41 protein-coding genes and 2 pseudogenes are annotated in these 53,155 nt (G+C 61.6%); 31 read left to right on the plus strand and 12 right to left on the minus strand.

Going from position 1 to position 53,155, the window contains the following annotated elements; genetic code table 11:
• The 5 genes from BTH42_RS33090 to BTH42_RS33110 form a co-directional block, all read left to right on the plus strand.
• Positions 1 to 1,964: type VI secretion system Vgr family protein (locus tag BTH42_RS33090; RefSeq protein ID WP_075305394.1), on the plus strand; the 1,964-nt coding region annotated here is incomplete at its 5' end.
• 2 nt (positions 1,965 to 1,966) lie between these two features.
• Positions 1,967 to 3,895 (plus strand): phosphatidylserine/phosphatidylglycerophosphate/cardiolipin synthase family protein, encoded by a 1,929-nt coding sequence (locus BTH42_RS33095; protein WP_075305395.1) that lies wholly within the window; start codon positions 1,967 to 1,969, stop codon positions 3,893 to 3,895.
• A gap of 75 nt (positions 3,896 to 3,970) precedes the next feature.
• Entirely contained in the window at positions 3,971 to 5,179 is a 1,209-nt protein-coding gene (locus tag BTH42_RS33100) for a sel1 repeat family protein (RefSeq protein ID WP_075305396.1), read from the plus strand.
• A gap of 190 nt (positions 5,180 to 5,369) precedes the next feature.
• The gene (locus BTH42_RS33105) at positions 5,370 to 6,653 is read left to right on the plus strand and encodes a sel1 repeat family protein (protein WP_256702497.1); all 1,284 of its coding nucleotides are present in this window, start codon (positions 5,370 to 5,372) and stop codon (positions 6,651 to 6,653) included.
• Between the two features lie 192 nt (positions 6,654 to 6,845).
• Positions 6,846 to 7,976, plus strand: coding sequence for a sel1 repeat family protein (locus BTH42_RS33110; protein ID WP_256702498.1), 1,131 nt, complete (start codon positions 6,846 to 6,848; stop codon positions 7,974 to 7,976).
• A gap of 72 nt (positions 7,977 to 8,048) precedes the next feature.
• Here the strand turns inward: BTH42_RS33110 and BTH42_RS33115 are convergent, their stop codons facing one another.
• Complete coding sequence (locus tag BTH42_RS33115; protein WP_083655038.1) at positions 8,049 to 8,477, minus strand: MarR family transcriptional regulator; 429 nt, start codon at positions 8,475 to 8,477, stop codon at positions 8,049 to 8,051.
• 221 nt (positions 8,478 to 8,698) lie between these two features.
• Here BTH42_RS33115 and badH point away from each other — a divergent pair, with 221 nt between their 5' ends.
• The 7 genes from badH (at position 8,699) to BTH42_RS33150 (ending at position 17,351) form a co-directional block, all read left to right on the plus strand.
• Entirely contained in the window at positions 8,699 to 9,466 is a 768-nt protein-coding gene (badH, locus tag BTH42_RS33120) for a 2-hydroxycyclohexanecarboxyl-CoA dehydrogenase (protein WP_075305398.1), read from the plus strand.
• A 48-nt stretch (positions 9,467 to 9,514) separates the two neighbouring features.
• The gene (gene badI / locus BTH42_RS33125; protein WP_075305399.1) at positions 9,515 to 10,297 is read left to right on the plus strand and encodes a 2-ketocyclohexanecarboxyl-CoA hydrolase; all 783 of its coding nucleotides are present in this window, start codon (positions 9,515 to 9,517) and stop codon (positions 10,295 to 10,297) included.
• 80 nt (positions 10,298 to 10,377) lie between these two features.
• Entirely contained in the window at positions 10,378 to 11,529 is a 1,152-nt protein-coding gene (gene aliB / locus BTH42_RS33130) for a cyclohexanecarboxyl-CoA dehydrogenase (RefSeq protein WP_075305427.1), read from the plus strand.
• Positions 11,530 to 11,577: 48 nt separating this feature from the next.
• On the plus strand, positions 11,578 to 13,254 hold the full coding sequence (gene aliA, locus BTH42_RS33135; protein WP_075305400.1) for a cyclohexanecarboxylate-CoA ligase: 1,677 nt from the start codon (positions 11,578 to 11,580) through the stop codon (positions 13,252 to 13,254).
• 183 nt (positions 13,255 to 13,437) lie between these two features.
• Positions 13,438 to 14,775 carry an MFS transporter gene (locus BTH42_RS33140; protein ID WP_083655033.1) on the plus strand — a complete coding sequence of 446 codons (1,338 nt, stop codon included), beginning with the start codon at positions 13,438 to 13,440 and terminating at the stop codon, positions 14,773 to 14,775.
• Positions 14,776 to 14,937: 162 nt separating this feature from the next.
• Positions 14,938 to 16,416, plus strand: coding sequence for an aldehyde dehydrogenase (locus tag BTH42_RS33145; RefSeq protein ID WP_256702499.1), 1,479 nt, complete (start codon positions 14,938 to 14,940; stop codon positions 16,414 to 16,416).
• A 32-nt stretch (positions 16,417 to 16,448) separates the two neighbouring features.
• Entirely contained in the window at positions 16,449 to 17,351 is a 903-nt protein-coding gene (locus BTH42_RS33150) for an NAD(P)-dependent oxidoreductase (RefSeq protein WP_075305401.1), read from the plus strand.
• A gap of 79 nt (positions 17,352 to 17,430) precedes the next feature.
• On the opposite strand, the gene BTH42_RS33155 is transcribed toward BTH42_RS33150, so the two are convergent.
• From BTH42_RS33155 to BTH42_RS33165, 3 genes are all read right to left on the minus strand, one after another.
• Complete coding sequence (locus BTH42_RS33155) at positions 17,431 to 18,333, minus strand: LysR family transcriptional regulator (protein WP_083655035.1); 903 nt, start codon at positions 18,331 to 18,333, stop codon at positions 17,431 to 17,433.
• Positions 18,334 to 18,565: 232 nt separating this feature from the next.
• Complete coding sequence (locus BTH42_RS33160) at positions 18,566 to 19,969, minus strand: MmgE/PrpD family protein (protein ID WP_075305402.1); 1,404 nt, start codon at positions 19,967 to 19,969, stop codon at positions 18,566 to 18,568.
• A gap of 24 nt (positions 19,970 to 19,993) precedes the next feature.
• Positions 19,994 to 21,061, minus strand: a complete 1,068-nt coding sequence (locus BTH42_RS33165; RefSeq protein WP_256702500.1) for an amidohydrolase — start codon at positions 21,059 to 21,061, stop codon at positions 19,994 to 19,996.
• Between the two features lie 270 nt (positions 21,062 to 21,331).
• Here BTH42_RS33165 and BTH42_RS33170 point away from each other — a divergent pair, with 270 nt between their 5' ends.
• The 6 genes from BTH42_RS33170 to BTH42_RS33195 all read left to right on the plus strand — a co-directional run bounded on the left by BTH42_RS33170 (position 21,332) and on the right by BTH42_RS33195 (position 26,921).
• Positions 21,332 to 22,696 (plus strand): LLM class flavin-dependent oxidoreductase, encoded by a 1,365-nt coding sequence (locus tag BTH42_RS33170; RefSeq protein WP_083655036.1) that lies wholly within the window; start codon positions 21,332 to 21,334, stop codon positions 22,694 to 22,696.
• 40 nt (positions 22,697 to 22,736) lie between these two features.
• Positions 22,737 to 24,101 (plus strand): acyclic terpene utilization AtuA family protein, encoded by a 1,365-nt coding sequence (locus tag BTH42_RS33175; protein WP_256702501.1) that lies wholly within the window; start codon positions 22,737 to 22,739, stop codon positions 24,099 to 24,101.
• Between the two features lie 2 nt (positions 24,102 to 24,103).
• Positions 24,104 to 24,430, plus strand: a complete 327-nt coding sequence (locus BTH42_RS33180) for a DUF4387 domain-containing protein (protein WP_075305406.1) — start codon at positions 24,104 to 24,106, stop codon at positions 24,428 to 24,430.
• A 16-nt stretch (positions 24,431 to 24,446) separates the two neighbouring features.
• Positions 24,447 to 25,238, plus strand: coding sequence for a 3,4-dihydroxy-2-butanone-4-phosphate synthase (gene ribB, locus BTH42_RS33185; RefSeq protein WP_256702502.1), 792 nt, complete (start codon positions 24,447 to 24,449; stop codon positions 25,236 to 25,238).
• Between the two features lie 16 nt (positions 25,239 to 25,254).
• Positions 25,255 to 25,752: a flavin reductase family protein gene (locus tag BTH42_RS33190; protein WP_075305407.1), complete on the plus strand. Its 498-nt coding sequence runs from the start codon at positions 25,255 to 25,257 to the stop codon at positions 25,750 to 25,752.
• Positions 25,753 to 25,991: 239 nt separating this feature from the next.
• Positions 25,992 to 26,921, plus strand: a complete 930-nt coding sequence (locus BTH42_RS33195) for a LysR family transcriptional regulator (protein ID WP_075305432.1) — start codon at positions 25,992 to 25,994, stop codon at positions 26,919 to 26,921.
• A 104-nt stretch (positions 26,922 to 27,025) separates the two neighbouring features.
• On the opposite strand, the gene BTH42_RS33200 is transcribed toward BTH42_RS33195, so the two are convergent.
• On the minus strand, positions 27,026 to 28,408 hold the full coding sequence (locus BTH42_RS33200) for an MFS transporter (RefSeq protein ID WP_075305408.1): 1,383 nt from the start codon (positions 28,406 to 28,408) through the stop codon (positions 27,026 to 27,028).
• Positions 28,409 to 28,814: 406 nt separating this feature from the next.
• Between BTH42_RS33200 and BTH42_RS33205 the strand changes: the two genes are divergently transcribed.
• Both BTH42_RS33205 and BTH42_RS33210 read left to right on the plus strand, forming a co-directional pair.
• Positions 28,815 to 29,714 (plus strand): sterol desaturase family protein, encoded by a 900-nt coding sequence (locus BTH42_RS33205; protein ID WP_075305409.1) that lies wholly within the window; start codon positions 28,815 to 28,817, stop codon positions 29,712 to 29,714.
• 388 nt (positions 29,715 to 30,102) lie between these two features.
• On the plus strand, positions 30,103 to 32,124 hold the full coding sequence (locus tag BTH42_RS33210) for a glycoside hydrolase family 28 protein (protein WP_075305410.1): 2,022 nt from the start codon (positions 30,103 to 30,105) through the stop codon (positions 32,122 to 32,124).
• A gap of 312 nt (positions 32,125 to 32,436) precedes the next feature.
• Here BTH42_RS33210 and BTH42_RS33215 read toward each other — a convergent pair whose 3' ends face one another.
• Together BTH42_RS33215 and BTH42_RS33220 are read right to left on the minus strand one after the other, a co-directional pair.
• Positions 32,437 to 33,366 carry a phosphatidate cytidylyltransferase gene (locus BTH42_RS33215; RefSeq protein WP_075305411.1) on the minus strand — a complete coding sequence of 310 codons (930 nt, stop codon included), beginning with the start codon at positions 33,364 to 33,366 and terminating at the stop codon, positions 32,437 to 32,439.
• 35 nt (positions 33,367 to 33,401) lie between these two features.
• Positions 33,402 to 34,031: a 1-acyl-sn-glycerol-3-phosphate acyltransferase gene (locus BTH42_RS33220; RefSeq protein WP_075305412.1), complete on the minus strand. Its 630-nt coding sequence runs from the start codon at positions 34,029 to 34,031 to the stop codon at positions 33,402 to 33,404.
• Positions 34,032 to 34,388: 357 nt separating this feature from the next.
• On the opposite strand from BTH42_RS33220, the gene BTH42_RS33225 reads away from it, so the two are divergent.
• The 5 genes and pseudogenes from BTH42_RS33225 to BTH42_RS33245 all read left to right on the plus strand — a co-directional run bounded on the left by BTH42_RS33225 (position 34,389) and on the right by BTH42_RS33245 (position 39,672).
• Complete coding sequence (locus BTH42_RS33225) at positions 34,389 to 34,994, plus strand: CDP-alcohol phosphatidyltransferase family protein (protein WP_075305413.1); 606 nt, start codon at positions 34,389 to 34,391, stop codon at positions 34,992 to 34,994.
• Positions 34,995 to 35,039: 45 nt separating this feature from the next.
• Positions 35,040 to 36,801, plus strand: a pseudogene (locus tag BTH42_RS33230) (bifunctional alpha/beta hydrolase/class I SAM-dependent methyltransferase).
• Positions 36,798 to 38,201, plus strand: a complete 1,404-nt coding sequence (locus BTH42_RS33235; protein ID WP_075305414.1) for a phosphatase PAP2/dual specificity phosphatase family protein — start codon at positions 36,798 to 36,800, stop codon at positions 38,199 to 38,201. The pseudogene BTH42_RS33230 and the gene BTH42_RS33235 overlap by 4 nt, the downstream one beginning before the upstream one ends.
• Positions 38,201 to 38,653, plus strand: coding sequence for a hypothetical protein (locus BTH42_RS33240; RefSeq protein ID WP_075305415.1), 453 nt, complete (start codon positions 38,201 to 38,203; stop codon positions 38,651 to 38,653). Before BTH42_RS33235 ends, BTH42_RS33240 begins: the two co-directional genes overlap by 1 nt.
• A gap of 194 nt (positions 38,654 to 38,847) precedes the next feature.
• Positions 38,848 to 39,672, plus strand: coding sequence for a multidrug ABC transporter ATPase (locus BTH42_RS33245; RefSeq protein WP_075305416.1), 825 nt, complete (start codon positions 38,848 to 38,850; stop codon positions 39,670 to 39,672).
• Between the two features lie 186 nt (positions 39,673 to 39,858).
• On the opposite strand, the gene BTH42_RS33250 is transcribed toward BTH42_RS33245, so the two are convergent.
• The 5 genes from BTH42_RS33250 to BTH42_RS33270 all read right to left on the minus strand — a co-directional run bounded on the left by BTH42_RS33250 (position 39,859) and on the right by BTH42_RS33270 (position 44,954).
• Complete coding sequence (locus BTH42_RS33250; RefSeq protein ID WP_143752314.1) at positions 39,859 to 40,542, minus strand: DUF3142 domain-containing protein; 684 nt, start codon at positions 40,540 to 40,542, stop codon at positions 39,859 to 39,861.
• Between the two features lie 31 nt (positions 40,543 to 40,573).
• Entirely contained in the window at positions 40,574 to 42,748 is a 2,175-nt protein-coding gene (locus BTH42_RS33255) for a hypothetical protein (RefSeq protein WP_075305418.1), read from the minus strand.
• Positions 42,749 to 42,811: 63 nt separating this feature from the next.
• Positions 42,812 to 43,312, minus strand: a complete 501-nt coding sequence (locus BTH42_RS33260) for a tyrosine-protein phosphatase (protein WP_075305419.1) — start codon at positions 43,310 to 43,312, stop codon at positions 42,812 to 42,814.
• Positions 43,303 to 43,815, minus strand: coding sequence for a hypothetical protein (locus tag BTH42_RS33265; protein ID WP_075305420.1), 513 nt, complete (start codon positions 43,813 to 43,815; stop codon positions 43,303 to 43,305). The genes BTH42_RS33260 and BTH42_RS33265 overlap by 10 nt, the downstream gene beginning before the upstream one ends.
• Positions 43,812 to 44,954 carry a galactosyldiacylglycerol synthase gene (locus tag BTH42_RS33270; RefSeq protein WP_075305421.1) on the minus strand — a complete coding sequence of 381 codons (1,143 nt, stop codon included), beginning with the start codon at positions 44,952 to 44,954 and terminating at the stop codon, positions 43,812 to 43,814. The genes BTH42_RS33265 and BTH42_RS33270 overlap by 4 nt, the downstream gene beginning before the upstream one ends.
• Positions 44,955 to 45,433: 479 nt before the next feature.
• Here BTH42_RS33270 and BTH42_RS35240 point away from each other — a divergent pair, with 479 nt between their 5' ends.
• The 6 genes and pseudogenes from BTH42_RS35240 to BTH42_RS33295 all read left to right on the plus strand — a co-directional run.
• Positions 45,434 to 46,645 carry a lysozyme inhibitor LprI family protein gene (locus BTH42_RS35240; protein ID WP_143752312.1) on the plus strand — a complete coding sequence of 404 codons (1,212 nt, stop codon included), beginning with the start codon at positions 45,434 to 45,436 and terminating at the stop codon, positions 46,643 to 46,645.
• A 277-nt stretch (positions 46,646 to 46,922) separates the two neighbouring features.
• Positions 46,923 to 47,846 (plus strand): rhomboid family intramembrane serine protease, encoded by a 924-nt coding sequence (locus BTH42_RS33275; protein WP_075305422.1) that lies wholly within the window; start codon positions 46,923 to 46,925, stop codon positions 47,844 to 47,846.
• 817 nt (positions 47,847 to 48,663) lie between these two features.
• Positions 48,664 to 49,059, plus strand: a complete 396-nt coding sequence (locus tag BTH42_RS33280) for a hypothetical protein (RefSeq protein ID WP_256702503.1) — start codon at positions 48,664 to 48,666, stop codon at positions 49,057 to 49,059.
• A gap of 557 nt (positions 49,060 to 49,616) precedes the next feature.
• A complete protein-coding gene (locus BTH42_RS33285) occupies positions 49,617 to 52,067 on the plus strand; it encodes a type VI secretion system Vgr family protein (RefSeq protein WP_075305424.1) in 2,451 nt (816 codons plus the stop codon).
• Between the two features lie 2 nt (positions 52,068 to 52,069).
• Complete coding sequence (locus BTH42_RS33290; protein ID WP_075305425.1) at positions 52,070 to 52,951, plus strand: hypothetical protein; 882 nt, start codon at positions 52,070 to 52,072, stop codon at positions 52,949 to 52,951.
• Position 52,952: 1 nt separating this feature from the next.
• Positions 52,953 to 53,155: pseudogene (locus tag BTH42_RS33295) on the plus strand (glycosyl hydrolase); the annotation flags it as partial.

The following is a 53,155-nucleotide window of genomic DNA, read 5'->3' on the forward strand; positions in this document are numbered from 1 at the left end:
TCAGGACCCATACGGTGACGGTGCCGCAGTCGGTGATGGTGGCGGACTACAACCCGGAAAGCGCGTGGGAGCGTTTCTGGGACACGGCGAATGTCGCGCCGGAAGACTCGACCACCTACGGGCAGCCCTACCTCTACGGCACACATCATCTCGACCAGGCTGGCGCAAAGTGGGAAGCACAACTCCGGCACGAGGCGGCGATCGCCCGCCAGGTCGTGTACGAAGGTGAAAGCAACGTGCTCGCGTTGCAATGCGCTACGGTGCTCGAAACGGATATCGTCCTGCCCGATGCGCCCAAAGGCCAGGTGATCATTGAGATCAGACACAGCGGTGCGCGCGACCTGGCCTATTCGAATACCTTCAAGGCCATTCCAGCCGACCGGCGTTTCCGGCTGGAACTGAAGCCGGAAACCTGGCCAAAAATTTCGGGAACACTCTCCGGCCGTATTTGCAGCCCGGACCAGTACACATATGGCTATTTGAACGCTGTGGGCTATTACGTCGTGCGGCTCGATGCCGACTTCGGTGCGTGGCCCAAGGGCGGCGAGAGTGTGCCGCTGCGTCTCGCCAAGCCGTTCGCGGGCAAGCTTCAGACCGGCATGCACTTTGTCGCGCTGGATAACGACGAAGCCGTGATTTCGTTCCGCGACGGCGACCCGGACAGGCCTGAAATTGTTGGGTTTCATCACCACAGCCAGGCACGCGATCTGGTGACGAACGATCGTCGCTGGCTCTCGTGCAACATGATCCGCACGCAGAAGAACAACAAGCTGCGGATGGAGGACTGGGAGGGCCAGGAAGGCATCAAGCTCAGTACGGACCACTCGGGCAAGTCTCAGTTGAACCTCGGCTATCTGGTCAACCAGAAGCTCGAATACCGCGGCGAAGGCTTCGAGACGAGAACATCAGGTTACGGGGTCAGCCGCGCGGGCAAGGGGCTGATGCTGACGGCCTACGACCGACTGGGCGCGACCGGCAAGCAGCTCGACATGCAGGAGAGCATCGCGCAGCTTGAAAGCGCGCTAGCGACCGCAAAGGCGCTCGCCGCGTCAGCCAGCAGCGCGAAGGCAGAACCTGCCGACACCGACGCGCAGCAGCAGATGAAGGACGATCTGGACGGCCTGAAGAAGCCCGGGCTGCTGATGAGCACGCCTGCGTCGGCGGCGTTCGTGGCGGGCCAGGGCGTGCAGTTCGCGGCGCAGGGCGACATCTCGGCAGTCGCCGGGAAGAATGCTGACTGGAGCGTGTTGAAACGCTTCACGGTCGCGGCGGGCGAGAAGCTGTCGCTGTTCGCGCAGAAGCACGGCACCAAGATTTTCGCGGCGAAAGGGGCCGTCGAAGTTCAGGCTCAGGGCGGTCCGATGTCCGTCGCTGCGGACAAGGACATCAGCGTCGCCAGCGTCAACGGGAAGGTCAACCTCGCGGCCGCGAAGGAAATCATCCTGGAGTGTGGCGGTGCGTTCGTCCAGATCAAGGACGGCAGCATCACGCTCGGCGGACCCGGAGACCTGTTCATCAAGACGATCACCGTGCAGAAGCAGGGCAACGCGACACTGAACCTCCCGCTGGACCTGAATCACCCGGCGCTCGCCGGGATGCCGACGACGCCGCTGACGTTTTACGCGGGCGCGTCGCCCGTCTCGCGTGCGGCGATTCCAGCGAATATGCCGTACAGCCTTTTCGCGGGAGGTGCGCTGATCAAGCAAGACGTGATGGATGAAACCGGGCTGGTGCAGGTCGATCATCACCCCACGACGAAGCAGTACACACTGAAGCTCGCGAACGGAACGAGCTACACGATACCCGTGGCAGACCAATACCGGGGCAACGCGGACAACGGTGCGCTCGCCAATGGTGGTTTTCACTTCTATGAAGGGCAAAGCGGGACGAATGCGAGCGAGGTCGATCGTGCCCAGCATCGCGCGGATTACAACGAGCTGCTTCAGCCGGACACGGATGCCTGACCATGACCCAGCAACCACCGATTACCGTACCTGTCGCGCTGTCCTGCACCCGGAGCGCCGTGATAACCCTGCCGTGGTTTGTGCAGCACACGGAGAATCGTCCGCGGCCTGCAACCTATAAGCCGCTTGTGAATGGTGTGAAAGCGTTCGGAGCACTGTATGACGCTATCGATCAAGCGACCAGAACCATCGACTACGTTTGCTGGGGTTTCCAGCCGTCGATGTATTTCGTACGCGACGGCAAGTCGTTACGCATTGGTGACTTGCTTATCAAGAAGGCCAAAGCGGGCGTCAAGGTCCGCATCCTGTGCTGGCTCGATTCCGCATGGATCGCGCAGATCGGCGAGCAGGAAGTGCCGGGATGGACTGAGGGCCTGCGGTTCATGACGCAGAACGAGGATGCCCAGCAGATCGCCTACGACCGGAACTGGTATCACAATGCCCGGTTGCCGGCCGGCGGAAAGCCTTCGGGTGCTGCGCCAGCCGGATCCCAGATGTACACGGCGCTCAGGGAGGATCCGTACCAGATGTTCGGCGTACAGTCCTTCAAGGATATCGGCATCGAACTGGTGACGCGCGACTTCTCGATGGACGAACGTGCGGAGATCATGTATCGGGAAAAACTCATGCGTTCGACTGGCGACGGGCCGACGCGTGCGACCATCGCTGCGTACGGCGCGGAACCTTCGCATCACCAGAAAATGGTGCTGATCGACTATGAAGCCCCGGAGGTGGCCGTTGGTTTCGTTATGGGGCATAACACGCTTGACGCCTATTGGGACGACGACGGGCACAGTTTCGTCAAGAAAGCACCGAATCGCGGGCGCAATGGCGAGACACCGCGACAGGATATGTCGGCAATCGTCGCGGGGCCGATTCTCGAACATTTGAATCAGAACTTCTGCCGGGCGTGGCAACGTGACGCCAAAGAAGACTTGTCCGTTAAGCGCAATGGCCTGGAGAAGCAGCTAGAGCCACGAGAACAGATCAGGGGTCACGCTCTGGTGCGCGTCATGGCCCAGATTAACCGCACGCAGTCACAGGAAGGCGTGCGAAACATTGAGAAGCTCTACCTTCAGGCGGTCAACAACGCGACGAAGTTCATCTATGTCGAAAACCAGTATTTCCGTTGGCCGGCACTGGCGGAAAAGATCAAGAGCGCGGTGCAGGCACAGATCTGTGCCGGACGCGATCCCGCAAAACCAGTCCATCTGTTTGTCGTGACCAACGCGAACAAGGATGGCATCGGACAGGGACCGGGAACGACTTACGACATGCTCAACAGCCTGGGACGAGCCGACACCATGCCAACCATCGCTCGGAGCGAGCAAAGTGACGCACTCGGCGCGGCGTTACGGGATGCGCGCAAGCAGGTTACAGCGGCGAACACACAGATGCGAAATGCGAGCGGCCCACAGGAACAGGTTGCTGCTCAGCGCGCAATTGATTCCGCAAAGGTCAAGGAGACAGAACTGCAACGACAATATGACGACAATCTCGACACGAAAAAGGCAATCCTTCCGCAGACCATTCCGGGTCTTAAGGTTCACGTCTGCTCGCTGGTTGCGCCGGACTCACCTGCGGGCAGTCCTTGGATGCCGGTCTATGTCCACAGCAAGATCATGATCATTGATGACGTGTTTCTCACGCATGGCTCGGCCAACATCAATCGTCGCAGCATGCAGGTGGACAGCGAGTTGAACATCTGTCACGAGCGGATGGACGTGACGCAGCCGTTGCGTCGGCATTTGTGGGATGTTCATACCAAAGGAATCCAAGACGGGACGTCGGACGATCCGAATCTGGCAGGAGTAGCGTGGGAATACATCATCAAGCGAAATTCCGAGCGTCAGAGTGGCAAAACCGGAACTCCCATTGCATCACTCGTCGGCTTCATGTGGACCGGGGCGAGCCGCCTGCGGCTGGACTGAGCGATGAAGCGAAGCATAACCACTGCGATCTGCCTAGCGCTCGTGCTCTGCGCCTGTTCGAAAAAGGAAAATCCGATGACGACCCAAGCCGAATGGAGTGCCGTGCGCGCCAATCTGGCCTTCACCTGTGTCCACGAGGCAGACCACCTGCCACCGCTCGATCCGCAGGCCGACGTGCTGTTCAGATACGCCCTGTTCCTCGAAAAGAAACCTGGCCCGAAGGATTTCAATGCTGCGGCACGTTATTACCGGATCGCTGCCGCCTACGGCCATTACAAGGCCAACCACAACCTCCAATTACTGGTCTCCACCGGTCAGGCATCGTCCCCCCAGTCAGCTACGGAAACGCTCGACCTCGCCGAACAGTTGATCAAGGCCGGTATTCCCGGTGGCTACTACGATATGGGCCATTACCTCGAACTCGGCTACGGTGTCAGGCAGGACGAGCGGAAGGCGCGGATCTACTATCGCAAGGCGGCGGACTTGGGTAGCCCTGAAGCGCAAGCCTATGTTGGGAGACTCCTGGCGCCTGCCGATAGAGCGCCAGAAATTGCGGCACAAATGCGTCAATGTGCTGCGGAACAGGGAAACGTTGATGCGGCCAGTGATCTCGGGGTGCATTGGCAAAATGACGGGCGCTTCATCGAAGCAGTTCAAGCATTCCAGATGGGTGTGAGAGCTGGTGACGCGACATCCGCCTTTGCTTTGCGGCATGGGTTTGATACCACGCCATCAGCCGAAATCTACTACCTGGGGTTGGTCAATGATCCTGAACGCGCGCGTCGGTATGGCCTGATCTGGAAATTCCTCGATGGCCACGACGGCCTCAATCCAAAGGTGCCAGACATCGACCAGATCGTACCGTTGCCACCCGCGAAGCTGCCGGAGTGGGACGGGACGTTCCAGTGGCAGAAGGAACAGGACGCCGCGAAACCGCCGCTGAAACCCGACGAGGGTTTAGTCGCACGCCTTGCGAAGGAAAAAAATCTCGACCCCACGACCGGGCTTCCTCTAGCTCCCGCAAAAAGCGCGGAGGATGAGCGCGTGCCTCTGGGAACGGTCGCGCGCACGGGGGAAATTTGTCCGCAGGATGGTGTCTGGTGCGACAAGTATTGGGCTTCGGTCAGCTATGAGGCGACACGACATTTCAGGAAGGGTGAAGTGATGCCGCAACTCGTCATGGACGATCGCCGTCCCATCCCATTTCTCGACACGTTGCTTGGCATGCGCAAGCACCGCACCAATGCTGACTGGAGCCTGGTGTCCTACGACAGTCAGGCGTAGTGCGGACACCGGGCAGACACCCGCCGCCCGCTCTCTCACAATCGCGGTACGCGCAAGACCGATATCCCTCGGCCATGAAAATCCAGAACGAAGCGGCAGCGAGCGCCGGGCTGTTTTATTCCGACGAACGGCAAAGGTTGCAGGAGGCCGCGCGCGAGCGTGGCGAAGTCTCCTGCGGCTGGACTGAACGATGAAGAAACAAAGCACATCAATGGCGATCTGCGTCGCGCTTGCACTCTGCGGTTGTTCAAACAAGGATAATCCGGTGCCGACTCAGGCCGAATCGAGCGCGGTACGCGCGAAACTGGCCTTTACCTGTGTCCACGAAGCGGACCATTTGCCGCCGCTTGACCTGCGTGCCGACGAACTATTCAAGTACGCATTGTTCCTTGAAAAGAAACCCGGACCGAAAGATTACGATGCTGCGGCTCGCTACTACAGAATCGCCTCCGCGTATGGTCATTACAAGGCCAACCATAACCTTCAGTTGCTGGTTTCCACCGGGCAAGCATCGTCTCCCCATGCAGCCAAGGAGACAATCGACCTGGCTGAACAGTTAATAGCCGGGGGTATCCCTGGCGGCTATTACGACATGGGTCATTACCTTGAACTCGGCTACGGCGTCAAACAGGACGAGAGGAAGGCGCGGATCTATTTCCGCAAGGCTGCGGACCTCGGTAGTCCAGAGGGGCAATACTACGTAGGGGATCTTCTTTCACCCAAGGATCGTGCGCCAGACGTTTCGCGGCAGATGCTGAAGTGTGCGGTCGAACAGGGATATGGAAAGGCCGGCAGCTACTTGGGCATTGATCTGATGGACCGCAAACTCTATACGGAAGCAACCAATGCATTCCAAAGCGGAGCGCGCGCCGGCGATGCACAATCGGCATCATTCCTGCAATACGGGTTTGATACAAACCCATCGGATGAAATGTCTTATATCGGGCAACCCAAGGACCCCGAACGTTCGCGTCGGTACGGCCTGATCTGGAGGTTCCTCAACGACCACGACGGCCTCAATCCAAAGGTGCCGGACATCGACCAGATCGTGCCACTGCCGCCCGCGAAGCTGCCGGAGTGGGATGGCACGTTCCAGTGGGAAAAGGAGAGGGACGCCGCGCAGCCACCCCAGAAACCCGACGAGGCGCTGGTTGTGCGTCTCGCGAAAGAAAAAAATCTCGACCCCGCGACAGGGCTTCCTCTCGTTCCCGCAAAAAGCGCGGAGGATGAGCGCGTGCCTCTGGGAACGCTCACGCGCGCGGGGGAAGTTTGTCCGCAGGATGGTGTCTGGTGCGACAAGTATTGGGTTTCGGTTAGCCATGACGCGACACGCCGCTTCAGGAAAGGCGAGACGATGCCGCAACTCGTCATGGACGATCGCCGTCCCGTTCCGTTTCTCGACCCGCTGCTTGGCATGCGCAAGCAGCGCACCAATGCAGACTGGAGCCTGGTGTCCTACGACGATCAGGCGTAATGCGGACACCGGGCAGACATCTGCCGCCCGCCCGCTCAATATCGGGTGGCACGCGAAAGACCGAGATCCCTCGGCCATGAAAATCCAGAACGGAGCGGCAGCGACCGCCCGGCTGTTTTATTACGACGGACTGCAAAGGTCGGAGGAGGCCGCGCGAGAACGTGGCGCAGTCGCCTGCGGCTCGACCGAACGATGAAGAAACAAAGCACATCAATGGCGATCTGCGTCGCGCTTGCACTCTGCGGTTGTTCAAACAAGGATAATCCGGTGCCTACTCAGGCCGAATTGAACGCCGTGCGCGCGAAACTGGCCTTTACCTGCGTGCACGAGGTGATCCAACAGCCTCCGCTCGACCCGCGAGCCGACGAACTATTCAAGTACGCCCTGTTCCTTGAAAAGAAACCAGGCCCGAAAGATTACGATGCTGCGGCTCGCTACTACCGGATCGCTGCCGCTTACGGCCATTACAAGGCTAACCACAACCTCCAATTGCTGGTCTCCACCGGGCAGGCATCGTCTCCACATGCGGCAACAGAAACCATCGACCTTGTCGAGCAACTGATTGCTGCGGGCGTCCCGGGCGGCTATTACGACATGGGTCACTACCTCGAAGTTGGTTATGGGGTAAAGCAGGATGAAAAGAAGGCATTGGTTTACTTCCGCAAGGCAACAGATATGGGGAGTCCAGAAGCTCAAGACCATGTCGGTGATCTATTGGCGCCTGTGGACAAGGCTCCCGAAATCGCATTGGAGATGCACCAGTGCGCTGCGAACCAAGGTTATGGTCCAGCCGCGACCACTCTGGGCATGACATTAAAGATGCGAAGCCAATTCACGGAAGCTGTGGCCGCCTTTCAAAAGGGAGCTGCAGCCGGCGACACATATTCAGCACTCTTTCTGGAGAACGGATTCGCTGGTCCGCCATCTACGGATCAACTTTACTATCTCGCTTTGTCGCATGATCCGGAGCGTACTCGTCGTTATAAGCTGATCGGCACGTTTCTGGACGACCACGACGGCCTCAATCCAAAGGTGCCGGACATCGACCGCATCGTGCCACTGCCACCCGCGAAGCTGCCGGAGTGGGACGGCGCATTCCAGTGGCAGAGGGAACAGAACACCGCGCAGCCACCCCAGAAACCCGACGACGCACTGGTCGCACGCCTGGCCAAGGAAAAGAATCTCGACTCGGCAACCGGGCTTCCTCTAGTCCCCGCAAAAAGCGCGAAGGCCGGGCGCGTGCCTCTGGGAACCGTTGCGCGCGTGGGGGAAGTTTGTCCACAGGAGCAGAAGTACCGAACCTCAAGCTGCATCGACAAGTAGTTACCCAGAGGACGCCGCATAATGCAGGCGCATAAAAATACGCGGCGTGCGAGCCCCCCACCGCGCCGCCCCTCAATCCTCCTCACTCCCCCCAACTTCTTTCCCACCCTCATCAAGTCGCTTCATGTTATCGAGCAGCTTCAGCAGATAGTGCAGCGTATGCGTGACATCATCAGTAGAAAAATTACTCAGCACCTGCTCGTAGTAATCGTGAATCTTCGGCGTCGCCTGCTGCACCCACAGCTTGCGGCCTGACTCCGTCATCGTGATCCGGCGCGAGCGGCGGTCCTGGCCGTCGGCCGTCGCACTCAGATGGCCGTCGCGCTCCATCCGGCTGATCAGCCCCGACAGATTCTGCCGGCTCACCATCAGGTAGCTGGCCAGTCCTCCGACACTCATCCCGTGCTCCGCTTCGGGCCGCGATAGCGCGCCCAGTACCGCCCACTGCTGGGTGGTCAGTCCTTCCGCCTCCACCGCCCGCGTACCGGTTTTATGCAACATATTTGCACACTGATACAACCGGAAAAACAGCCGGTTAGCCAGCTCCAGTTTCACGGAAACATCATTTTTCTGCTGCTTGACCAAGGGATTCTCCTGATACCGCCGTTCTTGTAGTCGCCGCTTACCCCGCCTAGTATACGTCAATATATTGACATATCTAGACGGCGCGGACGCTTTCTTCGCAGCGCCAATGGTAACCCTGACAACTGACGGAGACGATTGTGCAAAGACTCGAAGGCAAGACGGTCATCGTGACCGGCGGCGGCGGCGGGATCGGCGGGGCGGCCTGCCGGCGCTTCGCGGCCGAAGGCGCGCGGGTGGCGGTGCTGGATCTCTCGATCGAGGCGGCCGAAAAAGTGGCCGGCGCGATTCGCGCCGCGGGCGGCACGGCCGAAGCGCTGCGCTGCGATATCACCCAGCGCGCGGAAGTGGACGCGGCCGTCGTGGCCACCGAAGCGAAACTCGGCCCGGTCGACGTGCTGGTCAACAACGCCGGCTGGGACGTCTTCAAGCCGTTCGTCAAAACCGAGCCGTTTCAATGGGAACGGCTGATCGCGATCAATCTGACCGGCGCGCTGCACATGCATCACGCGGTGCTGCCGGGGATGGTGCAGCGCAAGGCCGGACGCATCGTCAATATCGCGTCGGACGCGGCGCGGGTCGGCTCGTCGGGCGAAGCGGTGTACGCGGCCTGCAAGGGCGGCCTCGTGTCGTTTTCGAAGACCATCGCGCGCGAGCACGCGCGCCACGGCATCACGGTGAACGTCGTGTGCCCCGGCCCGACCGATACCGCGCTGTTCGCCGAATACAAGGAAGGCGCCGGCAACCCGGAGAAGCTGATGGAAGCGTTCCAGCGCTCGATTCCGCTCGGCCGCATCGGCCAACCCGACGATCTGCCGGGCGCGGTGGTGTTCTTCGCCAGCGACGACGCGGGCTACATCACCGGCCAGGTGCTCAGCGTGTCGGGCGGCCTGACGATGGCCGGTTGAATTCACGACTGAACCCACGGCGGAACTCCCATCACCAAGGAAGCGACGATGAACTACGAAGACATCCTTTACGAAGTGCGCAACGGCGCGGCCTGGATCACGATCAACCGTCCGGAGAAGATGAACGCGTTTCGCGGCCGCACCTGCGATGAACTGATTCACGCGATCAACAAGGCCGGCTACGCGCGCGAAGTCGGCGTGATCGTGCTGGCCGGCGCGGGCGAGCGCGCGTTCTGCACCGGCGGCGATCAGTCGTCGCACGAAGGGCAGTACGACGGCCGCGGCACGATCGGCCTGCCGATGGAAGAGTTGCACAACGCGATTCGCGACGTGCCCAAACCGGTGATCGCACGCGTGCAGGGCTTCGCGGTCGGCGGCGGCAACGTGCTGTGCACGATCTGCGACTTCACGATCGCGTCGGAAAAAGCGGTCTTCGCGCAGGCCGGCCCGAAGGTCGGCTCGGTCGACCCTGGCTACGGCACCGCGTTCCTCGCGCGCGTGGTCGGCGAGAAGAAGGCGCGCGAGATCTGGTATCTGTGCCGCCGCTACCCGGCCAGCGAGGCGCTCGCGATGGGCCTCGTCAACGCGGTCGTGCCGCACGACCAACTGGACGCCGAAGTGCAGAAGTGGTGCGACGAGATCATGGAGAAAAGCCCGACCGCGATCGCGATCGCGAAGCGCTCGTTCAACATGGACACCGCGCATCAGGCGGGGATCGCGGGCATGGGCATGTACGCGCTGAAGCTCTACTACGACACCGAAGAATCGCGCGAAGGCGTGAAGGCCTTCCAGGAAAAGCGCAAACCCGAGTTCCGCAAGTACGCGAAATAAACCCGACCACGTGCGCGAGGACCCGTGGCGCGCCGTGCCGTCTTGCCGCCCCGCGCGGGTCGCGCCAGCCAGGAGCCATGATGAATCCCTACCTCGATGAAGACCTCGTCGCGCTCGGCGAACATGCGCGGCGCTTTGCGCGCGAACGCGTCGCGCCGGGATTCCTCGAACGCGACAAGACCCGCACGCTCGACCGCGACCTGATGCGCGAGATGGGCGAGATGGGTTTTATCGCGCCGGAGTTGCCCGAGCAGTACGGCGGCCAGGGCACCGGCTGCCTCGCGGCCGGCGTGATCCACGAGGAAATCGCGCGCGCCGATCTGAGCCTGTCGTATATCAACCTGCTCGCGTCGCTCAACGGCCAGATTCTCGCGCAGCACGCGGCGCCGGAAATCGCAAAGCCGTGGCTCGAAAAACTCACGCAAGGCACCGCATTGTTCGCGATTGCGCTGACCGAACCGCGCGGCGGCTCGGACGCGGCGAACCTGCGTCTGCGGATGGAACGGGTCGGCGACCACTACGTGCTCAACGGCGAGAAGACCTCGATTTCCGCCGCCGACCAGGCCGATGCCGCGGTCGTGTTCGCGCGCACCGGCAGCGTCGAAGCGGGCGCGCGCGGCGTCTCGGCGCTGCTCGTGCCGATGGATCTGCCGGGCATCACCCGCAACCGCTTCGACTGTCACGGTCAGCGCGCGATCGGCCGCGGCTCGCTGTTCTTCGAGAACGTGCGGGTGCCGGTCGACCATCTGCTCGGCGAAGAAGGGAAGGGCTTCGTGCAGGTGATGCAGGGCTTCGACTTCTCGCGCGCGCTGATCGGCCTGCAGGTGCTGGCGGTCGCCAAGGTCAGCCTCGAAGAAACCTGGGAGTATGTCGCTCAGCGCGAAGCGTTCGGCAAGCCGCTGTCGGCGTTTCAGGGCGTCTCGCATCCGCTCGCGGATTTCGAAACCCAGGTCGAGGCGGCGCGGCTGCTGTGTCTGCAAACGCTGTGGCTGAAGGATCGCGGCTTGCCGCACACCGCCGAGGCGGCGATGTGCAAATGGTGGGGCCCGAAACTCGCGTACGACGTCGTGCACCAATGCCTGCTCTCGTTCGGCCACGGCGGCTACGATCGCGGTCCGCTGGAGCAGCGTCTGCGCGACGTGCTGGGCTTCCAGATCGGCGATGGCACCGCGCAGATCATGAAGACGATCATCGCCCGCACCCGCGCGGGGCGCGACGCGGTGCCGGCCTGAACCCGGCCATTCCTACTCAGGCATCCATAACAAAACGGAGACGCACGCATGGAGTTCGACCCGGTTCTGATCGCGCCGCGACGGCAAGCTAGCATCGCAAGCGGCTGGTGGCCCGAGCGCACCATCAACGACGCGCTCGACGCCTGTGTCGCGGCCCGCCCCGACCAGCTTGCGCTCAGCGCGATGCGGCTGGAGGACGGCACCACCGCGCGCTTCACCTACCGCGAAATGGCGACGCTGGCCGACCGGATCGCAGTCGGTCTCACGCGCCTCGGCGTGGAGCGCAACGACGTGGTGTCGATGCAATTGCCGAACTGGTGGGAGTTCACGCTGACCTATCTGGCCTGCTCGCGCATCGGTGCGGTGATCAATCCGTTGATGCCAATTTTTCGGGAGCGCGAGCTGTCGTTCATGCTGAACCACAGCCGCAGCAAGATCATGATCGTGCCGAAAAGGTTTCGCGGCTTCGACTTCGAACGGATGATCGCAGGCCTTGCCGGTCAGTTGCCGCATCTGCGGCACGTCGTGGTGGTCGGCGGCGAAACGGACGGCAAGCCGGCCGCGAACAGTTTCGAGGCGCTGCTATCGGGCCCGCAGTGGGAGCGCGACGCGGATGCGCGCGAGATCCTGACCCGCAATCGCCCAGGCCCCGACGACGTCACGCAATTGCTCTATACGTCCGGCACGACCGGCGAGCCGAAAGGGGTGATGCATACAGCCAACACGCTGCTGTCGAATATCGTGCCGTACGCCCACGCGATGCGCCTGAGCGCGGACGACGTCGTGCTGATGGCATCGCCGCTCGCGCATCAGACCGGCTTCATGTACGGGCTGATGATGCCGATCGTGCTCGGCGCCCGCGCGGTGTTGCAGGATATCTGGCAGCCGGCGCAAGCGGTCGAGACGATCCGCAGCGAAAGCGTGACCTTCACGATGGCATCGACCGTGTTCCTCACCGATCTGGCGGCCACCGTGCATGAAACGCAAGCCGCGGTGCCTCGTTTACGGACCTTCCTGTGCGCCGGCGCGCCGATTCCGGGGCCGCTGGTCGAGCAGGCGCGCGCAGCGCTCGGCGCGAAGATCGTATCGGCCTGGGGGATGACCGAGATGGGCGCGGTCACGCTGACCGGGCTCGACGATGCCGACGAGCGCGCGTTCACGACCGACGGCGCGCCGCTGCCCGGCGTCGAACTGCGCATCGTCGACGACGAGCACGCGCCGTTGCCGGCGGGCACGACCGGCCATCTGCTGGTGCGCTCGTGCTCGTCGTTCGGCGGCTATCTGCATCGCGAGCATCTGAACGCAACCGATGCCGACGGCTGGTTCGATACCGGCGACCTCGCGCGCGTCGACGAACAGGGCTATATCCGTATCAGCGGACGCAGCAAGGACGTGATCATCCGCGGCGGCGAGAACATTCCGGTGGTCGAGATCGAGGCGTTGCTGTACCGGCATCCGGCGATCGCGGCAGCGGCGCTCGTCGCGTATCCGGATCAGAGGTTGGGCGAGCGGGCTTGCGCGGTCGTCGTCACGCGGCCCGGCGAGCCGCTCGATCTGCCGGCGCTCGTCGAGTTTCTGAAGTCGCACAAGGTGGCCGCGCATTACCTGCCGGAACGCTTGCTCGTGCTCGACGCGCTGCCGGTCACGCCGGCCGGCAAGGTGCAGAAGTTCAAGCTGCGGGAGATGTTGCGGGAGCTCTTGCGCGACGGTGGGAGGACGGAATAAAGCAGGGCGGTACGGCACGCTCACGCGCAACGCGCAGCGGTCTGCAGATTCATTCGGGCTTCGTATAAACCGATTCAACATTCGGAAGAATGACCGACGAGGGGAAGCATAGAATCCGGCAACAGCTTGACGACAGAACACCTAAAAGATCCCTCATGAGGATCCACTTGTGGAGACACGTCGATGGCATTGCATGGAGAACCGCTTTCCAGTCCCGTATCGCCGATACGTTCAGGCCTGCGCGCAGACGAGCACGGCTTCGAGGAGGCAACCTACCGGAAGGTTGCCTGGCGGCTCGTGCCGCTGCTGTTGTTGTGTTACGTGGTCGCGTATCTCGATCGCGTGAATGTCGGCTTCGCCAGGTTGCAGATGGCGAACGACCTCCAGTTGTCCGATGCCGTGTATGGATTCGGCGCAGGCGTGTTTTTTCTCGGCTACTTTCTGTTCGAAATTCCGAGCAACCTGATACTTCACCGCGTCGGCGCGCGCATCTGGATTGCCCGCATCATGGTGACGTGGGGCGTCATTTCGTGCCTGACGATGTTCGTGTCGTCGCCGGGCTGGTTTTACGTGATGCGCTTTGCGCTCGGTGTCGCCGAAGCCGGTTTCTTCCCCGGCATCATCGTTTATCTGACCTGCTGGTTTCCCGCGCATCGCCGCGCGCGCATGACCTCGCGCTTCATCGTCGCCGTGCCGCTGTCCGGCATGATCGGCGGACCGCTGTCGGGGTACATCCTCAAGGCCTTCGACGGCGTCCATGGCTGGCATGGCTGGCAGTGGTTGTTTCTGCTCGAGGGCCTGCCCTCGATCGCCGTCGGCGTGCTGGTGCTGTTGTGTCTGGACGACCGCATCGGCAAGGCGAAATGGCTGTCCGACGACGAAAAAGCGCTTCTCGAGCGCAACGTCGCCGCCGATAACTCGGGCAAGGCGACGCCGGCTTTCGGCGCGGTCATGACCGATCCGCGCATCTGGCTGATCTGCGCGATGCACTTCTGCTTTGTAATGGGCATGTATGGCGTGGGCTTCTGGCTGCCCACGCTGATCAAGGGGGCGGGCGTGACCGATCCCTCGATAATCGGCGCGTTGTCGATGATTCCGTCCTTCACCGCGGTGGTGATGATGCTGGCTGTCGCCCGCAGTGCCGATCTGCGCCGCGAGCGCCGGTGGCATACGGCGGCACCCGCGCTGTGCGGCGCGGTAGCGCTGCTTCTCGCGGTCGCCTGGTCGCACGACACAACGCTGGCGATGATCGCGCTGTCGCTTGCCACCGCGGGCATTCTCACCACGCTGCCGCTCTTCTGGTGTTTCCCGACCGCGATCCTCGCGGGCGCCGGCGCGGCCGCCGGTATCGCGCTGGTGAATGCGATGGGGAACGTGGCCGGCTTCGTCGGGCCTTACGCCGTGGGCTGGTTGCGCGAGCTCACCGGAACGGCTACCGCAAGCATGGTGATGCTGGCCGGTTTCATGTTCGTCGGCGGGTGCCTTGCGCTTTGCTTTCCGCGTGAACTGGTCAACCGGTGACTTGCGTCGTCGCGACCCGATTGCTCGTCACGAAAGCAAATAACAGAACTTCGAAATCGATATTGGACGCCGGCGCGCTCCGCTCCGAAGATGCGGTTCATCGGCGTGCCGCGGTTTGCGCGGCGCGTGCCGAAGATCGAAACGCAAACAAGGAGACGACGCGTGATCAAGCGATACCAGCTCTACATCGGCGGACGGCGCGAGGACGCCACCGGCCAGCGTGTGCTGCCCAGCACCAATCCTTATACCGGCGCGGCGTGGGCGGAAATCCCGGACGCCAGCGCGGCCGACGTGGCCCGCGCGGTGGCGGCGGCCAATCGGGCATTTCACGAAGGCTGGCGGGACACTCCCGGCATCCTGCGCGCCAGCCTGATGCAAAAACTGGCGGCGCTGATCGAGGCCAATGCCGAGCGGATGTCGACGGTCGAAAGCACCGACAACGGCAAGATCGTGCGCGAGACGCGGCCGCAAATGCTGTGGGTCGGCCGCCAGTTGCGCTATTTCGCCGGTTACGCGGACAAGCTGTTCGGCCAGCAACTGCCGCTCGATCAGCCGAACACGCTCGACTATCTGTCGCTCGAACCGTACGGCGTAGTCGGCCTGATCACCGCGTGGAATTCGCCGCTCGCGCTGCTCGCGAACAAGCTCGCGCCCGCGCTCGCGGCCGGTAATTGCGTGGTCGTCAAACCGTCCGAGCATGCGTCGGCGTCGACGCTCGAATTCGCGTCGCTGGTCGAGGAAGCAGGTTTCCCGCCGGGCGTATTCAACGTCGTGACGGGCGGCGCGGAAACCGGCCGCGCGCTCGTCGACGATCCGGGCGTCGCGCTCGTCAGCTTCACCGGCAGCCCGAACGTCGGCCGGCAGATCGCGGCCGCGGCGGGGCAGCGGCTGGTGCCGGTCAAGCTGGAACTCGGCGGCAAGTCGCCGAACATCATTTTCGAGGACGCCGATCTCGACAAGGCCATCGTCGGCGCGCTGGCCGGCATTTTCGGCGCGACCGGCCAGACCTGCGTGGCGGGCTCGCGGCTGCTGGTGCAGCGCGGCGTCTACGACCAGGTGGTCGAGCGGCTCGCGGCGCGCGCCGCCACGATCCGGATGGGCGACCCGCTCGATCCGGCCACCGAAATGGGCGCGGTCGCCAACGAACCGCAGTATCGCCGCATCCTCGCGGCAATCGACGCGGCGCAGTCCGCCGGCGGCCGGCTCGTGACCGGCGGGCGGCGCGCGCGCGGGCCCGGCCTCGAAGCGGGGTTCTTCATCGAACCGACGATCTTCGCCGACGTCGACAACCGCAGCGCCCTCGCGCAGGAAGAAATCTTCGGCCCGGTGCTCGCGATCATTCCATTCGATTCGGAAGCCGAAGCAATCGCGATCGCCAACGATACGCGCTACGGCCTCGCCGCCGGCATCTGGTCGCGCGACATCTCGCGGGTGATGCGCGTGGCGCGAGCGATCCAGGCGGGCAGCGTGTGGGTCAACACCTACCGCGCGCTGGCCGCGCAGGCGCCGTTCGGCGGCTTCAAGGAATCGGGCATTGGCCGCGAACGCGGCGAAGCCGGCCTGCACGAATACATGACCACCAAAAACGTGATGATCGATTACTCGGACGGCGTGCGCGATCCGTTCGCGATTCGCACCTGAGCCTTCTCTACAACACAATTCAAGGAGACGTGATGAGTCAGTATCAGCAAATCGGTTTTATTGGTCTCGGCGTAATGGGCGGTCCGATGTGCACGAACCTCGTGCGCAAGTCGGGCTTGCCGGTGCACGTGTTCGACACCTCGAAAGAGGCGCTCGCGAAGCTGGTCGAGGCGGGCGCCAGTGCGCACGACAGCATCGCCGAACTCGCGCGGCAGGTCGACGTGGTGTTCCTGTCGTTGCCGTCGATCGATCAGGTCGAGGCGGTGTGCGCGCAATTGCGCGGCACGGCGGACCGGCCGCGGGTGATCGTCGACATGAGCACCAGCGATGTGGCGCGTACGCGCTTGCTTGCGGAATCGTTGGCGCAGGACGGTATCGCGTACGTCGACGCGCCGGTCGCGCGTACCGCCGAAGCGGCGCTGAACGGCACGTTGCTGATCACGGTCGGCGGCAGCGACGCGCTGTTCGAGTCGCTGAGCCCGCTGCTCGGCTGCATGGGCAGCGACATCATCCACTGCGGCGAGGTGGGCGCCGGCCAGATGGTGAAGATCCTGAACAACATGATGGTGTTCATGACGGTCAACGCGCTGTCGGAAATCATCACGATCGGGCGGCGCGCGGGGCTGGCGGGCGACGTGCTGTTCGAGCTGCTGTCGAAAGGCTCGGCCGACAGCTTCGTGCTGCGCAATCACGGGATGAAATCGCTGGCGGCCGACCGTTTTCCGGAGAAGGTCTTTCCGATGCTGTACGCGATCAAGGACGCGGGTCTCGCGTTGACGCTCGCGAAGCAGGGCAATTTCGAGCCGCGCATCGCCCAGTACACGTACGACGTAATGTGCAAGGCTCGCGACGCCGGCTTCGCGCAGAACTACCATCCGGCGATGGTGCAAGTCGTCGATGGCCGGGCCGGCGAGAACAGCGGACCGCTCGCGTAAATTGCCGGGGACGCGTGCGGTGGATCCGCACGCGTGCGCGTCGACACGTCAGCGACGCTTACCGCGTACCGCTACCGCTTCACGCGTGCTGCGTGATGTCGCCGGCGAGCCGCGGCAGGATCGACGCCGCGATCTTGCGCGTGAGCCCCGACGCATGCCGCTCGCTCCAGATCGCTTCCATTCGCACGCTGCCGGCGGTCGCCGGCAGTTCCCGGAAGCGCACCCCCGGAAATGCGCTGAGCGCATACGCGCGCGGCACCAGCGACACGCCGAAGCCGAGCCGCACCATCTGGAAGATCGTCAGCGGGTTGCGCGCGCTATGGCGGAACTCCGGGCTGAAGCCCGCCTGGTGACAGCTCGCGACGATCGCATCGAACACCGCCGGGCCGTACTCGCGCGCAAGCCCGACCATCGCCTCGTTGGCGAGATCGGCGAGGCCGAACTCCGGTTTGCTCGCCAGCCAATGACGCTCGGGCACGACGGCCACGAGGGCCTCGCTGAAAATCGGCGCATGGTTGAGCTTCATCCGGTCCGGTCGCACGTGAACGATGCCGAGATCGAGCGTGCCCTGCGCGACCGCGACCACCTGATCCTGCGACTGCATGTCGTTGACCGAAATCTCCACGTGCGGAAAGGCCTCGTGCATCAGCGTGAGAAAGCCCGGCATCACGCTGAACAGCGCGGAGGTCGCGACCCCGACGCGCAACGCGCCCGCATCGCTATTGGCGGTTCGCACCGTCGCATTGACGGCGGTGCGCAACTGATCGAGCAGCAGGCGGCTCTCGCGCAGAAACACGACGCCCGCGTCGGTCAGCCTGACCTCGCGTTTGGTGCGCGCGAACAGCTGCACGCCCATTTCCGTTTCGAGCGCCTTGATGTGCTGCGAAAGCGGCGGCTGCGAGATGTGCAGGCGCTCGGCGGCGCGGCTGAAACTCAATTCTTCCGCGACCGCAACGAAGGAGCGCAGATGCCTCATGTCCATGACGTATCGCCTGTGAACGCGTGATGAGTGAAGCGGCCCGGCGCGGCAACGCGAGCGGGCGGGGAAGGAACGCCGATTCTAGCGGGAGAGTGCCGCGCGGCGAAGTCGCACGGCGAGCGGAGCAAGAAGGAGCGAACGAGGGCGCCAACGAGCGCGCCAACGAGCGCGAACCGTTGCAAGGCGGCGCGAGCCGTCCATCCGACCGGCCGCGCGCCGCCTGGCTCGCCAGGCGTCAGCCGAGCACGCGGGTGATCGCGCGCACCGGCGTGTCGGGCGTCGCGGACAGCAGCGCATCGAGTACCGCATCGACGCGCGCGGCGGAGAGGCCGAGCTGCGCATTGCCGCGAAATTTGCCGACGATATCGTCGAGCGACAGCGCGCGCTCGCCGCTGCCCAGGTTGACCGGCACCTGCGCGCGCAGCGTGCGGCCATCGGCGAGCGTGATGGCGACCGCGCCCGAAAAGTACTTCGGGAAATTCGAGCCGGCTTCCTTCACGCATTCGGTTTTCGCGGCGAGCGCGAGGATCGCCGGATCGCGCAGGCTGTCGTCGCTCAATTCCGCCAGCGTGAAGCGGTTGCGCGCGAAGCACGCGGCGACGACGAATTGCGCGCTGAACTTCGCTTCGTAGTCGCTCTTCGGCACGAGCTTGGCGCTCGCCGGTTCCGCGACGATCGGCAGCGTCGCTTCCGGCAGTTCGCATACGATGCGCGCGAGCGCCGCGTCGGGACCGATCTCGCGGCGCAGTTGCAGCGCGGCTTCGGCGCAGCCATGAATGAAGTGGCACACCGGATAGGGCTTGATCGACGTGTCGAGCATCGCCCAGTCCGAGCCGAGACCGGCGGCGATCGAGTCGGCGTCGACTTCGCTCGCAAGGCTCTGCAGGTGCGTGTCGAGCAGACCGAAGCGGCCTTCATACGGACGACGCGGCCCGGCGAAGCCCGCCTGCGCCAGATGCGCGGCCGTGATGCCGGCGAGCGCGCCCCAGCCCGGGTGCATCCGCTTGGTCCACGCGCCGTTCTCGAGGAACACCTGCACGCCGGACGCGGTGCTCGCCGCGATCCCCTGCGCGCTGACGAGCTGGTCGGCGCTCAGTCCCAGCAGCTTGCCCGCGACGACCGCCGAGCTGAAGTGCGAGACGACGCCGGTCGCGTGAAAGCCGACGTGGTGGAAACCGCCTTTGACCGCGCGACCCAGACGGATCGCCGTTTCCATCCCGGCGACGTAGGCGGTGATCATCTGCCCGAAGCGCATGTCGTTCGCTTCGGCGAGCGCGAGCGCGGCGGGCAGACAGGCCACCGACGGATGCACGATGCTGGCCGGGTGGGTGTCGTCGAAATCGAGGCCGTGAATCAGATAGCCGTTCGCGAGCGCGGCATCGCGCGGCGCGAGTCGCAGGTCGCCGCCTATCACAGTCGCGGCGCCCTCGCTGCCGGCGGCGCGAATTCCTTTCAGGGCCGGCGCGGCAAACGGAAACCGGTGCGATGCGAACGCGAGGCCGATCGCATCGACGATATGCTCGACCGATTTGCGCCAGACGGCAGCGGGAATCGCGTCGAGGTGAAGATCGTGCGCGAACGTCGACAGCGCTTCGGCGATGTTCACGGCGGGCTGGGGTAGAACGGAGGTGCTGTGCATGGTGTGGTGGGTTAGCTGTGGCGATTAGCTGTGGCGAGCCGCGTCGCCGATCCGGTAGATGCGCGCGGCGGTGTTGTAGAACAGATCGGCCTTGTCGGTTTCGCTCGCGTTCGCGGCCAGCCGCTTGAACGCATTCCAGACCGTCGCATAGCTCGCGGAACAGCGATCGACCGGGAAGTTGCTCTCGAACATGCAGCGCCGCGCGCCGAATGCCTCGAGCACTGCTTCGACGCTCGGACGCCACGCGTTCGCGAGGGTCGTCGACGAAGGGGGCGAGGGCTGGCTGACGAAGTCATAGCCGAACACCGTGGTGCCATAACCGCCGATTTTCATCACGATGTTCGGACACGCGGCGAGCGGCGCGAGCAGCGGCAGCCATTCGTCGAAGGCGGCCCGTGGGCGTCCCGCGTACGGGCCGACGCCGAGCAGTCCGCCGATGTGATCGAGCACGATCGTCGTCTCCGGCACCGCGCGCGCGAGGTCGATCACGTCCTGAAGCTGCGTGTGATAGACCCACGCGTCGAACGTCAGGCCGTGCCGCGCGAGTTGCCGCACTCCCGCGCGAAACGCTTTGTCCGCATACAGCCCGAGCGGCGGACGCGGCAGCACGCCGTGCTGGAACGCTTCATGACGCGAGGCCGCGTAACGGATGCCGCGAAAGCGGCCCTTGCCGGCGTCGATTTGCGCGGCCAGCACGGGTTCCACCGCATCGCCGAGCAGCAAGTCCGCGTAACCGACGATGCCCGCCGCGACATCGGTAGGCGTGCCGCGCGCGCGAGCGGCCTCGGCGAGTTTCACCACCGCTTCGATTTCGCCGACCGGCTTCATCTGTTCGGCGCCGTCACTCCGATATTCCCAACCGCACTGCACATACACCGTGTTCTCGATGCGGTGGCCCGCGCCGGTATCGCGCAGCAGGTCGTCGAGACCATAGCCGCCCCAGTGGTGCGAGAAGTGGTGGTGCGGGTCGATGATGCGGCGCTCCGGTTCCAGCACCGGCTCCGCGCCGAGCGCGAGCCAGCCCGGCTCCGGATGACGGGTCGCCAGACGCGGCGGCTCGAACTGGGCGGCGTCCTGCATTGATAGGCTCAAGCGTGTCTCCTCCAAAGATTTATTTACCGCGCGGATAAATGCCCGTGATCCGCGGATTCATTCGCCCGGCGTCGCGCCATCGAGCTGCCGGCGAGCGGCGAGCGGGCCTTGCGACAAGCATAACCGGATCGTTGCGGCAGCCGTAGCGGGGGATTCATTCGTTATCCCTATAGATCTATCCGACAGTGCAAATTGTTCTCCGCGCGGCGCGGGCATACCTTTGCATCCGTGCAAGCCGTTGCCCACTTCAATCCGAGGACCACACACATCATGACTTCCGCACAGCCGCGACACATGGCGCTCGTCGCTTTCCTTCAGGCGCAGAACTGCAGCAATTACGCGGGTTCGTGGCGGCATCCGTCGAGCATGACGGACTATCTGTCTCCCGAGTACTACCAGCGCATCGCCCGCACGCTCGAAGAAGGCAAGTTCGACATGGCGTTCTTCGACGATCGTCTCGCGATGCCCGACATCTACGGCAACAGTCATCGCGAAACGGTGCGTCACGGCGTGCGTGCGATCAAGCTCGAGCCGACCTCGGTGCTGATGGCAATGGCGATGGTGACCTCGCGCCTCGGTCTGGGCGCGACGTATTCGACCACGTACTACGAGCCGTTTCACGTCGCGCGGCTGTTCGCGACGCTCGACCTGATGACCAAGGGGCGCGTCGCGTGGAACGTGGTGACCTCGATGAACGACTCGGAAGCGGCGAACTTCGGCGCGTCAGAGCATCTCGATCACGATCTTCGCTACGACCGCGCCGACGAATTCATGGAAGTGGTGATGGGTCACTGGGACACCTGGCGCGAAGGCGCGATCGTCGCCGACAAACAGGAGAACTATTTCGCCGATCCGTCGAAGGTCACCCGCCTCGATCATCAGGGCCGCTTCTTCAGCTCGCGCGGCCCGCTGACGGTGCCGCGCTCGCCGCAAGGCCATCCGGTGATCCTGCAGGCCGGTCAGAGCGGCCGCGGGCTGACCTTTGCCGGCCGCTGGGCCGAGGTCGTATTCGCCAAATACCCGACGCTCGCCAACGGCATCAAGCAATACGAAGCATTGAAGGCCCGCGCGGTCGCGGCGGGGCGCAGCCCCGATTCGATCAAGATCTGCGCCGAGGTGAAGATCATCGTCGGCGACACCGAGGCCGAGGCGCGCGAGAAACAGCAGCTGATCGACTCGCTGTCGCGGCCGATCGACGGACTCACGATGATCGGCGAAACCCTGAACATCGATTTCTCCGGGCGTCCGTACGACCAGCCGTTCACCGACGAAGAACTCGCCGCGGTGTCGTGGCAGAGCCTGCGCGACAAGGTGGTCGAAGTGAGCGGCAAGCGCAATCCGTCGGTGAAGGATTTTGTCGAGGCGTCCGGGCGCGGCACCTTGCGCGACGGTCCGTGCTTCGTCGGCACCGGCTCCCAGGTGGCCGAACAGATGATCGAATGGTTCGACAAGGCCTGCGACGGCTTCGTGCTGTCGGCGACCTACGTGCCCGGCACCTACGAGGACATCGTGCGGCTGGTGGTGCCCGAGTTGCAGAAGCGCGGCGTGTTCCGCAAGGAGTACGGCGACAGCACGCTGCGCAGCCATCTGGGCTTGCGCAAACCGCTGGCGGGCGACTGGCGTACGCCGTCGTGAGCGGCGCGTCTTTTCAATCACACACGGAGAACCCGACGAAATGACGTCGAAGACTGTACGCATGATGTCGGCGAGCGGCATCCTCGGATATGGCTTTCCGGAAGCCTCGATTCGCGCGGCGCTGGAGCGCAAGCCGCACATGTTCGGCGTGGACGGCGGCAGCTCGGACCCCGGTCCGTACTACCTCGGCTCCGGCAAGACGCTCAACTCGCGCCTCGCGATGAAGCGCGACCTGTCGCTGCTGCTGCGCGCGGCGATCGGATCCGGCGTGCCGATGATGGTCGGCACCGCCGGCGGCGCGGGCGGCGAACCGCATCTGCAGGTGTGCGCGGAACTGGTGCGCGAGATCGCGCGCGAACACGATCTGCATTTCAAGCTCGCGTTGATCCATGCCGAACAACCGAAGGACTATCTGAAGCGGCGCCTCGGCCAGGGGCGGATTCGCGCGCTGGACGGCGCGCCGCCGCTCGACGACGCGACGCTGGACGGCGCCCGGCGCATCGTCGGCATGATGGGCCCGGAGCCTTATCGCGCCGCGCTCGAAGCGGGCGCGCAGGTGATTCTGGGCGGCCGCGGCACCGATCCGTCGCCGTGGGTCGCGCTCGCGATGCATCACGGTCTGCCCGCGGCGCCGTCGTGGTACGCCGGCAAGATGCTCGAATGCGCGTGCAACGCGGCGATTCCGAAGAAGCACGACTGCCTGCTCGTGACCGTCGGCGAAGATTATGTGGAGGCCGAACCGATGAATCCGGAGCTGCGCTGCACGCCGCTGTCGGTCGCGGTTCAGGCGCTGCATGAAACCGCGAGCCCGGTGATTCGTCACGAGCCCGGTGGGCTCGTCGACACCGGCGCTTGCCGGATCGAAGCGCTGACCGAGCGGGTGGTGCGCGTGACCGGGATGCGCTGGCAGCCGCAGCCGTACTCGGTCAAGCTCGAAGGCGTGCGCAGCGTCGGCTTCAGCGCGGTGACGTTCGCCGCCACCCGAGATCCCGGACTGATCGCGCAGATCGATACGTTCGTCGAGTTCGTGCGCGAATCGACCGCTACGAAAGTGCGCGCGCTCGGCATCGCCGACGACGCGTATCGCCTCGTGCTGCGCGTCTATGGCCGCAACGGCGTGATGGGTCCGTGGGAGCCCTCGACCGGTGCGATGCCGGTCGAGATGGCGATCGTTGCCGAAGTGATCGGCACGAACCAGGAGATCGCCAACGCGGCGCTGTCGCTCGCGCGCGTGACGCTGCTGCATTCCGATTTCGCCGGACGCATGTGCCGCGAGGGCAACATGGCGTTTCCGTTTTCGCCGTCCGATATCGAGCGCGGCGAGGTGTACGAGTTCATGTTGCAGCACGTCGTGCTGCCCGACGATCCGTACGAAATGTTCCCGATCGACTACGAGGAGGTCTGACGATGGCCCGCCTGAGAGACATCGCGAAGGCCTGCAAAAGCAAGAACGCGGGACCTTTTCATATCACGCTCGACATCATGTTCGACGACCCGGCGCTGTTCGACAAAGTGCGCGCGTCCGGCGTCATCACCGCGGACCTGATCGCCTCGCTGTACCGGGTCGACGTCGCCCAGGTGCTGTTCACCGAATATCCGCCGGCCCTCGCGTGGAAAGCGACGCTGCCGCGCCGCATCGCGTCGGGGGCGGTCGGTGATACGGACATTTACGGCGCGCAGCAGCATGCGCCGCTGCTCGATATCGAAGTGCCGCTGCCAGACAGCAACGAATAAACCAGAGGCAATCGACATGCAACACGACAATTCGCTCACCGACGCGGCCTCGGACACGGTCTCCGGCGCCGCGCCCGAACTGCGCCAGCGCGACGGCGCCGGCGCGCATCCCACCCATCCCGCCGCTCGAATGGCGCGCGTGAGGCGGCCAGCGCCGAGCCTCGCGAACCATCGCAACCATGACGGCGCGACCAGCTTCGATACCGTGCCGGCGGCGATCCGCGCGATCGAGCGCGGCGAGTTCGTGATCGTCGTCGACGACGAGAACCGCGAAAACGAAGGCGATCTGATCATTGCCGCCGATGCGGTCACGCCCGAAGCGCTCGCCTTCATGGTGCGGCACACGAGCGGGCTGATCTGCGTATCGATGCCGGGCCGCGTGCTCGACCGGCTGGATCTGCCGCCGATGGTCCAGCAGAACGACGAGCCGTTTCGCACCGCGTTCGCGGTCAGCGTCGATTTGCGCCATGGCGTGACAACCGGCATCTCCGCGGCCGACCGCGCGGCGACGATCGGCGCGCTCGCGTCGCCGAAAGCGGTCGCCGACGACTTCGTGCGGCCCGGCCACGTGTTTCCGCTGCGCGCGCGCGAAGGCGGCGTGACCGAGCGGCGCGGCCACACCGAGGCGGCCTACGACCTCGTACGCCTCGCCGGGCGCGGCTATGCCGGCGTGCTGTGCGAGCTGGTCAACGACGACGGCACGATGGCGCGGCGCCCCGATCTGGTGCGCTTCGCGGTCGCGCACGGCCTCACGCTGATCTCGATCGCGCAGTTGCTCGCATACTGCGGCGCCGCGGAAACCCCCTGATCGCAGGAACAAAATCATGCCTACCATCGACAGCCAAAACCTGCGCAAAACACTCGGCGCGTTCACCACGGGCGTCACCGTGATCACGACCGTGGACCCGCAAGGGCGGCGCTTCGGCGTCACCGCGAACTCGTTCAGTTCGGTATCGCTCGATCCGCCGCTGGTGCTGTGGAGCCAGGCGAGCACCTCGCGCAGTCACCCGGCGTTTCGCGACACCGAGCGGTTCGTCGTCAACATCCTTGCGGTCGACCAGATTCATGTATCCGATCGCTTCGCGCGCTCGGGCGACGACAAGTTCAGCGGCGTCGAGATCGACGAAGGTCTCGGCGGGCTGCCGATCATTCGCGGCGCGTCGGCGTTTCTCGAATGCCGCAAGATCGCGACTTACCCGGGCGGCGATCACGTCGTGTTTCTCGGTCAGGTCGAGAATCTGTTTCGCGGCGAGCGCCCGCCGCTCGCGTTTCGCGACGGCAAATATCTGACCCGCCTCGCGCACGATCTGGCCGAAGCGTAAGCATCGGCGCGCGCCGAAAGCGGTGCCGGCGCCTTCGCGCCAGCGCCGCTTGCTGCCCGCCGCCAACGACTCGCGGGCTCATACAGCGGGCGTGGTCTACGCGTTTGTCCCTACGCCGCGGCGGCTTTGCCGCCCGGCTGCGCCGCCTGCCTGCGTGCTACCATCGCCCGATCCCTCTCTGACTGATGCGTGCGCCGCCGCGACGCGAGCGGCCCGCGCTTCGCCCGCCGCCCGATCTCATGGACAATCCGTCGTTCCGTTTTCATCTGCCCGAACTCGAGACCTTTCTCGTCGTGCTCGAGGAGGGGCAGTTCAGCAAGGCGGCCGAACGGCTCTGCATTTCACAACCCACCGCATCGAGCCGCGTGAAGAAGCTGGAGTCGGTGCTGCGGGTGCAACTGCTGGTGCGCACCACGCGCAGCGTCGAGCCGACCGAGGAAGGGCGCCTGCTGCAGGCCGCCGCCAGCGAAGCGCTCGGTGGGCTATATGACGTGCTGCGCCAGTTCCGCGGCCGCTCGGAGGCCGCGCGCAACCGGGTCGTGGTCGCCGCGACGCCGATGATCGCCGCGACCTTTCTGCCGCAAATCATTCATTCGTATTGCGAGCGCTTTCCCGACGTCAGCGTCCAGTTGAAGGACATGCCGTACGAAAGCGTGCTCAAGACTATCGCCGACGGCAGCGCCGATCTCGGCGTCGCGGCGATCGACGGCGACTACGACAACCTGCTGTTTCGCCCGCTCGCCGAGGAGCCGGTGGTGCTGATGGCGCCCGCCGCGCATCCGATCACCCAGGTAGAGCAGGTGACGGTGGAAACGCTGTTGCCGTACCGGCTGATTCTGCTCGCCCGCTACGGCGATCTGCGCCAGCGGCTCGCGCGGGCGTTCGACGAGCGCGGCGCCGTCTTCGACGCGGCGACCGCCGCCACGCTGCCCACCTTGCTCGGCATGATCGACACCGGCGGCTTTCTGACTTTCATGCCGCGCTCGCTCGCGGAATCGAATGCGCGGCGCAATCGCGCGACGCTGGAGCTGAGCGACTTCCGGGCGAGCCGCTGTTACGGCAGCATCGTCACCCGCAAGGCGGTGCCGACCACCGCGATCAAGAGCTTCCGCGATCATCTGCACAGCGAATTTCCCGCGTCGATGCATGACGCCGGCGCGGCGTCGTAGCGCGACGCTTCGCGCTTCCATGAAAAAAGGCGTCACCGTCGTGAGACCGTGACGCCTTTCGTTTGCCGGGCGCGGCGAGCGCACCCGTTCGCACACTGGCCGGTTCAGGGTGTCCCGCTGCCGACCACCGACGCCGTCGCAACCGCCACATCGTGGTGCGGCTGCGTGCGCTCGGCGACATAGCCGACCTGATGGGCGCGGTGCCGCAGCTTCATGTAGCCGATGCCGCCGAGCGTCGCGATGGTCCCGGCCACCGACACCATGCCCGCGAGGTACCACCACGAGCCCGTCCGGTGCATCAGCCATTCGGCGATCAGCGGGGTGGGGGCGCTGAACAGGATCGACGCGATCGCGCCGGACACCGCGATCCCGGTGTAGCGGTATTCGGCCGGAAACAGTTCGGCGCTCATGCTGCCGACGACGCCATAGGTGGTGACCTGTCCGCAGACCATCGTCAGCGACAACGCGATGCCGACCAGCAGCGGGTTCGCGGTATTCAACGTCAGGAACAGCGGTACGCTGCCCAATACCGCGAACAGCGTGCCGAAGAAGAACACGCGATGCGCGCCGATCTTGTCCGCGTACGCGCAGATCAGCGGAAAGGCGATCAGGTCGATCAGCGACGCGATCATCACCAGGTTGAAGGTGGTCGCCTGCGGCATCTTCAGATGGTAGGTCGCATACGACACGAAGTAGGTCGCCACCATGTAGAACACCACCGCGAACGACGCGGACATCGCGGTGGCGACCAGCACCGGCAGTTTCGCGTAACGCAGCACGTCGGCAAGTGGGAGTTTCACGCGCCGGCCGCTCTCCTGCACCCGCTTGAAGTCTTCCGACTCCGCGACGCCCAGCCGAATGATCAGACCGATCAGCACCAGCGCGAAGCCCGCGATGAACGGGACGCGCCAACCCCACGCGAGCCGCTCTTCGGGCGGCAGCAGCCCGACGAGCGCCATCGCGCCGGTCGACAGAAACAGCCCGAAGCCGCTGCCCATCTGCGGCGCCGCGCCGTACAGCCGGACCTTGTGGCGCGGCGCGTTCTCGACCGCGACCAGCACCGCGCCGCCCCATTCGCCGCCGACCGCGAGACCTTGCAGTAGACGCAGCGCGACCAGCAGCACCGGCGCCAGCATGCCGATCTGCTGGTAGGTGGGCAGCAGCCCGATCGCGCCGGTCGCGACGCCCATCAGCACGAGCGTGAAGATCATCGTCGATTTGCGGCCGATGCGGTCGCCCAGATGGCCGAAGATGAACGCGCCGAGCGGGCGGGCCAGAAACGCGACGCCGAACGACGCGAACGCGATCAGGCGCGCGACCGACGCGTCCTTGTTGGGGAAGAACAGGGGTCCGAAATAAAGCGCGGCGGCCGTGCCGTAAATGAAATATTCGTACCATTCGACCGAGGTGCCGACGCAACTCGAGATGAGCGCGCGGCGCGCCTGCTTGACCTTGTCGACCCCGGTGCGGGTGCCTTGCTGTGCCATGTTGTCTCCTGATTCGCATGTTGTGCTGAGGGCCGGTCCACGCGTTGCGCGGCATCGGCTTCGCAGCCGGCTATGTCACATTCTCGTCAACATGCGCGGGCGCATCCATGCGCAGGCTAAATAGATTGATTGGATTTTTGGAAGAATGGTTGGCGCGAAAGCGCCCGCGGCCGATCGTCATCGCGATGGCGACAGCCGCCCGACAAGCCACGTTGCCCGGACTTTCTCCCCCCGACGGGCAGCCGGAAACCCTTACCCCACCGGCGCCTCACCCCCATGACATACGCTGAAATACCTTTCGCATAGCCAGTCACGAGAACCCTCTCTAAAGTGCGCGTATCGGATGCGCTGCACTGACTACCCGCCACCGCAGACGATACCTCCCGCCACCATTTACGGCATCGTCATGGAATCCTTAACAAAACTCGTTCTTGCCTTTACCGGCATCGTCGTTGTCCTTTCGCTGATCGAAGCCGTCGTGCTCAGCCGCATGAAGCGTGCGGCCACACCGTTTGCGTGGTACGAGGTGTGGATTTCGCTGTTCGATCTGGCCGGACGCAGGCTGATGTCGCTGCTGCCGATCTCCGTTGCGACACCGGTTTTCAGCTTCGTCTACGACCATCGCATTTTTACCGTCGATATCAATAGCGCGCTGATGGTGTTCGCACTCTTTCTCGGCATGGAGTTCTGCTACTACTGGTATCACCGTGCATCGCATCGCGTGCGCTTCTTCTGGGCCACGCACGCCGTGCATCACTCGCCGAACCAGTTGACGCTGTCAACCGCATATCGTCTTGGCCTGACCGGCAAACTGACCGGCTCGACGCTGTTCTTCGCGCCGCTGGTATGGCTGGGCGTCAAGCCCGAGGTCGTACTGTTCACGCTGTTCGCCAATCTCATGTACCAGGGCTGGTTGCATACCACCTACATTCCCAAGCTCGGCTGGTTCGAATATGTGTTCAATACGCCTTCTGCGCACCGTGTGCACCACGCGTCGAACGTCAGTTATCTGGACGCGAACTACGGTGGCGTGCTGATCGTTTTCGACCGGCTGTTCGGCACCTACGTCGAAGAACGCGCGGACGAACCGTGTCGCTACGGTCTCGTGACGCCGACCACGTCGCGCAATCCGCTCGTCGTCGAATTCGAACATTGGGCCACGCTGATTCGCGATGTCGTCAGCGCGAAAAGTGCGTGGACCGCGCTCAATCACGTGATCCAGCCGCCGGGATGGCTGCCCGACGGGGGAGGGGAAACGACGGAAGAACTGCGCCGCCGGAGCGAACAAACCCGGCGAACCTGCTGAGGATGATCCGGATTCCGGTCAGAGGGGCGGTCCTGCTTCCGCTTCTTCTATGCCTCATTGATGTCAGACAACACCGATTCTAAAGCGCTTTCAGCGGATATTTTAGGCTTAGCAGATATGATGACATATAACTACTTGGGTCCATCTAGGGCTGTCACAACGCCGTCATGGCAAGGCAAAGATGGCCTTTCTTTGTTAAAAATACGTGCACATGGGGTTTTTCTGGATCACGCCTTACACAATCTTTTTTATATGATGTCCTATATCTCGATCCAAGAAGTTGTCCCTCGTAGTTGCCTTACATATCTTTCGAAGCACGGCTGACGCGAAGCCGTCCCGCGCGCCCGTGCTCGATTACAACCGTCGGTGAGACGGGCCCGGAGACAAAATGAAAGACAAGCAGCAGACCCGTTCCGAAGTTCCTTCCGCAGCGCGACGTTCGTTCGTCAAACTCGCGAGCCTCTCGGCGAGCGCGCCGCTGTTCGGCGGCATCGGTGCGCTGAGCGTGCTCGGTGGATGCGGCGGCGGGGTAGATTCTTCAGGCACGAGCGCGCCGGCCAGCCCGACGCCGCCGGTCGCGCAGGATCCGATCTGGGGCCCCACGGGCTCGGCGACGCAGATCATCAACGCGCTGCAGAGCGTATCGACGTCGATGTTCCCGGCCCGCCAGTTTCCCGTCACCGATTACGGCGCGAAACCGTGTGCGGTCGTCGCCGCGACCAACCCGTACACCGATGCGTCCAAGTCGCCGCTCTCGACCGGCGCCGACCAGACCCACGCACCCGGCTCATTCGATTCCCAGCCGGCGTTCCTCGCGGCGATCAAGGCCTGCAACGCGGCGGGCGGCGGCACCGTGGTCGTGCCGGCCGGCAGCTGGTATTGCGCGGGGCCGATCGTGCTGCTGTCGAACGTCAATTTCCATCTGAGCGCGAACTGCGAGATTTTCTTTAGCCCGAATCCGGCCGACTACGCGAAGGACGGTCCGATCGACTGCGGCGCAAACGGGAAGCTCTACTACAGCCGCTGGCAGGCCAACGATTGCCTGAACTACGGCACCCCGATCTATGCGCGCAATCAAACCAATATCGCGCTGACCGGCGAAGGCGACACGTCCGTGCTCAACGGCCAGGCCATGACGCCGTTCGCCGGCAGCGGCAACACCAGCACGTGCTGGTGGACTTTCAAAGGCAATAGCGGCGCGTATGGCTTCGTGAATTCGTCAACGCCGTCGCAGGCCACGACGAATCTGAGCAACGTCGATCTGAAAACGGTCGTGCCCGGCATCTCCGATACGCTTTACGCGGAACTGACCAATCCCGCCACGCCGTGGCAGCAGGACCAGAACTATCTGCCGGCGCTGTCCGAGTCGGGCGTTCCGATCGAGCAGCGCATCTTCGGCATTGGTCACTATCTGCGCCCGTGCATGGTGGAGTTTCTCGGCTGCACGAATGTGCTGATGGATAGCTATCGCACGATCAACACGCCGTTCTGGCAGCATCATCCGACCGACTGCAAGAACGTCGTGATCCGCGCGGTGACGGTCGACAGCATCGGCCCGAACAACGACGGCTTCGACCCCGACGCGTGCGACATGGTGCTGTGCGACAGCGTCGTCTTCAATACCGGCGACGATTGCATCGCGATCAAATCGGGCAAGGATCTCGACACGCAATACGGCCCCGCGCAAAACCACGTGATCCAGAACTGCACGATGAACAGCGGTCACGGCGGCATTACGCTCGGCAGCGAGATGGGCGGGGGCGTGCAGATGATCTATGCGCGCAATCTGCAGATGCTCAATAAGTTCTGGGCGACCAATTCGTTGAACATCGCGATCCGTATCAAGACGAACATGAATCGCGGCGGCTTCGTGAAGGACTTCTATGTCGACAACGTCACGTTGCCGAACGGCGTGAGCCTCACGGGCGCGGGCTACGGCAGCAGCATGCTGGCGGGCAGCCCGATCAACTCGACGGTTCCTGTCGGTGTCGTCACCGCCAGCGCGGCGAATCCGTCGGCGTCGCAAGGCGGCATCATCACGTTCGACTGCGACTATCAACCGTCGAAGGACGCGATCCGCACGCGGCCGGCGCTCGTGCAGAACGTCAACATCTCGAACGTCAAGGCGAGCAACGTGACGCTGAACGGCGTGACGGGCTCGTGCTTTCAGGCGATCGTCGCGCAAGGCCCGGTCGCGTTCGACTACAACGGCCCCGCACCCACGCCGACGGTCCCGGCAATCACCGGCGTGACGATCACCAATTGCGACTTCGGCACGCCGGCCGCCGCCGGTCCGGCGACATCGACGACGCCTGGACCGATCTACGCGTACAACGTGCATGACATCACGCTTGTGAATACCGTGATTGCGGGGACTACGATGAATAAGACGGTCAGCGATACGCGGTGATGTTTTTGGCGGGGTTTTTCTTGTAGCTGAGGACGATGCGGAGGTTGGTGCGTCGTTAAGAGCGGGAGGCGCTGCAGGCGCCTCCCGCTTTGTCGTTGGCGTCGGGTGTGGGTAGTGCTGTGCGTGATGAAGATGGTTGCAGTCAACGGTGCCTGAGAGCGGGCGCATCCGGTCGCGAAGTCTTAGGGCACCCGTTGGCCTTCAATTGCTCGTCGAAAGCGTCCGAAGCAAGCTGAGTGCAGCGGCCTTTCCCCAAGCCGCACCCAGACGAAAGCGTAAAACTCCGCGTGAGCGCGATTCTTATTTCGATCGTCAGGTGTACAGGTATCGCACAAGGTGAAAGAACACCGGCGCGGCAAAGCAGATCGAGTCGACCCGGTCCAGCATCCCGCCGTGTCCGGCGATCATCGAGCCCCAGTCTTTAGTGCCGAGCGACCGCTTGACGGCTGACAGCACAAGCCCGCCGACGAAACCCGCAATCACGATCACGAGAGAAATGCCGAACGCGGCAACGAAGCTGAACGGCGTCACGCGATAGAGCGCGGCGCCGCACAATGTCGCGAGCAGGCCGCCGCCGACGAAGCCCTCGACCGTCTTCGAGGGCGACAGGCGCGGTGCGATCTTGCGTCGTCCGAACAGTTTACCGACCACGTACTGAAGCACGTCGCTAATCTGCACGATGAGCAGGAAATAGAACAATAGCAATGCGTTCTGCCCCGCGTAATGAGGGATGTCGAGGATCAGCAACGCAGGTGCGTGGCTCAACCCATAGATGCATACCATCAGCGCCCAGTTGATCTTCGCGTTGCGGCTCAGGAATTCGCTTGTGTCCTGGGTGAGCGCCGACACGAGCGACATCGTAAAAAACAGGTGCACCGGCACGAAGATCGAATACATGCCGTACCAGTTGATCGCGAGCAGCAGGTATTGAACGGGAATGGCGATGAAGAACGCAATGAAGAGCGTAGTGTGGTCGCTTGCCGTCGTGGGTGTCAGCGTGATGAATTCGCGCAGCGTCAGATAAGACAGAAGCGCGAACACGAAGTACGTGACGTTGTTGCCCAGACTGATCGCGATGACCATCACCGCGATCATCGCCCACCATGCACGGATGCGCTGATTCAGATTGACGATGGTCGTGTTCGTGTCGCTGCTGCGTGCGCCGAGAATCGCACCGATCACGGTCGCGACGGTCAACAGGATCGTGACGCCCCCGACCAGTTCCCAGAAAAGTGTTCGCATATTCGAAATTCGGATAAAGAGGAAAGAGGCGGCGATCAGCCTGCCTGCCGGTGCGGAGCGAGTGCGCTGACCGCGTCGCGCATGCGAGCGAGGAAGGATGCCTTGTCTTCCTGTTCGCCGCGCACTTCGGTCGCGCCGAAGTGCACCTTGCAGATCAGCGGCACGGGCCAGATCGCGCCTTTGGGCATGATCCGCTGCAAATTTTCGAGGTAGACCGGGGCGAGGGCGACATGCGGGAATTCGCCCGCGAGATGGAACAGCCCGCTTTTGAATGGCTGCGGCAGCGCGTCGGTGCCACGCGTGCCTTCGGGGAAAATGATGATTGAATGACCCTGCGCGAGCGCTTCGCGCACGGGATCGAGCGGGTCGCCGCCTGATTCGCGGTGGCGGTCGATTAGAACCACGTTCAGCAGCTTCTGCGCGATATGGCGCTTGAGACCACTGCTGTCCCAGTAGTCGCGCGCGGCGACCGGCCTCACGACCGCGCGCACGTCGCCCGGCAGCGCAGCGAGGATTGCTAGCGTATCGATGTGGCTCGTATGATTCGAGAAGTAGATCTTCTGCGATGCGGAGGGCGGCGCATCATGCCAGACCGGATAGGCACCGGCGACGAATCGCACGATCGTCAGCAGGAAGTCGCGTTGCCAGATATGCCGTAGATTCATTATTGGTAGGCGCAGTGTTGGACAGGCAAGCCGGTGCGACCTGTCGCATATCAAACTAATAGTGTTGGAAATGATGCATGTTTTCGCGCTATTCGACTTTTCGCGATGTCGGAAGTCTACGATGAACGATCGCGCTTCAAGCATTATTTTTCTATGCATAACGAAATTAACAGTATTTAACGTACCTCAATAAAATTTAATCCAAGCACGATCGGAATTTTATTGTTAAAAAGAATTCGCCACTGTTGACGTTTTTATCGTGGCCAATAATATTGGCGTCTTCGCGCAGACATTGAATAAATCCGGCGACGCGACTCGTCATGCGCAATCCACACCATTTTGCTTGCACAAGAATAAATGAGCCTTTACGAACTCAAACCAAAATTCCAGAACCTGCTGCGCCCACTGACGAGATCACTCGCACAACGCGGCATCACCGCCAACCAGGTCACGCTATGTGCCGCCGCAGGTTCGATTGCAGTCGGCGCACTCGCCAGCCTTGGGTTTGTCGCACGGGGGCTGTTTCTGTTGATTCCGCTCTGGCTGTTTGTGCGAATGGCGCTCAATGCGATCGACGGAATGCTTGCGCGCGAGCATGGGCAGAAGAGCGTGCCCGGTGCCTACCTGAATGAACTCGGAGACATCGTGTCCGATCTCGCGCTCGTGCTGCCGTTTCTCGCGGCCTCAGGCTTTGCAGCGGCCGACATCTGGTTATTCGCACTGGCCGCAGTCGTTGTCGAATGCGCGGGACTGATCGGCCCGCTTGTCGGCGGAAGCCGTCGTTACGATGGCCCGTTCGGCAAGAGTGACCGGGCAGTCGCGCTCGGGGCGTTCGCGCTGTGGGTAGGCTTGAGCATGCCGGTCGGCGCCGTCGCGATATGGGTGTGGCGTCTGTTGATTGTGCTGTCGCTGGTGACAGTCGTGCGACGCGCACAGGCGGGGATCGCCGAAGCCGGCGGATGATCACGGCGTCGAGATTGATTTGACTCACGGAATGAGAGAAAGCGCATGAGCGTACGTGTCGCCTACGAGGCAGAGTTTGTCACTCACGATGGCGAAAAGCTGTTTTACCGTCACTGGCCTGCAGCGATCCCGCGCTGCCGCGGTGCAGTCGTGCTGTTGCATCGCGGCCACGAACATTCGGGGCGTGTAGCGCATCTTGTCGACGAACTCGACCTGCCTGACTTCGCATTCTTCGCGTGGGACGCGCGCGGTCACGGCCGCTCGCCTGGCGCGCGGGGCTATAGCCCGGGCATGGCCGCGTCCGTGCGAGACTTGCAGACCTTTGTCGAGCACATTCGCGACGCGCACGGTATTGCGACGGAGGATCTGGCGATTGTCGGCCAGAGTGTCGGCGCGGTGCTTGCGGCGACCTGGGTGCACGACTATGCGCCGCCGGTGCGCTGCCGCATCGCCGGCGTTCCACATCAAGCTCTATGTGCCCTTCGCGCGGCCGGGCCTGAGACTGTTGCACAAATGCTGTGGCCTGTTCTACGTGAACAGCTATGTGAAGCCAAAATTCCTCACGCACGACGCTGCTCGCATCGCGAGCTATACGGCGGATCCGCTGATCACGCGGCCAATCGCGGTCAACATGCTGCTCGAGCTACATGACACCGCGAAACGCATTGTGGCCGATGCCGCTGCGATTACCGTCCCGACGCAGTTGCTGATCTCGGGCGCCGACTGGGTCGTCCATCGCGGTCCGCAAGACCAGTTCTTCGACCGGCTTGGGGCAACGCGCAAGGAGCGCGTCGTGTTGCCGGGCTTTTATCACGACACACTCGGCGAGCGGGATCGCGCGCAGGCGCTTGCATCGTTGCGGGCGTTCGTACTACGGGAATTCGACGCGCCGGGGCCGCGCGTATCGCTGGCCGACGCCGACCGAAGTGGGCCCTTTCACGACTAGTACCTGGCGCTGAAGATGCGGCCCGCGAACCTGCCCGGACGGATGTACTGGGCAGCGGCGCGGGTCACGCTGAAGGCTGGTGGCGTGCTGTCGGATGGTGTTGCGCTCGGGCTCAAACTGGGTTTCGACTCGGGTTCGACTCTCGACTACGTGTACCGCAACCATGCACAGGGGAAGTTCGGGATAGGCAGGTCGATCGATCGCGCCTACCTCGATTCGCCGGGCTGGCGCGGAATCCGCCAGCGCAAGGTGCACCTCGAGCAATTGATCGGCATGGCGATCGCCCGGTTGCGACGCGACGGCGTCGCGGTACGGATCGTCGATATCGCTGCGGGGCATGGCCGCTATGTGCTAGATGCGATTGCATCGGCGACCCGGGAGGTTGGGGCCGCGCCAGACGGCATCGTGCTGCGCGACTACAGCGCGCCGAATATCGAAGCGGGGCGGGCGCTGATTGCCCAGCGCGGCCTCGAACATATCGCGCGCTTCGAACATGGCGATGCGTTCGACGAAGCGGTTCTCGCCGCACTTGATCCACGGCCGACGCTCGCGATCGTCTCTGGCCTCTACGAGCTATTCGCAGAAAACGCGTTGATCAAACGTTCGCTGCACGGACTTGCGCAGGCGGTGCCGGTGGGAGGATATCTGGTCTACACCGGCCAGCCGTGGCATCCGCAGCTCGAGTTCATCGCCCGCGCGCTGAACAACCACCGTGGCGACTCGACCTGGGTGATGCGCCGCCGTTCGCAGGCCGAAATGGACGAGTTGGTCGCACGCGCGGGGTTCCGCAAGCTCGACCAGCGAATCGACGGGATGGGCATATTTACTGTCAGCCTCGCACAACGGGTGAACGCGGTATGAGCGATTTCGGCGGCAGCGAGCGTCGCTTCGCCAGCGACGTCGCAGATGGCGCGCGCGAAGCGTCGTTCATGCTGCGGTTAGGCTGGCTCGTGATTATGGGCGTGGTGTTCTTTTCAACCTATGGCCTCGCGAACTGGCTGGCTTCGCAGCGAGCGTCGGTGCCGACCTTCGCGTTCGGCTGGGAGCGGGCGATTCCATTCGTGCCGTGGACGATCGTGCCGTACTGGTCGATTGATCTGCTGTACGCGCTGTCGTTCTTTCTGTGGGCACGGCGTGACGATCTGCTCGATCACGTAAAGCGCCTGCTGACCGTTCAATTGATCTCGGTCGCGTGCTTCATCGCCTGGCCGCTGCGTTTCGGCTTTGAACGGCCCGACGCGGGCGGCGTCGCAGGGGCGCTGTTCACGCTGCTGATGGGTTTCGACAAGCCGTATAACCAGGCACCGTCCCTGCACATCGGACTACTCGTCGTGCTGTGGGCCGTCTATGCGGAGCATCTGCGTAGCATCGCTGCGCGCGTCGTGCTGCACCTGTGGTTCGCGGCGATCGGCGTATCGGTACTGACAACATGGCAACATCATGCGATCGATGTGCCGACTGGCGTTGCCGTTGGCTGCGTTGCACTGTTCCTGTTCCCGCTGCGCGCCGCCGCGTGTCGGGCGCGAGCCGCTAACAGGGTGCCGTCGCCGGAAGCCTGTGTACTCGCGCGACGCTATGCGCTTGCGGCAATTGCCGTCGCGTGCGTCGCACTCGCCTGCTTGCCTGGCGCGGCCGGTGCGGCACTGGTCGCAGGTTGGGTTGCGCTTTCCCTCGCGTGTGTCGCTTCGATCTACTGGCGCGGTATGCCAGCCGCGTTCCAGAAGGATGCGCAGGGACGTTTCCCGCCGCTCATGCTAATGCTGTTCACGCCAACGATCGCCGGCGCGTTTGTCAACTCGCGCGCGTGGACGTTCCGGCGGCCACAGCCCGTACGGATCGATGCACGGGTGTCGATTGGCCGTACTCCGACCTCGAGCGAGTTGCGACGACATGGTTTTACCGGCCTCGTCGACCTGACCGCAGAGATGCCAAGATGGACGAAGAGCGACGCGTTGTTCGCTTACGCGACCGTGCCGCAACTCGATCTCGTCGTACCGTCGTACCTTCAGTTGCGGCAGGCTGTAGCCGAACTCGAAAGGCTGCATGAGAGCGGCCACGACGTCCTGGTCTGCTGTGCGCTCGGCTACGGGCGCAGTGTATTGTGCGCGGCCGCGTGGCTGTCGATGCGCCGTAACATGAACGATGCGGGCGACGCGCTCGCCGCCGTGCGGGCGATGCAGCCGGACGCAGTGTGGTCGGCGAAGAGCGCCGCGGTGTTGCAGGAGTGGATAGATCGCCGGCGAGCGACGGAGGCTGTGTGATGCGCGACCAGTCCATACCGTTCCTGATCGCGGCTGCTCGCGGGGCGCTCGAAGCTGGCTATTGGGCGAGCGCAGTGGCGCTTGGCTCAGCGGGTGCGGGATGCTGGATTGCGGCAGGCTGGCAGCACGTGCCGCTGGAGCGCGTACTGCTGGCGAGCGTCAGCATTATGTTCGGCGTCGCGGCTCTATGGTATGCCGTGCGGATCGCAATTGACCGTCGATTGTTCGCCGCGTTGGCAGACCATCCACGGTTGCAGGAAGGAGAAGTCGATGACACGTTGGCGGGGCTGGACGAAGCGTTGATCGCTCTTGGCTGGATAAATGCGGAAAAGGTGCGTCGTCCACCAGGTGCACGAGTGCGGGGTGCGATCAGGTTACTGTGGGGCAGTGTTGTGATTGCCATAATGCAGTGGCTGGTGGTCGGCATCGCAATCGCCGCGCGAGGACTATGACGGACCGCGGAAATTCCGTGTAATGGCATATGGATAACGGTTCAGGCTATATCGCCGGGAATCTGTCGAACACCGGATAAGAAGTATTGACGAATTTTTTCTAGCGCGTGTCCGGAGATACAGGGGCAATTCCACCGTGTTGCTTCCCTCTATAAAGGGCATTGAGATACCTACTTTGCCGAATTCTGTTTGAAATGCATAGACTCCTCCGTTTCGTTCCTTTCCTTGCACTGGTAGTCTCGCCCTTAGCCCATGCCAATGACGACCCGGCTTGCGACGAAGTGACTGTGGCCACCATCGCCCATTGGGCAGGTGTAACGGGCAAGCTGATATCGCGGAACAAGCCAGGCGGCGTGCTGGCTGCGACCGCCTGCAAGGCGATGCCGAATTCGCCTGGCACGACGATAGCCGCCGTTGCGTTTGACACGAACTTTGATCATGCCGACGGTGAGGATGGGGATCATATAAAGCAAGTCATCGCCCTTGTTCAGGGCGGGAAAGTGATCGCGGCCAATCGTTCCTTCGTCGAAGAAGATGCTGCTACGCATTTTGGCAGCTACCGTATAGATACGGCGCCGTATCTGCTCTCTCCGTCAGTGCGTGCCTTTGGTGTTGTATTCGACAGCGACACAGTCGGACCGAGCTGTCCCGATGCCGCCGCGGAGCATGAGCTGACTCTCTGGGTTCGTAAAGAGGATGACCTGGTCCCTGTGTTCGGCACGAATCTCTATGGTTGGGTCACTGTCGACAATCTCTCCTGTGGGCCAGGTATCGAGGGCGCCCGCAGCGAGTCGGCGCATATGACTATAGCCATTGAAAGGACATCGAGTCACGGTTTTGCTGACCTATCGCTTACCGCGCAGATTACCCAGACGCAGTTGAAGAAGGGAAATTACGTCGATACGGGAAAGCGGATCGTTCGCAAAGTCCTGAAGTATGACGGCACGTCCTATGGTGTCGATATGTTTCGGAGCTTCTGGTATCCATCCACCTCTCCGATGCATTCGGCCGGGGATTGATCGATGCAACAGAGAAAAACGCAGACAGCAGCCATGTGCGGCCGAGTCCGAGACGGACGAGCACTGGCATTACTGTGTCGATTGGCCGATTCTCGCGTGGAGCACGCCTAACGTCCATGACAGGGCGCTGCGACGGTCCGGCTCGCCACAAAGGCGTCCGTCAGACGTTCGTGCGATTGCTTCGGGTTATTCGTTGCGGAGAAAGACCACATAGCCCCGAAACCACGGACTTTCCGCCAGGTACCGCGGCGCGTCCCATGCGCCACGCTCAATGATCCCAATCCTGAACGGCAATTGCAGCCGGCTGACGCGCGGTAAATAGCTATCGTAATCAGGAATCGTGTGACGGCCCTGATAGGTCTGCACTACGACCTCGTCGACGATGTGTTTGAGCTGGTTGACCTGATCGGTGTCTATGCGGCTGCTCCAGTCGAGCAGTCCGGTAATGCTTAACCGGTAGTCGGCAGGCAGGCGTTCACGCAGGCCGCGCAGGAAGTCGAGATAGTCCTGCAAATGGAGCGTATGCGCATCGAAATCAATCTGAACACCCACGATCGCGCGGCCCTCTGCCCGCCGGCGCGCGATTTGGTTCAGCATGATGCGCTCGATGCGCGGCGTCCAGTGCAACGTATGCGCGCGATACACGAGCCAGATCCTGGCGCGGGACGAGGGCGGAAGTGACGCACCCTGCGCGATGAAGCGTACGATCGATTCGTCGCGCGGTGACGCTTCGATCTGCCCCTGAAGCAGGTAGATCGTGCGCGCGTCCTGCAGCACCGGCTGCGGTTTCACACCCGCCCACATCCAGAATGCATCGTATTGTGACGGATCTACCGTGCCCGCCAGTGCAATTCTCGCGCACAGCAGCATGGCTGCGCCTAGCAAACGCGTCACCGCGAACTCACCAGTAATACTTCAGCGATTGAGCAGCCTTACTGTGCGGATAGGCAGCTTTCAATGTATTGAACCACCGCTTTCGCGTGTCAACCGGAATGTCATTGCCCCCGCAATCGCTATAGCCAGAAGGTGCAAAGCAGCGGATCGCGCGATAGAGCGCGTAAGCACGGTCGTCCGCCGATGCCCGTGTATCGCCTATAACCGTTTGATAGTTGGTTATCCGTTCAACGACCTTTCCGCGAAATTGCGAAGGAGCGCTTCCGAGCGGCGGCGCGGTGGAGTCTGTCGGGCTGGCGGCCGCCGCGGGCTGCGCGAACGAAAACACGATCGGATCGCCGACGAGCGGATACGCGGGTGGGTGACGGCGCATAAATTCGCCAAGGCAATTGAGCCCCTTCGCGTCACGAGGGTCCTGCTGCAGACCCACAGCCACGTCGCGTATCGACGGACATACGTAGCCGATAGCATCCGTGGTGGCAGGCGAATTGAATGGCTGTAACGGCTCCGATGAGGTATCCCGAATCATCGGCAGGTCCGCGATGAAATCGGAATAGTGCCCGCGGGTCAATTCCTTATACAGCAAGGTATAAAGCGCGAGATCGCGCATCCTGTCGTTGCTTGCCTTGTTCTGTGCCTGGGCCCGCAACAGGTCCGCACTAGCCGCGCGTTGGATCAGGGTTTCGCGTATGGCGACATTCTGGATCGGAGAGTCATCCGCGAAGACTCGGTCGACAAGGCCAGCCTGCTCGAGATTGATGGCGAGCGCAAGCTCCAGGGTTTCGCGCTGGAGCGGGTATTTTGTAAGCGGTATCAACTGCGTCCAGAGTTGACGTGCCTTGTCGCGCTGGCCGCTGTCCTCGAGTGCGAAGCCGCGCAGCATCTGCTGGCTCAAGGCGAAGTAGTCGAGTGAAGCTCCGACGGACTGCGGCAGCAGGGCTAGCGCCTGCTCCGGCTGGTGGCCAAGGTGCACGTACCACGCCGCGAGCAGATACTCGAATAGCATCGGCCTGCAGGCAAAGCGTGGCTTCTGCGCCTGCAATTCGTGCAATGCAATCGGCTTTTGTCGGCTTGCGTCACTGCTGTCCGAGACGCGCATGCGCATCAGGTCAATGATCGCCAGTAGCTGTGGAGACTGGATGTCATTCGTCTTGATGTCCGTCATGAGCAGTTTGCTGTCGAGTTCATTTGCCAACTGGTCGAGCCGGACGTTCGACGTTGTCGCGGACCAGTTCGCGAAAGCACTATCGTACAGCCTGGCCTGTTGCGTAACGTCGTCGCCCAGCCACGCGATACGCCGCTGCAAGCCCGCTGCGGATGCCGAATAGAGGCCATGCGGATAAATACGTAGATAGGTACGGAAGACAGTGTCCGAAGCGGCGAGTGAAACCTTGACTACCTTTGAACGATCGGGCGTGATCGCATGTTCGTCGAATACGCCGGCTTGCGCCGCGTTGAGCTGGGCACGACCGGTCATGTAGAGCGCGGTTTCCTTCAACCACGGATCGGTACTGTGTGACGCGCTGGCGAACGCCTTCGTAGCAGAGAAGAAATCGTGCTGGTAAAACGCACGTGCACCGTCGAGGTAGGTCGCAAACTGTTGGCCTAACCTGGACCTGAGGCCCGCCGATTTCGTCCACGGCGCACTGGTTCCACTATCCTCACAAGCCGTCATCATGACGGCGCGCGCTGCGCGTAACGACGCGGCGTCATCAGCAGGGAGTTGCTTCGCGGAGTCCAGTGCCGCGTAAAACCCCTTGTCTCCCGATGCAGCACTGCGACAGATGTTGCCTTCGCCATCGGCATAGTAATCTGTTTGATTACCATCAGCGGCGTCGTCACTTCCAGTACCCGATTGAGTTTGACTTCTATCGATCCAGGTCGAGAAGTCGTACAGAAACGGAACGGTAAGTTCGCTTGTTCCGTCCGCGGGAGCGAAGGTCGACGGTTTGGGAAGAGTTTGAGCAAACCTGTCCGCATTTACCATCAATAGCATTGCGTTGATTCGCGTATCGTTGCCGGGACTCAATATCGGCACGGCGCCGCACGAATAGTCGTTCTGTCTCGGTGTGGCCATTGCTTCACAGGTTTCGTCCGAGCTTGCGTAAGTGGCCGAAACGGGTAGCAGGCTCGTTACCACAAGGATGATGAGTTGTCGAAAAGACAAGATAATTCTCCGCATTGTCCTGAAGCCACCCCCGCGTGGCGGCCCGCGACTCGTCTGCGGAAGCGCCACGTCGAGTGGTCATGGACCAGGTGAAGGGGATGCTGTGCCGTGTGTTGTTGATATCCGGACGAGTTGCCGTTGCAGGCTTTCGATATCGACCTGTTCCAGGTAATGCAGAATGTTCTTCCAGATCGCATGAAACCCGAAACCGCCGTTGAGCAGTTCATTAACTGCGGCTTCCTTGCTCCAGTTCTGATAAACGATGCGATACAGCGCGCAAATCATCCCGGTTCGATCGGCACCATGCTGACAGTGAATCAGGATCGGACCATCGGATTCCGCGTGGCGCAACGCATGGAGCGCCGCCAGCACTTCCTTGTCGCGGATATTCCATGTGTTGATCGGAATGCGCTGCACGGAGATGCCGGTACCGGTGAGAATGCGACGATCGGAATGGAATGCGCGAAAACTGACGACCTTGCGTATGCCGAGTTCATGCAAATGCGCTACGTCCCTTCTCGACAGCTTCGCGCTCCGATAGAGCGACGGAGTGAGGCGAAAGAGGTTCTTCACTGCCATGACACGATATCCCTGTCGGCATCGGGGCGAGCGCGCGAGACCAAGAAGAGCACGATGGCGGCGGCTCCCATGGTCCAATAGTCGGTGGGCGCGAAGCCGAACCAATGGACGTGCCATGGTATGAAGGCAGGCTCGAAGCGGGATATCCCGAACGCGGGATTCAGCACGAACCAGAGGAAGTCCTCGGTGAGCCAGAACAGCATGATGCAGGCGATGATGCGAGCCTCGATTCGCCAGGACCAGCGAAAATTGAAGACGGGCGGCAGGTGAAAGAATAGCGCCACGAACGGGAACACCCAGGCGTGATAGCCCGTCATTGGCCGGCCGCCCCAGAAGAGGTCGAGTAGCCAGTGCTTCTCGATGCGCCACGTCGGCAGATTTGCGGCCCAGCCAGCGCTGCCCTCGACCTGGATTTCGACGTTGGCAAAAAAGAAGCCCAGCAGTATCACCCACGCGATCAATATCAGCGTGCGCCACGACGGAACGAAGTCGGCGCGTGTCATCGAGCGGCCTCTATCCCCAGCACCCGATCCAATATGAAGCGGCCCGCGAGCGGCCGGCCAAGTGGCGCGATGCGGCGGCGCATCGCTTCGAGCTGCGCTGGGTCATCCAGTAGAGCGCGAACGCGATAGACGAGTGCGTCGTCGTCGACTGCCTTCAGAGCCACGCCTTGTTCGAGAAGGAAATCGGCATTGCGTTCTTCCTGCCCGGGAATTGGGGAGTTGAGCAGCATCGGCAGTTTCATCGCAAGGCATTCCGAGGTTGTCAGGCCGCCTGGTTTCGTGATCACAAGATCGGAGCAGGCCATCAGACACTCGACTTCGCGCGTGAAACCGTGCGGAAACAGTCGGTCCGGATAATCAGCGGCGAGTTTTTCGAGCGCCGCGAGCAAAGCCTCGTTGCGACCGGCGAGAACGATCAACTGGAAGTCGGCGTCCATGGCCAGCAGGCGCGCGGCGAGCTTGTCCATGGGACCGAGTCCGGCGCCACCGGACATCATCAGCAGAGTCCGGCGCCGCGGATCGAGGCCGAATGCGCGAGCACAGCCCGCACGCTCCAGAGGTTGGCTGAATGCCGGCATAACCGGAATGCCACTCTGATAAATCGCGTCGTGAGGAAGGCCACGCATGCCCATGCGCCACGCCACTTCGTCGTTCGAGGCAAAGTACCCGTGCAGGTTCGGCACGACCCATAGGCGGTGGAGATCGAAATCGGTGACCTGCATCCATACCGGCACGTCGAGTCGAGCCTTGCGGATTTCGCGCGAGAGAATTTCGGCGGGCAAGAAATGCGTGCAGACGATCGCATCCGGACGGCAACGCGCGATTTCGGCGAGCAGCGCACGACAGTTGAGTCGCTCGACGGCTCGCCGGGTTCTTTGCGAAAGCGCGGCGGGGTCGGCCTCATCGGTTTTGTGGTAAAGAAAATTCCAAAGCGCCGGCTGTGAACTCACGAGCGCGAGATAGAAGTCCGTGTAGATCTTGCGGAATGTGGACGGCACGAAATCCATGACGTCCAGATGCCCGGCTTCGATACCTGCCGGGTGATCCGCGGCAAAGGCGCAAATCGCTTCGGCAGCACGCATATGCCCGGCCCCTGCGCTGACGCTCAACACGAGGACTTTTTTCGGTGTTTTGATCATCTAATGCCTGTTGAATGTGTGTGCGGATCGCCAGATAAACTTCATATTTCAATGTCTCGTCGCGTTTTATTTCGAGGCGATGGAATTTTCGATGCGAAATTTTATTCAATTATTTTAATGATAAGGATATTTTTAAAGAAAATTGACGCATGTTTCCGAAAATTAAACAAATTGTAATTTTCAATGACTCTATTTCTTGATAAAATTGAGTTATAAGAAGTTCCGTGAAGATATTTTAAAGATTCTTGCCGGAAGACCGTGGGCGGGTTGAAATATGAATTTCCATGAAATTAGTCTTTCGGGAAGCCGCGTACAACCTTGATTGAAATGAAGAAGGAAGTCAGGTAGTTTTCGAAGCACCGAAAACGATATGCACGGCGGAGTTGTGACTGGATGTCGTGCGGCGTGTCAAAGATAGTTGGGGACCGGACTAGCCGTTACGGTATGCGACATGGGTATTGCCGAGCTGACGCATCGGGATGCGAAAGCGGATCTATTCGATTGCGTCGAGTTGGTTTGCAACCACAGTGCACAAGTCTCGGGACAGTTGGGCGACGAAAAGACGGGAAGCCTCGGCCTTACTTCAGCCTTATTTTTATTTCGTTATGAGTATTCGCTTTAACCAATTTCTGCTGTCGTTGAGTGCCGGCGTGTTTTTTCTAGTTTCGGCGTCCAGTCATGCGGCAGGATTCGATTGCAGTAAGGCAGCTTCCGCCACCGAGCAGGCGATTTGCGCCGATGGCAAGTTGTCAAAATTGGATAGTGATCTTTCAGTCGCCTGGAAAAATGCATCGGACGTGACCATTGACCCGCTTGCGCTGAATTCATCTCAATTAAAATGGCTGAAGATTCGAGATGCCTGCGGTGTAGAAACTTCTTGTCTAAGTTCTCGTTACAAGGAGCGATTGGACTTATTAAGTAGTAATCTGTCCGCGGTGGACGTGGACCATGCAGGTAATCGCCTGGAAGCGTTGGTGACGGAAGCCCCCCAAATACCACCGGGCACCGAAGAGAAGAGATGCACTGTCGACAAGCGCCTATGTGTTCGAATCGTGCATGATGGAGACGATTCCCGGGCATCGATACAGATCGACAGCGCAGGCGCGAGCCTTTCCACTTATCGCTTTTTGCTGTCGGATATACCGGACGACTCGCGAAACATAAATGTCACGCTGTGGCCGCGTCTGTTGCGACTTGCTGATGGCAGTGGATCCGTCGTAGTTGGCGTCCGGGTTAACTTTTCCACGTCGTACTCAGGCGGTGGTGGTTCTGCGTCGGAATTGAGACTGTTCGAAATACGCCGGGATGGATCTTCGGTTCATGAGCGTGAAGTGTTGTCCATACCTATTGAAGGATCATTGATGATTCGAGCCTGTTTTACAGCGCGCGATGAGCGTCGTCGGCTTGGCGCATGTCATGACGAGTACCGATATACAACAGTGCTTGGAATAGATCATACCGTCAAGTCTGGTTTTCCGCGCCTGCTTTACGCGACTCGAGCCACCAGTTTTCCCGGAAAAGTGTCACGCGGTAAGGATTCGCTAGAAGGTCCGCCACTGCGCCGGCGAGATCTAATTACTGCCTTAGACAAAAAGTGTACGTATAAGCGGATCTTTGATTTCGATAGAAGTGCTGGAGTCTACATTCCAGACCGTCCGCTACCGGATTGCGGCGACTACACTGTTCCTTGACCTCGGGTATTTCGAAGGGCGCAGTCATGAGGATTGAGAAGGTGGTATTCCTAACGGTAACGTTTTTGTTTTATTTATCGTGGATTGCCGGCTCGCGTGGCGCGGTTTGAAGGGGGAGATACCTGTCGCTGTCGTGTCCGCTGCCGTGTCGTTAAGCACGGCGTTTGTTGGCCTTGACGGATTGTCGATCAATCCGCAGAGGCTGAATCGATAAATTTTCGATAACCGATTGATCGACAAAATATCGATTAAATCATAATTAATCCAGTCCATAAGAATGAATAAAGACGTCAATCTCCATCTTTATATCCTGCTCGCCGTTATCAATATCGGGGTATTTGTGTTCCTCTGGAGTGGGGCAGGTTCGAACGGGCTCGACAACTTCCGCTTGCTGGATTGGGGCGCGAACTTCGCGCCACTGACGCTGACGGGCGAGCCTTGGCGGCTACTGACAAGCGCGTTTCTGCACGGGAGTTGGACGCACCTGCTCCTGAACATGTACATGCTGTTTGTGTTGGGCAGTGTGCTGGAGCGCGCCGTCGGAGCGCTGCGGTTCGCCACGATCTATCTGCTTTCCGCACTGGGCGGCAGTCTGGTTAGCGCATTCTGGTATGGCTATCACGAGGTCCAGGGGTTTAAGAGCGCATTCGGCGTTATGGTCACAAATGTCGGCATTCGTCCTGTTGTGAGCGTGGGTGCGTCTGGCGCGCTGATGGGCCTTGCCGGCGCGGCGGCCATCTGGGCAATCGCTCAATTCTCGGCCGCGACCGACTCGCCAAATGATTCGAACGTGCGCATCAGCCTTAGCGCGGTCGGTCAGGTCATTGTAATCAATCTGCTTTCCGGCTTTGTGACATCGGGTATCGATCAGGCCGCCCACCTCGGCGGCCTGAGCACCGGCTTGCTTGCTGGTGCAATGCTCTACCCCTATCCGTCGGCTCCTGCTCGCCTTAGCGGCGCCGTCTTGCCTGTAACTCTGGGCTTGGCCGGCAGCGCGGCGATCGTCCTGGGCGCCCTGCATGGGCAAAACGAACAATTGCTGGACTGGAGGAACACGTTGATCGAGCAGCGCACGCAAGCCCAGGCGAAAGCAGCCTCGACACGTGGAAAGGAGCAGGCGAAGGAAGAAGTCCTCAAGGAACCGCAAGCCGTCGCCGAGGCGCTGAAGCAGGGCGGGCGCACGATTCAAGGAAGCGTCTGAAGGCAGAGAACGACGCCGGGAAGAACGCCTTTCTCGTATCCGGTACAAATACGTTCGGGCAAGTTCGCGACTATCAGAGGGACGACAGTTCTGACCGCGTGATGAATACGGCCGCTGGAGGCCGGCTCTACGGCAGCGCGCTGGCACGGACCGATTCCACCACGCTCGAGGTGAACAGGAGGGCTTTGCGACGTCTATCCTCCATTTGCCACCGTGAAAAATCGTACATTTTAATCCTTAGGCCAGTACGCGCATGCGTATGGTCGCGAGGAGAGCGGTATAGAAGCGCAAATCGGCGAGAAGACGGCAAGGGTTCCGCCTGAATTTAGATGCCCGGCAACATATCGATATGATCCAAAACCACGCGGTGGCTCGTTGGAAAGCCGTGCGAGGTATTGATGAGGCATATTTAAACAGCCTACTCGATTTAATGCGGCAGCCACAATTGATTCTGACGTGTCAGATGGTTTGCATCTGTGAAATCATGAAAGATGCTCGAATAGAATCGCGACAGGAATTCCGACGCTATACACGGTCTGGCTGGCCAGTAGCGAACCTCGCAAGATATCGGAGTCTGGTTTTTATATTCCTGATACGTGTAGATATAACCGCAACCTGACCTGGTTCGTCCCGTTGATTGCGCCAATAGGCGCCCGCATGAGAGGCCTCATCCCTAATGAACCGCCATACTTTTTCGCGATACGTTTCACCTCTGATCCCTGTGTTGTTATGCGCTTGCGTGAGCACACCGTCCCAGACGGTGGCAGACTATCACCCGGAAACGGAGGCACGTGTACGCGTGTACTGGGGGGCGAACGTGACCTTCTACATGAACACCGCGTGCGCTACGGGCGAGGCGAAGCATTTCGTTGCGTCCAAGCCCGGTCTGTCCAGCCTTTCCAACAAGACGGTGGGTATGCCCGTGCCGTCCGACGCGGCCCGGTATTTTCACGAGTACATCGTGCCGGCCGGCGAGCCGATGACTGTTCGCGCGCAGGTTGTGAGTGAACAGTTCATCAACGGTAAACGGTACAGGGTGATCGACGCGCCGAAATCGAGCACCTTCGTGCCCGAGCATGGACATGACTACGAGATTCTTGTGCAAGATAATAACGGCCCCGACGCGATCTTCGCTCGTGAGCTCGTCTCGAGCGCCAATGGCGTCTCGACAGTGCCGTATCCGCTCAAGGAGACGGGAGCTTGCAAGCTATAAGGCGCTCGTACATCCGATTGTGACGCGTGATTCTCGGGGTGATCCAGTTCGGCAGACTGCTCGACCTCGCGGGATTCGTTCCGATTGATTACCGCGCGGTATCGCTGGGTGAGGCGGGGCAGGCGGCGGGCTTTGCACTCGTGTTCAACAAGCCACTCGCAAACCCACCGCATTCGCAATGTCCGCACTGTCGATCTTCTGCCACTGTCATCCCGTTTTCCAAGTCTGTATTCGACGGCTGTGTCGCACCGAGCCCCAGAATTGATAATCAGGTATCGGCATAATGGCGAGCCAATTCAAATACCGGTATCACACCAGAATGTTATGTTCGCTTATTTCTGGATACTCAATTAGCATCTGACGAGTCTGAGTTTTAATGGAAAACAATGGATTTTTACAGAAAATGACGATTAAACGTGGGCCGGGCGGTTGTTCACGACGCGATCACCCGATATAAGATCCGGTGAATCGATAGCGGTCGCAGTCACGGCTCGTCAAAATTGCAGCGTTATTCCCTTGGGCCGTGCCTTCCTTTAATTTCAGGGAGTCACACGCCAATGGCGGACTTGCTCAACGCACTGCAATCCATATCCGGACGGCAGGCATACTTTCTCGACGTACCAGGTACCCACAGTGCGCTGGCACTGTCTGTCGTGTCATTCGATGCAACCGAGAAGCTCGGTGCGCCCAATGAGGTAAGCGTTGAGCTGACTCATCCGATGCAGCTCGCGCGTGCCGACTATCTGAATCGCGACGCCGTCTTCACGATTACGCCAGACGACGGTTCGCCACGAAAATTCTCTGGTTATATTGAACGCTTTTCGACAATCCAGACCACAAAGGACTTCACCCGGTACCGCGTTGTCCTGAAATCCCACCTCGGGCGCCTGCAGGCAGCCACAAACACGCAGGTCTTCCAGCACCTCACCACTCCGCAGATCATCAGAAAGATCCTGACCGCTCACGGCATCAGGGATCACCAGATGTCGTTCCGGCTGCGCGGCAAGTACCCGAAGCATCTGTGGCGTTTCCAGTACCAGATGACCGACTTTGACTATGTGCACATGCTCATGGAGAAGGCCGGCATCTACTGCTACATCCTTGAGACCGAATACGGCGACCAGATCGTCTTTGGCGACGACATCGACCACTACATCTACGATCCGCGGCTGATCGTGCCGTACCGTGAAACGGCGGGGCTCGAGACAGGTGGTACGGAAGCGATCACGTCGATCATGACGCATGCCGTGACTGTGCCGAAAGCCTTCGTTGTCGCCGATTACAACCCGGAACTGGCGTGGGAGCGGCTGCGCGATCAGGCGAATATCGCACCACAGGACGAGACCACATACGGCCAGACGTACGTCTATGGCACCGGCCATCTGGACCAGGACGGCGCGAAATGGGAAGCGCAGTTGCGGCATGAAGCGGCCATCGCCCGACAGATTACGTTCGAAGGCGGCAGCAACGTGCTCGCGCTGCAGTGCGCCCGTGTCCTTGAAACAGACATCGTGTTGCCAGATGCGCCGAAAGGTCAGGTTATCACCGAGATCCGGCACAGCGGCGCGCGTAACAGGTCCTATACCAACAGCTATACGGCGATCCTCGCGGACCGGCGTTTCAGGCTCGAACTGGAGTCGGCCAACTGGGCAACAATCCCTGGCACTCTCAGCGCTCGTGTGTGCAGCCCGGACAAGTACACCTATGGGTATCTGAATTCTGTCGGCTACTACGTCGTGCGCCTCGATGCCGATTTCGGAGAGTGGCCCCATGGTGGTGAAAGTGTGCCGCTGCGTCTGGCGAAGCCCTTTGCTGGCAAGCTGCAGACCGGTATGCACTTCGTCGCGCTCGATAACGACGAGGCCGTGATCTCCTTCCGCGACGGTGATCCGGACAAGCCCGAAATCGCCGCCTTCCACCACCACAGTCAGGCGCGCGACCTGGTCACCAACGATCGCCGCTGGCTCTCGCGCAACATGATCCGCACGCAGAAGAACAACAAGCTGCGGATGGAGGACTGGGAAGGGCAGGAAGGGATCAAGCTCAGTACCGAGCATTCGGGAAAGTCGCAGCTTAATCTGGGCTATCTCGTTGACAACAAGCTGGACTACCGCGGCGAGGGGTATGAGCTACGGACGTCCGGCTACGGTGTGAGCCGCGCCGGCAAGGGTCTCATTCTCTCAGCCTACGACCGCTCTGCTGCGACCGGCCAGCAGTTGGACATGCGGGAGCCGATGGCTCAACTGGAGAGCGCACTCGAACTCGCCAAATCGCTTTCGGATTCGGCAGGCAATGCGAAGGCTGAGCGGGCGGATACTGCTGCCCAGCAGAAGCTCAAGAATGATCTTGACGGCCTGAAGGAGCCGGGCCTACTCATGAGCACACCGGCTTCGGCCGGACTCGTGGCAGCCAGCGGCATCCAGTTGGCGGCGCAACAGAACATTACGGGCGTCGCCGGTAAAAATGCCGACTTCAGCGTCATGAAGCGCTTTACCGCCGCAGTGGGGGAAAAGATATCGCTCTTCGCGCAGCAGATCGGTATCAAGATCTTCGCCGCCAAAGGTCCAGTCGAATTCCAGGCCCAAGGTGGCCCGATGTCCTTGATTGCCAGCAAGGACGTGAATATTGGTAGCGTCAACCAGAAGGTCAACCTTTCTGCGGCTAAAGAAATCATCCTTGAATGCGGCGGCGCATTTATCCAGATCAAGAACGGCAGCATCACGCTGGGCGGTCCTCTCGACCTCTTCATCAAGACGATCACAGTCCAGAAGAAAGGCGCGCAGAGACTTTCTTCTGCCGCTCCTGCCTTGCCGCAGTCCGTCGGTTCTTTTGACGAGGCATTCGTTGTGCACTGGGCTGGAACCGATGTTCCGATCGCGAATACACATTACCAGATGTTCTCCGAAGGCAAGCTGATTGCCGAAGGTGTAACCAATGAGCGTGGAGAAACGTCACTGGCGAGCAGCCACGTTCCTCAAGGTGTATCAATCAAGTTGAAGGGCAGCTAACAATGGCAGATGACGACAAGGATGTAGGTTATGCAGAATCGTACATGACGCTGAAGTCGTACGAAAAGCGTGCGCGTGTCGAACGCACAGCGTGTGATGTTCATGTACCACCCGCCGCGGACTCGATCATCGGACAATGCGAATACTACTACCGACCGCTTCAGTGCCAATACACGGAAACGGTCGAAAAGGTTACTGCGAGCAGCGTATGGTCGACCGTGAAGGCTTTCGCCACTTCGTGGGATCCGTGGACCGACAGGGACGTTTCTGCGCGGCTTTTGCGCCAGCGTCAAACGCTGATTGAGCCAGAATGCACCTCTTCCGACTGGTCCCGGCATAGCAACTTCATGATGAGGCACATAGGTTGCGGCCACAAGCCACCCGTTTATTACGTCAGTTACGGCTATTTCTACTGCTCCAACTACGGAGCCAAACTGAAGCCAACCCTATCTCCCGCCGGAAAGGAGTGGCTTGATAACGCGAGGTTTTTTCTTCAATGGTACATGGAGAGAGGTCTCGAGCAGAACATGCTCGGAGACAAAATAGAAATCGCCAGCAAGAGGCCGGGAAATGGCAGCGTGAAATTGCCAGTGCCTCAATATCGGCTTGAACTTGACAACAAACAATTCAAAGATTTTGCCTTCAAGACCCACCCCCTCGCTTACCTCGATGGTGGACTGGCCGATCTGCAGTTCCCGGATCTGAAAGAAATTATGGGCGGACCTGCGCTTGAAGAATGGGCTGACTGGGACACCTACCAGCAGGTCGTGGAAAGCGGCAAGGTGGTGGCGGGTAAATGGATCAGCGATGCGTGGGAGGCAACGAAGGGTGATGTTGCCGATCCCGTCAGCACGGCGCTGGGCCGCCTGATGGAGGCAAAGTGACATGCAGTCACGGATGCGCTGGACACTTATCGGCGGTGGGCTCCTGCTCGTCGCTCTTGCAACTTACGGATACCACAGAATGACAGTGCCAGCCTGGCAGACCATTTCAACGTCGTTCATGAAAGAAGACAAGCCGTATGGCGGCGGCAATGCCCGAATCAAGGGAAACGACGTGATCAGCCTCAAGGTAGCGGGGCCGAATAT

This window comes from Burkholderia sp. SRS-W-2-2016 (assembly GCF_001931485.1).
In the GTDB taxonomy this organism is placed as follows: Bacteria; Pseudomonadota; Gammaproteobacteria; order Burkholderiales; family Burkholderiaceae; genus Paraburkholderia.

Coding starts and splice junctions, on each gene's coding strand:
- BTH42_RS33095 (WP_075305395.1), top strand. CDS start 1,967: ATGACCCAGCAACCACCGATTACCGTACCTGTCGCGCTGTCCTGCACC.
- BTH42_RS33100 (WP_075305396.1), top strand. CDS start 3,971: ATGACGACCCAAGCCGAATGGAGTGCCGTGCGCGCCAATCTGGCCTTC.
- BTH42_RS33105 (WP_256702497.1), top strand. CDS start 5,370: ATGAAGAAACAAAGCACATCAATGGCGATCTGCGTCGCGCTTGCACTC.
- BTH42_RS33110 (WP_256702498.1), top strand. CDS start 6,846: ATGAAGAAACAAAGCACATCAATGGCGATCTGCGTCGCGCTTGCACTC.
- BTH42_RS33115 (WP_083655038.1), bottom strand. CDS start 8,477: ATGTTGCATAAAACCGGTACGCGGGCGGTGGAGGCGGAAGGACTGACC.
- badI (WP_075305399.1), top strand. CDS start 9,515: ATGAACTACGAAGACATCCTTTACGAAGTGCGCAACGGCGCGGCCTGG.
- aliB (WP_075305427.1), top strand. CDS start 10,378: ATGAATCCCTACCTCGATGAAGACCTCGTCGCGCTCGGCGAACATGCG.
- aliA (WP_075305400.1), top strand. CDS start 11,578: ATGGAGTTCGACCCGGTTCTGATCGCGCCGCGACGGCAAGCTAGCATC.
- BTH42_RS33140 (WP_083655033.1), top strand. CDS start 13,438: ATGGCATTGCATGGAGAACCGCTTTCCAGTCCCGTATCGCCGATACGT.
- BTH42_RS33150 (WP_075305401.1), top strand. CDS start 16,449: ATGAGTCAGTATCAGCAAATCGGTTTTATTGGTCTCGGCGTAATGGGC.
- BTH42_RS33155 (WP_083655035.1), bottom strand. CDS start 18,333: ATGGACATGAGGCATCTGCGCTCCTTCGTTGCGGTCGCGGAAGAATTG.
- BTH42_RS33160 (WP_075305402.1), bottom strand. CDS start 19,969: ATGCACAGCACCTCCGTTCTACCCCAGCCCGCCGTGAACATCGCCGAA.
- BTH42_RS33170 (WP_083655036.1), top strand. CDS start 21,332: ATGACTTCCGCACAGCCGCGACACATGGCGCTCGTCGCTTTCCTTCAG.
- BTH42_RS33175 (WP_256702501.1), top strand. CDS start 22,737: ATGACGTCGAAGACTGTACGCATGATGTCGGCGAGCGGCATCCTCGGA.
- BTH42_RS33180 (WP_075305406.1), top strand. CDS start 24,104: ATGGCCCGCCTGAGAGACATCGCGAAGGCCTGCAAAAGCAAGAACGCG.
- ribB (WP_256702502.1), top strand. CDS start 24,447: ATGCAACACGACAATTCGCTCACCGACGCGGCCTCGGACACGGTCTCC.
- BTH42_RS33190 (WP_075305407.1), top strand. CDS start 25,255: ATGCCTACCATCGACAGCCAAAACCTGCGCAAAACACTCGGCGCGTTC.
- BTH42_RS33195 (WP_075305432.1), top strand. CDS start 25,992: ATGGACAATCCGTCGTTCCGTTTTCATCTGCCCGAACTCGAGACCTTT.
- BTH42_RS33200 (WP_075305408.1), bottom strand. CDS start 28,408: ATGGCACAGCAAGGCACCCGCACCGGGGTCGACAAGGTCAAGCAGGCG.
- BTH42_RS33205 (WP_075305409.1), top strand. CDS start 28,815: ATGGAATCCTTAACAAAACTCGTTCTTGCCTTTACCGGCATCGTCGTT.
- BTH42_RS33210 (WP_075305410.1), top strand. CDS start 30,103: ATGAAAGACAAGCAGCAGACCCGTTCCGAAGTTCCTTCCGCAGCGCGA.
- BTH42_RS33215 (WP_075305411.1), bottom strand. CDS start 33,366: ATGCGAACACTTTTCTGGGAACTGGTCGGGGGCGTCACGATCCTGTTG.
- BTH42_RS33220 (WP_075305412.1), bottom strand. CDS start 34,031: ATGAATCTACGGCATATCTGGCAACGCGACTTCCTGCTGACGATCGTG.
- BTH42_RS33225 (WP_075305413.1), top strand. CDS start 34,389: ATGAGCCTTTACGAACTCAAACCAAAATTCCAGAACCTGCTGCGCCCA.
- BTH42_RS33235 (WP_075305414.1), top strand. CDS start 36,798: ATGAGCGATTTCGGCGGCAGCGAGCGTCGCTTCGCCAGCGACGTCGCA.
- BTH42_RS33240 (WP_075305415.1), top strand. CDS start 38,201: ATGCGCGACCAGTCCATACCGTTCCTGATCGCGGCTGCTCGCGGGGCG.
- BTH42_RS33245 (WP_075305416.1), top strand. CDS start 38,848: ATGCATAGACTCCTCCGTTTCGTTCCTTTCCTTGCACTGGTAGTCTCG.
- BTH42_RS33250 (WP_143752314.1), bottom strand. CDS start 40,542: ATGCTGCTGTGCGCGAGAATTGCACTGGCGGGCACGGTAGATCCGTCA.
- BTH42_RS33255 (WP_075305418.1), bottom strand. CDS start 42,748: ATGCGGAGAATTATCTTGTCTTTTCGACAACTCATCATCCTTGTGGTA.
- BTH42_RS33260 (WP_075305419.1), bottom strand. CDS start 43,312: ATGGCAGTGAAGAACCTCTTTCGCCTCACTCCGTCGCTCTATCGGAGC.
- BTH42_RS33265 (WP_075305420.1), bottom strand. CDS start 43,815: ATGACACGCGCCGACTTCGTTCCGTCGTGGCGCACGCTGATATTGATC.
- BTH42_RS33270 (WP_075305421.1), bottom strand. CDS start 44,954: ATGATCAAAACACCGAAAAAAGTCCTCGTGTTGAGCGTCAGCGCAGGG.
- BTH42_RS35240 (WP_143752312.1), top strand. CDS start 45,434: ATGCGAAAGCGGATCTATTCGATTGCGTCGAGTTGGTTTGCAACCACA.
- BTH42_RS33275 (WP_075305422.1), top strand. CDS start 46,923: ATGAATAAAGACGTCAATCTCCATCTTTATATCCTGCTCGCCGTTATC.
- BTH42_RS33285 (WP_075305424.1), top strand. CDS start 49,617: ATGGCGGACTTGCTCAACGCACTGCAATCCATATCCGGACGGCAGGCA.
- BTH42_RS33290 (WP_075305425.1), top strand. CDS start 52,070: ATGGCAGATGACGACAAGGATGTAGGTTATGCAGAATCGTACATGACG.